This is a genomic window from Marinobacterium ramblicola (assembly GCF_019084545.1).
Taxonomy (GTDB): domain Bacteria; phylum Pseudomonadota; class Gammaproteobacteria; order Pseudomonadales; family Balneatricaceae; genus Marinobacterium_D; species Marinobacterium_D ramblicola.
Genome location: NZ_JAHREP010000033.1, coordinates 1 through 47,304 on the forward strand (window position 1 = coordinate 1; position 47,304 = coordinate 47,304).

Below are 47,304 nucleotides of genomic sequence, written 5' to 3' on the forward strand. Positions count from 1 at the left end.
TAAATCAGTCAACGAACCGACAAAAAGGGGACATCTCAAACCGCGAAAAAGAGGACTTCTCAGACCGGCATTGACACCAACGATAAACCGTTGTCACGCTAGGGGGCCTGATTTCCCCAATATTGGCGGAAACAGATTCGATAACGGGCTCCAGGCCTGCCGCTTTGGGCTCCTTTCCAAGCCGACAGATAGACTCCTTGATGTATTCGTACTTGCGCAGAACCTCTTCGCGCTGTGACTTGGATAGCGCCTTTAAATCGCGTGCAGCCCGGGAGCTCAATCCAGCGTCGGAATTTGACTCCCGGTTGTTGGGAGACTCAAGGATCAGCTCTCCTGTTGCCAGTAAAGCGGCCAATTCGGGCTTAGTCTTAACAAGCACTCCGCCATCAGACAGCCGCTCCAGGTAGCACTCTCCTGATACCAGAATCCTATCGATGCGGTATCGCGTGCTATTCAAAGTCAGGCGCAGTCCGGTATGAAAAGAGGCAACTTTCATGGCCGATACCCTCCGGTAAATGCAGCGTTGTGGCAGGTGAAAAAGGTGTGAATAGATCCACGTTCAGCACTCGCTGGGCGATCAACGCATAGACCTGTGTTGGTGAATTCAGTAGCTCAGCCAATTGCTCGAAAGTGACAGGGCCTGCGGTACCGACCCAATGCTCTACGCGCTGTCGCACCGCATCGGAGATATGAGCCCGTTGGTGGGCTCTCAGCAGTTTCAGATTGAGCTGCAAGGTGGGGTGGTAAAGCTCTACGTCGGTGATGACACCAAATTGCCGACCGTTCAGCTCCCAAAATCTAGCCACCTGCTGAAACCGTCGCTTGAGATCAGTGTTTTGGAGCTTGGCTAAGGGTTTAACCTCCAGATAGATCGATCTGCCATCCTGGAACTGAAGTTCGAAATCAGGCGTGTACCGGCGCATCTGGCCATCACTTTCGAAATAGACCGAGATAGGCTGCTCTCGGTAGCGAACAACATCCGGCGAAAACTCGAAGAGGGCGCAGGCCTTCTGCTCAAGCTGTGATTCCCAGGCCACTAGCCGGTTGTTCTTGGTCGATGGGTAGAAACCGACAACGCGTCCGGTTGTCGGTCGCACCGGCTCCCGAGCCCGAATTTCTTTGCGTAGCGGTCCGGATTTCAGGCGTAGCTGTGCTCCCTGCCTTGTGCCAAGCGGCACGACAGTATTTTTTGAAGACATGTGTACCCCTTACTCTGGCGAGTAACGAAGTTAAATGACTGGCTTAATGTCTAGGCGGGTCGATTGACGGGCAGGGAGCAAGCAAGGATACTTAGATTTCCTACGTCGTAAGTACTATTTGCTTGCGCCATAGCGGGACAATCCACCCGGTGCGTCCCGTTATATCTACATAGCGATACCCTCCTGTGAGCCAGAACCCAGTCCCAACACTTTTCGCATGATCAGCACCTGATCTCCGCTCAATGTTCCCAGGTGGCTCTTTAGATCGTGGACAAACTCAAACTCGTCCTGCGACATACCATCCGGTAAACGGAACGTCATCTCGGACAGTTCTACGGAGTGCCAAAGCTGCTCCTGTTCATCCCGAGACAAGTTCAGATTCTTGATGAGTCGCTTGAGTACAGCTTTCGACGGTGGTCCCTTACGCCCCCTTTCCAGGGTGCTGACATAGCAAGGATTGATTCCCATCAGATCGGCGAGCTGCTTCTGCTGCATTCGGCGGCTGCGTCGGAGGTGTTCAAGATAGGTACCGAAGGGGGTCATAAGCACACGGTCCAATATTGTGCATTTATCGTACAGAATATAGAAAGGAATCAAGAATGGTCAAACAATAAATAATGAAAATATCTTTTAATATCAAAGCGTTATATTCTGATTATCAAAATATACCATCTTGATTAGTGCTTCATCGTTTACGATTGTAACGTCATCTACATATTGATCCCTGCTTTCTTGGTTGCAAAGCGTCAAGCTCCTCTGCAATCTAAGCATATGGATAGTCCTAAGTTGTTGTCGCCGTAGAGCCACCTATTGCAACCATTAAACCCTTATGGCTTTATTTTTCATCAATTCCAGTTCGATTTTTGGACGTAATGATGCCTACACTTCAAGAGCAAATAGAGCAGACACTCGGTGATTTCTGGGATGAGCGGGAGATATCTGTCTCCAGCGATCCAACCTCTATCAATGATCTCGGCGCATCGATGGATTCTCTAACTGCTTGTGAAGCTATGATTGCCATTGATGAACTGGTCGGCAAGACTGTGCCGGTCGATGTTGTAATTAAAAATGGTGGATATGAGTCACGCGAGCAATTCATTCAGGAAGTTACCGAGGGGGTACTCACGTACCTAAAGAATGAAGATGGGTGATGCTGAAGCAAAGCTGATTCAAATAGCTGAGCGCCTCAGAGCTGCGCGGGAGTACATGGGTTTTTCTCAAGCAGAAATCGGCCAAATGACGGGGCTAGATAGCGCAGCCATTGTCGATATTGAATCGGGGGCTCGGGAGGTTGAAGCTGAGGAGTTAAATCTTCTATCGAAAATATATAGACGCTCAGCAGAATACCTTTTAACCGGGTCTGAGCCAGCTTATTCTGGTCCCGAACAATTTTCTTTCTTAGCACGAGCCACTAAAGGATTAAGCACTAAGGATAAGGAAGAAGTTGCCCAGTTTGCTGAGTTCTTAAGGGCTTCAGACGCCAGCTAGGAGTTAGGATGCTCACCAAAAGTCAGATCCGGACAGTAGCCACTCGCGCAGCAGGAGTCATTAGTGATTCTAGCGCTAAGCAGCGCGTCCAAGAGGGATACACTCGAGTCGATCCATTCCGCATTGCACAATCTGCAGGCGTAATTGTAATGCTGCGCCCACTAGAAAAATTGTTTGGTGCGTTTGTTCGTCAAAAACAGCCCGGTATTTTAGTCAATTCTGAACGCCCCGCCGGGCTCATTCAAATGACCTGCGCACATGAACTCGGACACTTCTTTTTAGGGCATGAAACGACGACAGACGATCAGCTTGATTACGGCTATCGAGCGAATCAAACCGAGTTAGAAGCTGATTGGTTCGCCTACAGCCTAGTTGCTCCGCGCTGGGCGATCGCGAATATCATGCGGAAAAAGAGATGGAGCATCGCTGACCTGTCGCATCCCTTTGTGCTGTATCAACTTTCGCTCAGGCTAGGTATTAGTTATCAAGCCGCCGCTTGGTCCCTCAATCGCTTGGAATTGATCGAAAAACCTATTGTTGACAAGCTATTACGCACACAGCCAGCAAAAATTAAAAGCTCGTTGTTGGGCAGACCACTCGAAAACTCTCAACGAGATGTTTGGCTGTTAGATGAGTCAGATCAGGATTTTATCTTGGAACCTCGCGTTGACGACCAAATGCTAGTGCGTTTGAAAAGTCATACTGGTGCAGGTTACGTGTGGACTGCGGATGAGACAGCTTCTGAAGGATTTTCCGTCGAGCCCTTGATGCTACCCGCTTCTGAACTATCTGCGGATGATGCACTAATAGCAGGGGGAATTCATTATCAAGATTATCTGGTGTCAAAACCTTTATTAGGACACTCACATCTTCGACTAAGTGAACGAAAGGCCTGGAACCCTCTAGAGCCGGCACTCGATAGTTATAGTACAGAGACGTGCTATGAAAATTTGACGAATGGACTTTCCCCTGTAGCGAAGGAAGCCCTGCTTCAAGGAACTGAAAGCGCGTGATTCAACCGCTCGTTACAATCTCGATGGAAGCGCGTGACCAAGGGCAGCGTGGATCATGTGTCGCATTCGCGATAGCAGGAATTAAGGGCTGCATGACAAATTACATGTTGAGTCCAGAGTATGCCTATCTTGCAACTGCTCTTCGGAGCCCAAGTTGGCAACCAAATCAGGGCCTTAGTGTTCAGATTGCGATAGACTCGACATCGTCAGGGTTACCGGAAGACCACCTCTTTCCTTATCAACATAATGAGCCTGAAAGGCCTTTACCGGCATTACCTACCGAATTACCCCTATTTGGCCCGGATATGACATTGATGCCACCGGATTTAGCGCAAGTAAAAACCTGGTTAGCCGAAGGGCGACCGGTAGGTACCGTGATTACTCTGACACAATCATTCATGGCTCCGATCGACGGTTTGGTCGCCTTCGAAACATCGGTTTACCCAGGTCGTCATGCAGTTGTGATCGTTGGCTACGGCAATGATCAGACAGGTAACGAGCACTACCTTATCTGTAATAGTTGGGGCTCATCATGGGGAGTCAACGGCCATGCATGGATACCAGACTCCTATCTTAAATATCACGCCTCTTGTATCTACGGAGTTAACTGATGGCCGAAGTATTTCAACGATCGCGAGTAGTACAAGCCTGGCTGGCCGGAGCGCGTTACCTGTCAGAACAAAAAAGCCTAGATGCACGCAATGTAATTCTTGAGATAAACACGCCTCAGCTGATTACTGCTGAGGATCGTGCCGCCATCAACGATGTGAATTGTGCTCTACAGAAAAAGAACTCCACTCGTAGTGTGATGACTGCTGCAGGCACTATCTTTCCGCAACGGATTTATCAGCGATATGGCCGACCCGAATGGTATAAGAAATATAAAGAAGTCATAGAAAGGGGTAAGGTGCCTGGTACTTGGGGTACCTATGCAATGCGCATGATCGAACGCAAGGGGGATGGTGACACGTCGTTCAATCCCCTTGATAAAATTATTGAAAAGCTCACTGCTATGCGAGAGAGAGATAAAAGTTTCTTTAAATCGGCATATGAATTGGGGATATGTGATCCCTCTGAAGATATCGATCACACATTCAACGGAGAAGGTTTCGAACTACCTACATATGATCCGCGCATTGATCGTAATAGTTACATGGGGTCTCCTTGCCTAAGTCATGTAACCTTTAAGCTGATAGATGGCAAAATAGACCTTACGGCTATATATAGGTCCCATTATTATGCTGAAAGGGCATTAGGCAACCTGATCGGGTTATCCCAACTTCAGGACTACGTTGCAAAGGAGTCTGGCTTCGAACCAGGCGTGATGACGTGTGTTTCCACCTATGCAAAGCTAGACGTTGGCTTTGGCGGTATTCGAGCGGCTCGTGAGTTACTAGACTCTTTGCCGAACGACGAGTCCCTTACAAAAGAGCTCTCTGCTTGAATGCCTTCACACCTAGTTTACTTTCGTGAATGTTGTAGATCCTTTGCATACCAGCTCTGAAATCTTTTACACCACCATAGCTTGGATGACGAACAGTCAAAACTTCGACTCCAAATTCTTCTGCGTACTTAGCGGCATCTTGGCCTATTGCTATGATGCGACTTACTCTTAGCCACTCAATCAACGTGTTGTTAAGCTCCTTCACCAGCGCGAGCTCTCTCGCTGTAAATCGTCTGTTCGTTAACGGGTCTTTGGCTTCATGTGGATGGAATGGAAAAACATTCCATAGCAAAGGGGGAGTATCGATGATTTTTAGGACACCCCAAATTTCCGCAGCTGTACGCTCAGAATAAACAGGGCCTTTCGTAGCTTGCTTGGGAGAACAACCATCGTACAGGCTTCCCATCTCTGATAGGTGGAATTCGTCTGTTAGGGCCAAGCCGGTTCGGCGCCCCCCCCGATATCCTAAGTCTCGCCCCATCCAGATAGTGTCGACCCCGGTACTTAAGCACGCTTTCAGGTAAGTACGGAGGTTCGTACGACGAATCCTTGGCGCATCTTTTCTATCGTAAACGGGACAGGTATCACTGTAGGGATTGAAAACATTGTCCAGTGATAGGCTGGCGAGTTCTTTCACAAATGAGGTGGGCGTCATTTAGAACGATTATTCTCAACTGTAGGTTCGAAAGTTAGCAGATGATCCGTCATATTAACTACAACAGAACCTGAGCGCTTTTTACGTATTTCTCGAAACACCTCAAATCCTTTCAAGATGGCGCGCTCCCATTGCCACAATGGGCACCGGTGCACCTCGTACCCTTCTACCATAGAGTGAATTTGCTTGAGTACACCATACTCCAATGCACCTTCTTCTATTCCTTCATAAAAATTCCGGCGCTTCGCATGGTTAAATATCCAGGTAGCAATTCCTTCCTCAATGATCATGGCCCTCGCACCATCTTCGTTCTCATCAGTCGATGGCTGGGATTTACGTTTTCTTCTGAGCAAGCCACGCAGAACTGGCGACCATCCCAAATAAGCCATATAGGCTAGATGGAATACATCGTGAAAGCGGTAATCATCTGGCTCGTTGCTGTTATCCGTCAAAGGGTCGCCGATAAATACTCCGTTCAACTGTTGGACAACGCAAGTACCATTGGGGCGAGGCAACTCTATGAAGTCCATCTTCAGATTTCGGGGTAGCTGTTCGTAATCTGGGTAGTCGGAATCAAAAAACGAAGAGTACTCAGGATACTCTCCTGGCCAGCGACTTTTGATTTTTTCTAAGTTACTCCTAGCCACATCTTCAAGATGCAGATTAAAGCTCGAACAGCATAGTGCCAGTTCCATCAACAGGTTGCCAAAATGTACAAGTATTGAAGGGGTGGGACCGGCCTTGAGTTGTGCTTCAGATATGTTGCAGAAAACGCCAGCAGCATGGGCTAGAGCTCCCATTTCACTGGGCCTATCGATTCTCTCATCCGTGCAAGCATTGATTAAAGAATCTATTTGACGAAACGTTACGGGTGTTCGGCACGGCTGTTCACTCTCGCCGAACCTTTTCCTCAGTACATCTAAACAATATAAGCCCAAATCGTCCGGGGTGATTTCCAACAAGCTAGCTACAGTAAACAGATACCATAGGGAATCTCCCAACTCCTCAGCCGCTGTAGCACTCTGAGTGTCCTCCAAACGATCACGCTCAGCTTTTTTCACTGAAGATAGAAGACCACCAACTTCGCCAAAAAAACCAAAACGCAGACTCTGTAGCGCTCTCGGGCTGTCCTTGAATTGTGAGGATTCTCTAGCCTTGAGCTCGTACTCCGGAAGAGACAGAGGTGTTACTTGCTGCTTAGCAATACCCGCCATTTAGTCCTCCTTAATCAAACAGCGATTGCTGAAGCATCCTCTGCGCTTGCATCTGTTCACGCATCTGCTTGCAGCATCCAATAATTTTTCTGCGATCAGCATTAATAGCGCCAAGCTGAACTGCTCGGTAACGAACAGAAAGTGTCACATCATAATGAGGGTAAAAGCTTTCACTTTGAAACCACCTACGTTCCAGTCCTAGTCTAGCAGCGAAGCTATGAAGCTCATCAAGAGAATCTGCTACCAAATGGCACCAAACACGTCCCTTTGAGTGGATTTCTTCTGAATCTACGTAGACTGCCATGGCTAGATTCCCCGTGCATAATGTGCAATTATTATGCACATCATGACCCAAGAACTCAACAAAAACTCTGTCCAAAAACTAGCCAAACGCATCCATGAAAAGCGCTTGGAATGCGGTCTTACGCTTGTTGATTTAGGGTCTGCCTGCGATGTCCACCATTCACAACTATCCCGTATTGAACGAGGGAAGGTTGTAAGAGTAAGTAAGAACATGGAGAAAATTTGCACATTTTTGCAAATAAATCCATATACACTCGACAAGGATCAGGATGTTCCGCTTCTAGACCGAGTGGAACGTGTCATTGCCTCATCATCTGCTAGCGCACGAGCGATAGAAAGCTTGGTAACTGCTTTGGAAGAATTGACAGAAAATCGGACACGCCACACGGATTAAACTGTTCGATAGCGCTCTCCACTAACATTCAAGCACAAGAGATTTCGGCTCATGGAGGGGCAATCGTAAAGCGCTGATCGGCTAAAAGCATCGTGCAATTACCGATACATAAAAGGTAAAGGCTCTGCACAATGTTGTGATATGACAAAAAAAGCAGCCACTAAGGGCTGCTTTTCTCATTTCATTCTGGATGAGACGTCATTGCACGCATATGAGACGCCATTTCATTTTGAATGAGATCCGACAGAGATTCAACAAATCACACATCCAGGTTCGCCACATTCAGCGCATTGGACTCGATAAAGTTGCGGCGAGGCTCCACCTCGTCGCCCATCAGCGTGGTAAACAGCTGATCCGCGGCAATGGCATCATCGATAGTGACCTGCAGCATGCGACGCGCATTGGGATCCATGGTGGTTTCCCAGAGCTGATCCGGGTTCATCTCGCCCAGACCCTTGTAACGCTGGATGGTATTGCCGCGACGCGACAGGTCCATCAACCAGCGGATACCGGTGCCCAGGTCGGTGAGGCCGAAGCGGCGCTCACCACGCTGCAGGAAGGCGCCATCCTCGAGCAGGGATTGCAGCTCGCTGCCCAGCTGTACAATCGCCTGGAAATCGCGCGAACGGAACAGATCCAGGTCCAGCCGGTAATCGGTTTCCACACTGTGGTGGATATGCCGAACGCGCGGCAGATAGAGGCTGTGCTCGCGGTCCAGCTCGGCCCTGCACTCGTAGCTCTCGGCACTGCTGGTGGCGTGGGCGATCAACGCCTCGTTGAGACCTGTGACCCAGGCGTCGACTGCCTCTTTCGACGCCAACTCTTCGACACTGATTGCCGGCAGGTAGAGCAGCTGATTCAGCACCGCTTTCGGATAGAGCTTGCCCAAACGCTCGATGGTGCGCTCAACCTTGCGGTAGCGGCTGACCAGATCCTCCAGCGCTTCGCCGGAGACCGGTGGTGCCTCCTCGTTTATGTACAGCGCGGCGCCTTCCAGCGCGCCCTGCAGCAGGTAGTTTTCCATCGCCTCGTCGTCCTTGAGGTACTGCTCCTGCTTGCCACGCTTGACCTTGTACAGCGGCGGCTGGGCGATATAGATATACCCACGCTCGATCAGTTCCGGCAGCTGACGGAAGAAAAAGGTCAGCAGCAGCGTACGGATGTGTGAACCGTCGACGTCGGCATCGGTCATGATGATGATGCGGTGGTAACGCAGTTTCTCGATGTTGTACTCATCGCGGCCGATACCGCAGCCCAGCGCAGTGATCAGCGTGCCCACTTCGGCCGAGGTGAGCATCTTGTCGAAGCGCGCCTTCTCGACGTTGAGGATCTTACCCTTCAACGGCAGGATCGCCTGGGTACGACGATCGCGTCCCTGCTTGGCGGAACCGCCGGCGGAGTCACCCTCCACCAGGTAGAGTTCAGACAGTGCCGGATCTTTCTCCTGGCAGTCGGCCAACTTGCCGGGTAGACCGGCGATATCCAGCGCGCCCTTGCGGCGGGTCATCTCGCGCGCCTTGCGCGCCGCTTCACGGGCACGGGCAGCGTCGATCATCTTCTGCACCACCGCCTTGGCGTCCTGCGGGTTCTCCAGCAGGTAGTCGTTGAGGTGCTGTGCCATCAGCTGCTCGACCGCGGTCTTCACCTCGGAGGAGACCAGCTTGTCCTTGGTCTGGGAGGAGAACTTGGGATCCGGCACCTTGACCGAGATGATCGCGGTCAGACCCTCGCGGCTGTCGTCGCCGCTGGTGGCGACCTTGCCGTTCTTGTTCAACTGCTCCGATTCGATGTAGCCGTTCAGTGAGCGGGTCAGCGCGGCGCGGAAACCGGACAGGTGGGTACCGCCGTCGCGCTGGGGGATATTGTTGGCGAAGCAGTGCAGGCTCTCCTGGAAACTGTCGTTCCACTGCATCGCCACCTCGACGCCGACGCCGTTCTCATGCATGGCGTTGAAGTGGAAGATCTTGTTGATCGGCGACTTGTTCTGGTTCAGGAACTCGACGAACGCGCCCAGACCACCTTCATATTCGAACACCTCCTCACGGCCGCTGCGCTCATCCTTGAGGCGGATGCGCACGCCGGAGTTGAGGAAGGAGAGCTCGCGCAGACGCTTGGCCAGGATATCGTACTGGAAGTTGATATTGCTGAACGTCGCTTCCGAGGGTTTGAACCGCACGATGGTGCCGGTACCCTCGGTTTCGCCGATCACGGCCAGCGGCGCTTGCGGAACGCCGTGATGGTAGACCTGCTCGTGGACCTGTCCGGCGCGGCGGATGGTCAGGCGCAGCTCGCTGGAGAGCGCGTTCACCACCGATACACCGACGCCGTGCAGACCGCCGGACACCTTGTAGGTGTTGTCGTCGAACTTACCGCCGGCGTGCAGCACGGTCATGATCACCTCGGCGGCAGAGACCCCCTCCTCCTTGTGGATATCGGTGGGGATACCGCGACCGTTGTCCGACACGGTCACGCTCTCGTCCTGGTGGATGATGACGCCGATCTCGGTGCAGTGACCGGCCAGCGCCTCGTCGATACCGTTGTCGACCAGCTCGAACACCATATGATGCAAACCACTGCCATCGTCCGTGTCCCCGATATACATGCCGGGGCGCTTACGCACAGCATCCAGCCCTTTCAGTACTTTGATACTGGACGAATCATAGCTCTGGTTTTCACCACTCATCTCATTCTCCTGGTGCAGCAGACTGCGATATTGTTCCCTGGTCGACCCTGAACAGTGCCAATGCCGTATCCTCTTTCCAGACGCGGCTCAACAGACTCGGGTCAACACAGGTGATGAAGCACTGGTTGGCGCTCTTTTCCAAAAAACGGCAGAACTGGCGGCAATGGCGCTCATCCAGCTCCGACGGTAGATCGTCGATCAGGTAGACACAGGCGCGCTGACTCTGACGATGAAACAGCGCTCCCTGCGCCAGTTTCAAGGCACTCACGACGAGCTTTTTCTGCCCTCGCGACAGCCGTTCGGCGGCATCCTGCCCCTCGACCCTGAAGCGCAGATCGGCGCGCTGCGGCCCGCTACTGCTGAACCCCTGGCGCAGATCACGCTCGAAGTTCTCCTCCAGCACCTGGGCCAAAGAACGTTTGGCATCCCAGCCGGGGGAGAAACGCAACTGGACCTGCACACCGGTCAAAAGTTCGGCCAGAATCTCTTCGAACACCGGTATCAGCGCTTCGACATAGGCGCTGCGCAGCTCCGTCAACGGCTCGGCAAACGCCACAAGCTCCGCGTCCCAGAGCGCCCGGACGCGACTGTCGATTTTACCACATTTCAGCAGCGAGTTTCGCTGTTTCAGTACACGGTGGAAACCACGCCACAGCCGGATAAAACCCGGATCCGAGTGGAATCCGCCCCAGTCGATAAACTGGCGCCTTACGGAGGGCGATCCCTCCAGTAGCGCGAAGGTATCCGAGTTGATCACCAGCAGCGGCATCAGGCTGGCCAGCTCGGCCGAGCCGATACTCTCACCGGCATAACGAACTCTCAGCTCGCCTTCACGCGCCCGGCTGACGCCCAGGGGGCGGGTCTCTCCGCGATTGAACGGATCGATCTGGGCGAACACCAGCAGCTCCTCCTGCTCGCTGCGGATCAGCTGGCGATACTGTTGGGTGCGGAACGAACGACCAAGACCGAGCAGATGGATCGCTTCGAGCAGACTGGTTTTACCGCTGCCATTCTCGCCGTGGAGGAGATTGATACGCGAGGCGGGCTGCAGCTCCACGGCGGCAAGATTGCGCACGTTGCGGACCTGCAGTTGGGAGATCAACATAGCTATCTATTACTGGAGTAAGTACGCACTAACAAAGTTAGTGCGTACTTACATCGGCTATTACATGCGCATCGGCATGACTACGTAGGTAGAATCCGGCTCTTCGAAGCCTTCGATCAATGCACTGGAGTTCGAATCGAACAGCGTGAAACGCACCACGTCGGAGTTCAGAATGGAGAGCACATCGAGCAGATAGTTGACGTTGAAGCCGATCTCCAGGGAACCACCCTCATAGTCGACGGCCACAGTCTCTTCCGCCTCCTCCTGCTCAGGGTTGTTCGCCATCACCTGCAACATGCCATCGGAGAGCGACAGACGCACGCCGCGGTATTTCTCGTTGGACAGGATCGCGATACGGCTGAACACCTGACGCAACTCCAGACGATCGCCCAGCAGCACCTTGTCGCCGTTACGCGGGATAACGCGCTGGTAGTCCGGGAACTTGCCATCCACCAGCTTGGAGGTGAAGGTGAAATCACCGACATTGGCGCGGATATGGTTGGCACCGATCACCAGGCTAACCGGGTTGTCGCCGCCCTGGAGCAGGCGTGCCAGTTCAAGAATGCCCTTACGTGGCACGATGATCTGGTGCTGGATACCATCCTCGACCTCGACGTCGCTGATGGCGGTAGCCAGACGGTGGCCGTCGGTAGAGACCGCACGCAGGGTACCGTCGCGCACCTCAAGCAACATGCCGTTGAGGTAGTAACGCACATCCTGCTGTGCCATGGAGAAGCCAGTCTGTTCGATCAGGTGACGCAGTGCGGCCTGCGGCAGCGTCAGCTGCATCGCCTGCGGACTGTCCTCCACATTGGGGAACTCACTGGCCGGCAGCGTCGACAGCGAGAAGCGGCTGCGCCCGGACTTGATCACCATCTTCTGGCCGGAGAGTTCAAGCTCGATCCGGGCATCGTCGGACAGCGATTTGCAGATATCCATCAGCTTGCGCGCCGGGACGGTCACTGAGCCGGATTCGGCCGGCTCATCCAGCTCGACCCGTCCGATCAGCTCAACCTCCAGATCCGTGCCGGTCAATGAAAGTTGGTTACCCTCGGCGACGAGCAGAATGTTGGAGAGCACGGGCAGCGTCTGACGACGTTCCACTACACCGGCTACCAGCTGTAACGGCTTGATCAGGGCTTCACGGGAAATTACGAATCTCATGGCTGTCTACCTTGTCAGGATCCGATCACTACGCCGTCAGATGACGCAGCAGGTTTTTGTAATCTTCGGCGATGTCCGTATCACTCTCTCGCAACTCTTTGATCTTGCGACAGGCATGGAGCACCGTGGTGTGATCGCGGCCACCAAACGCGTTACCGATCTCCGGCAGGCTGTGGTTGGTCAGCTCCTTGGCCAGACTCATCGCCACCTGGCGTGGCCTTGCGACCGAGCGACTGCGCCGTTTCGACAGCAGATCGGCGACCTTGATCTTGTAATAATCCGCAACAACGCGCTGGATGTTATCAATACTAACCTGTTTATCCTGCAATGCCAGCAGGTCCTTAAGTGACTCTTTTATAAACGGTGTATTGATCGCGTTGCCGGTAAAATGGGCGTTGGCGATAACCCGCTTCAGCGCGCCTTCAAGCTCACGCACGTTGGAGCGGATCTTCTGTGCCAGGAAGAACGCGGAATCGTCCGGCAGGTTGACCTTGGCCTCCTGCGCCTTCTTCATCAGGATCGCCACCCGGGTTTCCAGCTCCGGCGGCTCGATCGCCACCGTCAGCCCCCAGCCGAAGCGGGACTTGAGACGCTCCTCGACGCCGCTGATCTCCTTCGGGTAGCGGTCGGAGGTCAGGATCATCTGCTGACCGCCTTCGAGCAGCGCATTGAAGGTGTGGAAGAACTCCTCCTGGGAGCGCTCCTTGCCGGCGAAGAACTGGATATCGTCGATCAGCAGGGCATCCACCGAACGGTAGTAGCGCTTGAAATCGTTGATCGCATTCAGTTGCAGCGCCTTGACCATATCGGCGACGAAACGCTCGGAGTGCAGGTAGACGATGCGCGCATTGGGATTGCGCTTGAGCATCTCGGTACCCACGGCGTGCATCAAGTGGGTTTTACCGAGGCCGACGCCACCGTAGATGAATAGCGGGTTGTACGCGCCCCCCGGATTGTCGGCCACCTGCTGTGCTGCCGCCAGCGCCAGCTGGTTCGACTTACCCTGGACGAAGGACTGGAAGGTGAACGAGGGGTTCAGGTTCGACTGGTGACGAACACTGCCCTCGACCTCGACCCGGCGCTCCGGACGCGGTCGCATCACCTCGTCGCTGGGCAGCATATCCAGTTCAAGCTGAGGCTCGGCTTGAAAGCTGTTGATCTCAACGTTTGCAGGGGCACGGCCGATCGGCTCGTCGACGATCTCGGGTTCAGGTGCAGGCTCAGGTGCGAAACGTGCCCGCGGTGCCATCTCGGGCACCGCACTGCTGGCGACGCGCTTGCGGATCGGCGCCGTTCGCCGGCGGGCAGCCGACGCCAGGTCACCGCCGCCCAAGGCACTGGCGGCCGCACGACCGGCGATATCGAGGCGCACTTCGGTGCTGATATCGCCACTGACGTCCGCGACGACCTGACGAATACGGGAGAGAAATTTGTCCGCCACCCAGTCACGCACGAAGCGATTGGGGGCCAGCAGGAGCAGCGCATTATCAGAGTCGTCCGCGCGCAGCGGACGTATCCAGGTATTGAACTGCTGGGCAGGAAACTCCTGCTGCAGGCTCTTCAGGCACTGCTCCCAAAGTTCGACCGACATCCCTTTAACCCCTGATAAAGCACTTGGATAGTTATCGCAGCCACGCTGGCCATCACCGGCCGGGCAGCTGTCTTAATCTGAACTGCGGCTATTCTAACCATTCAAAGGGCAGTTATACACAGCTGTGGGCAAACTTTTTCAGATTCGATGTTTTCAGGCTCTACACCTTGCGGCCGAGTGCACCGGCCAGGCCTTATCCACCAGAAATAGGACAGACACAAGTTGAAAACAAGCTTTCAATAGCCTTACAAACAGCGTTACTGGTTGTTTATATTATTATTTTTTAGATTACTAACAGATTTGCATACTGCTCGGTGTCTGCGCTTCAGAGATCGGTCTGGAATACGCCAGGAATAGGGGTAAGTCGTCATCCTGACCCGGCTTTTTTGCCTTTTACCCCCTTAACTGCCGCTCCGAACACCCCACTATCGAAAAACTGGATAAAAGATTTGCATCTGACACGGCGATTAACTAGAATCTCGCGTCTTGATTTTTACCTATACGTGGATCAGCACCTCACGTACAGAACGTAAGTAGGACTGAGGCAATGAAAAGAACATTTCAACCGAGCGTACTCAAGCGCAATCGCACACACGGTTTCCGTGCTCGCATGGCAACCAAGAATGGCCGTCAGGTTCTGAACCGTCGCCGCGCCAAAGGCCGTAAAAGCCTTACTGTTTAATTCTGCCAGCAGGATTCAACGTCTGCATGGCTGAATTCGAATATCCCCGCCAGTTGCGCTTGCTGACTGGCGGGGATTTCAAACGCGTCTTCGATAAGGCCGTATTCAAGGTATCCGAGCAACCTCTGCTCATCCTCTCCTCACCGAATAACCTTGAACATCCCCGCATCGGCTTTGTTATTTCCAAAAAAAACATCCGTCGGGCTGTCAAACGCAACCGCGTTCGGCGTATCATTCGCGAGTCTTTTCGCCTGCATCAGCATCAGCTTCCCAATGTGGATATTGTCATTCTGGCCCGTCGCGGCCTGGATCAGCTCGAAAATCCCGAGCTGCACAAGATGATTGAGCGCTGCTGGTCCAGATTGATCAAAAAAGCCCAAAAAGCTCACAGAAATAGTTGATGGTCCCTTCGCCATGGATGTACAGCGAGTCATACTGATTGCCGCCCTGGCACTCATCTCCTACATGCTGGTACTGCAATGGAACGAGGATTACGGTCCCGCCCAGCAGCAGGCTACTGCCCAGCAACAGGCCCCCAGCGTCTCCGCCTACAGCAACAGCGCCAATGGCGAGCTGCCGGCGGCCGGTGTCGCTTCAGATGCCGCTACCGGTGTGCCGACAGCCGATATTCCTCAGGTAGCCAACCCTGCCGACCAGGCCCAGGCTGCCACTGCAGGTAATGCAGGCCAGCTGATCCGCGTCAGCACCGACGTGTTGCAGCTGCTGATCGATCCGCATGGCGGCGATATCATACAGGTCGCTCTGCCCAAGCATGAGTCGGCACTGAACTCAGGCGAGCCATTCGTGCTGCTGGAGCAGAACGCTAATCGCACCTACGTCGCCCAGAGCGGTCTGGTCGGACGCGACGGTCCCGACGGCAAGAAGGGTGGACGCCCGGTTTATCAGGTCAACAACACCGAGTTCCAGCTCGGCGACCAGGATAGCCTCAATGTCGACCTGACCCTGGTACAGGCCGATGGCGTCAAGCTGACCAAGCGTTACACCTTCAACCGGGGCGAGTATCGCATCGGCCTTGACTATATCGTCGACAACCAGAGCCAGGAGCCCTGGCAGGGCGTGCTGTTCGGTCAGATCAAGCGCGACGGCAGCGCTGATCCGTCACAGCAGACCTCCATGGGGATGCAGTCCTACCTTGGCGCCGTATTCTCCACCAGCGAGAACAACTATCAGAAGGTCGACTTCAGCGATATGGATGAGGAGCGTTTCAGCGCCAGCAGCCAGGATGGCTGGGTCGCCATGGTTCAGCACTACTTTATCAGTGCCTGGATTCCCGCGCCGGGTGCCGAGTACTCCTACCAGTCGCGCAAGCTGAACGGCAACTACATCGTTGGCTTCCTGTCGCCCTCATTCGAGGTCGCGCCGGGTCAGAGCCAGAGCGTCGGCGCCACCTTCTATGCCGGTCCCAAGGACCAGGAACAGATGGAAGCGACCGCACCAAACCTGAAGCTGACCGTGGACTACGGCATCCTCTGGTGGATCGCGACTCCGCTGCACGTCATTCTGACCTGGATCCACTCGGTGGTCGGTAACTGGGGTCTGGCGATCATCGGTATTACTCTGCTGGTCAAGATCGCGCTGTTCCAGCTCAACGCCAAGGCGTTCAAGTCGATGGCGAAGATGCGCAAGTTCGGTCCGGAGATGCAGCGTCTGAAAGAGCAGTATGGCGACGACCGCCAGGCGATGTCCCAGGAGATGATGAAGCTGTACCAGAAGGAGAAGATCAATCCTCTGGGTGGCTGTCTGCCGATCCTGGTACAGATGCCGGTATTCATCGCGCTGTACTGGGTGCTGATGGAATCGGTCGAGCTGCGCCATGCGCCGTTCTTCGGCTATATCCGCGACCTGTCGCAGATGGATCCCTACTTCATCCTGCCGATCCTGATGGGCGTCACCATGTTCATTCAGCAGCTGCTGAACCCGACACCGCCAGATCCCATGCAGGCGAAGATCATGAAGCTGTTGCCGATCATCTTCACCTTCTTCTTCCTCTGGTTCCCGGCAGGTCTGGTACTGTACTGGCTGATCAACAACATCCTGTCGATCGCCCAGCAGTGGATCATCAACCGCCAGATCGAAGCGGGCGATACCAAGACGGCGTAAAGCCAGATTGATAGAAAGGGCTCCTGCGGGAGCCTTTTTATGTTTAGGATCTATCTGCTCCCGCAAGCGCAGGTGTACGCAGCAGAAGACGAGTAAACTCCAGGACCCAGGCTATGCAGATCAGTCAAGACACCATCGTTGCGCAAGCTACCCCGCCGGGCCGGGGTGGCGTGGGGATTATCCGCGTATCGGGCCCTCAGGCGCTGGATCTTGCCAAACGCCTGCTCGGATTTGCTCCCCAGCCGCGACATGCGCATTTCGCCGCATTTCTGAACCAACAGCATGAGGAGCTGGATCAGGGGATCGCGATCTATTTCCCGGGTCCTAATTCCTTCACCGGCGAAGATGTAGTCGAGTTCCAGGGTCACGGCGGGCCGATCATCCTGGATCTGCTGCTGCAGGAGCTGATCGCACTGGGCGCACGCCCGGCCCGGCCCGGCGAGTTTTCCGAACGCGCCTTTCTCAACGATAAACTGGATCTGGCCCAGGCCGAGGCGATCGCCGACCTGATCGACAGCTCGTCGGAGCAGGCGGCCCGCTGCGCCCTGCGCTCACTTCAGGGGGCATTTTCCAAACGTGTACATGAGCTGGTGGAGGAGTTGATCCAGCTGCGTATCTATGTTGAGGCTGCGATCGACTTCCCCGAGGAGGAGATCGATTTCCTCGCCGACGGTAAGGTGCAGAGCGATCTCGAAGCCATTCTCCAGCGCCTGGCCCAGGTACGCCAGGAAGCGCGCCAGGGCAGTCTGCTGCGTGAGGGGATGAGTGTGGTGATCGCCGGCCGTCCCAACGCCGGCAAATCCAGCCTGCTCAATGCGCTGGCCGGACGCGAAACCGCCATCGTCACCGATATCGAGGGCACCACCCGCGACGTTCTGCGCGAGCATATCCATATCGATGGTATGCCGCTGCATATTATCGATACCGCGGGCCTGCGCGATGCGCCCGACGAAGTGGAGCGGATCGGCATCGATCGCGCCTGGGCCGAGATCCGCAACGCCGATCGTATCCTGATGATGGTCGACAGCACCCGCTCGACCACCACCGATCCGCTTAGTCTCTGGCCGGAGCTGGGCCAGCATCTGGACGATCTCAGCCACCTGACCCTGATCCGCAACAAGGCGGACCTGAGCGGAGAGAAAGCCCGTATCGAGCAGGTAGGTGAGCACACACTTATAGCGCTATCGGCGAAACAAGGCGGTGGCGTCGAACTGTTGCGCGAACACCTGAAGGCGGTCATGGGCTTCACCAGTACCACCGAGGGCGGCTTTATGGCGCGTCGCCGCCATATCGATGCGCTGGAGCGTGCCCGTGAGCTGCTCGAAACCGGATTGACGCAGTTGAAAACCGATGGTGCCGGAGAGCTGCTGGCGGAGGATCTTCGTCTGGCACAGCAGGTACTGGGCGAGATCACCGGCGAATTTACACCTGACGATCTTCTCGGCAGAATCTTCAGCTCATTCTGTATCGGGAAATAGCGAAGATGGCGCCGCTGATCTCCACCTATGCCATTCTTGCACTGGCGATTCTGCTCGAAGTGGTAGGCACCACCTACTTGCAAAAATCGCAGCAGTTCACCCTGCTGGTGCCGACACTGATCATGGCCGGCTGCTACATCGGCGCCTTCTATTTTCTGTCGCTGGTACTGAAGCAGATACCGCTGGGTCTGGCCTATGCGATCTGGAGTGGGCTTGGCATCGTGCTGATTGCCGCCGCCGGCTACGTTCTGTTCCGCCAGACTCTGGACCTGGCCGCCATGATCGGCATCGGTTTTATCATCGTCGGCGTAATGATCGTCAACCTGTTTTCCAACTCGATCACCCATTAACCCACAAGATCACCGCGCTTGCCCCCCCTTTTCATCCCGCTACAGAGATGACAGGCTAGGGTTATCCAAGATTAAACCTGGACGGGATCTTTGACATGGCGCATCAGCACCACGCGGGTCACCATCATCACGCCCCCGCCGACACTCAGGGCCGGGCCTTTGTCATCGCCATTGCGCTGAACACCGCCTTCGTCATCGGCGAATTCCTGTTCGGTTTCATCGCCAACTCCACTGCCCTGATGGCCGACGCCGGCCACAATCTGTCCGACGTGCTCGGGCTGGTCCTGGCCTGGAGCGCCCTGCTGCTGTCCCGCCGGGCGCCGAGCCAGCGCTTTACCTTTGGCCTGCGCAGCAGCTCGATCCTGGCGGCCCTGGGTAACGCCATGTTGCTGCTGCTTGCCTGCGGCGCCATCGGCTGGGAGGCGATCGGACGTTTCTTTGACCCTCCTGCCGTATCCGGCCTCACCGTCACACTGGTCGCCGGTGTCGGCATTCTGGTCAACGGCTACTCGGCACTGCTGTTCATGCGGGGTCAGAAACGTGACATCAATGTCCGCGGTGCCTGGCTGCACATGGCCGCTGATACCGCGGTATCGTTAGGCGTGGTCATCAGTGGTGCGGTGATTATGGCCACCGGTTGGTACTGGATCGACCCGTTAATCAGTCTGCTGATCGTGGTGATCATCCTGCTGGGTACGCTCGGGCTACTGCGGGAATCGGTACAACTGGCATTGAATGCGGTACCAACCCATATCGACCCAGAAGCGGTTCGCGCGTTTCTGCAGCAGCAACCGGGCGTAAGCGCGGTGTGCGATCTGCACATCTGGGGTATGAGCACGACCGAGAGCGCGTTGACCGCTCACCTGGTGATGCCGCAGGGCTACCCCGGGGACGCGGCGATGAGCGAGATGCGTCAGGGGTTGGAAGCGCGATTCAGTATCGCCCACTCGACACTGCAGATTGAACAGGGCAATCAGCATCGCTGCTCCCTGCAACCGGGAGACTACTGAGCCTCAACCGGCGTGACGGAAAGTCAGGTTGATTCTCCAGGCCCCCATCAACGGATGTTCACCGGCTTTCAATGGTGCCACACCGTGGTACACCAGGCGTGACGGCCCTCCCCAGACCATCAGATCACCGTGCAGCAGCGGAAAACGGCGTACCGGATCACGCCGCTTCAGCCCCCCAAACATGAAGGTCGCCGGCAGACCGAGAGAGAGTGATACGATCGGCGATCCAAGATCGCGCTCATCCCGGTCCTGATGCAGACCCATCTTCGCACCGGGTTGATAGCAGTTGATCAGGCAGGCATCGGGTGAGAATCCCTCGAACCCCGCGCGTGCAGCCCCGCTGCAAGCAAGTGCCAGTAATAGCGGCGGGATAGCCGGCCAGTCGCGTCCGGACAACGGATCCTCGCTGGCGTAGCGGTAACCGCGACTATCACTGACCCAGCCCAAGGCGCCGCAACTGCTGGTACGGACCGACATCCAGTGCCCGCCCGGTACCTGCATCTGGCGCAAGGGGGCCTGGCGCAGCACCGAGCGAACCGCCTCCACAATCTCTGATGCCTGCTCAAGAGCATAGCCTCGAAACAGCCAGGCGCTATCCGCTATGGCGATCCGTTCTTCGTCGCCAAACAGCTGCCCGCTCTGTTCTGGATAGCTATTTTTCGCATTCATTCTGGTCAATGGCCTGTTCGAAAGCGCTAATTTGCAGCAAGTGTGGATAACTTAGATAAAAAATTACCCACAATTTCACCGTTTTGCTCACACTTTCCATCCACATTTTGCAGCACCTGATGGGTGTGGATAAAGAATTGCCGAAGAAACAGCCTTGATCTTACTTTTTATCAACACGTTAACCACAGCCAACTAACTGTGTGGGAAATTTTAAGTTGTTGATTTTTAATCGCTATAAGACTTATTATCGACCAGGTATAGATTTTTGCCCCCGGATTCGTACTCTGCGTCGGTGCGCTCTCGTGTAAAACCTTACCCACATATCATACAGAAACTGTGCAACAATGATTTCCGGTTCATGTCTATTGTCCACCTATTGCTCACGATTTGCTCTACCTATTGCTCACAGCGCCGATATTGTCGGAGTTATCAACGAAAGCCTGTGGGAAATATGTATAACTGAGATGGCTGAAGCTGGGGATTGCGTGTGATTGAAATCCGGTTGTGTGTAACCAGGGCTTTTATCAACAAGGCATCCATAGGCTGTGGGCAGCCGATACGCACAGAGCAAACAACAATTCGGTGTACCTAATTAAATGTTTTATATAGAGAAAATGAGGTTTTCCCAAGAGACTGGCCTGCCTAAAAGAAGTAAACATAACAATCTCTCTTCATATAAGAGAACTCTCTCTACTTATTTAAAGAACAAAGACCATAGATAAAAAGACGCTGGTCAATTTTTAACCATTCCTTCCGAAAGCCTGTACGGCTATAATCATGCCCCTTTTCCAGCAGTCTCCATTCGTACGACTGTGTCATCCCCAATCTGAGAGGTGTTGAGTGGACTATCCTGACCACTTTGATGTGATCGTGATCGGCGGCGGTCATGCCGGTACAGAAGCAGCCTTGGCGTCTGCCCGTATGGGTGCACGTACTCTGTTGCTGACGCATAACATCGAAACGCTGGGCCAGATGTCCTGCAATCCAGCTATTGGCGGTATAGGTAAAAGCCACCTGGTGAAGGAGATCGATGCTCTCGACGGCGCTATGGCCCGAGCCACCGATCTCGGCGGGATCCAGTTCCGAATCCTCAATGCCCGTAAAGGCCCCGCGGTCAGGGCCACCCGAGCCCAGGCTGATCGCGTGCTGTACAAAGCCGCCATCCGTCAGATACTGGAAAACCAGCCCAATTTGCAGCTGTTTCAGCAGGCGGCTGATGATCTGATCGTCGAGGGGGAACGGGTAACCGGCGTGGTCAGCCAGAGCGGTATCCGTTTTCGTGCCAAGACCGTGATCCTGACCGCCGGTACCTTCCTCGGTGGGGTGATCCATATTGGGCTTGAGCACTACTCCGGTGGACGCGCCGGCGATCCGCCCTCCCTGCGTCTGGCCCAGCGCTTACGTGAGCTGCCGTTGCAGGTCGATCGGTTGAAAACCGGAACACCGCCCCGTATCGATGCGCGCAGTGTCGATTTCTCGGTGATGCAGGTGCAGCCCGGCGATACGCCGACCCCGGTGATGTCGTTTATCGGCAGCCAGGATCAGCATCCGCTGCAGATCAACTGCTATATCACCCACACCAATGAGCGCACTCACGACATCATCCGTGCCGGGCTCGATCGCTCACCCATGTATACCGGGGTCATCGGCGGGGTGGGACCGCGCTACTGCCCATCGATCGAGGACAAGATCCACCGTTTTGCCGACAAGAATCAGCATCAGATATTTGTCGAACCGGAGGGGCTGACCACACACGAGCTCTACCCCAACGGTATCTCCACCAGCCTGCCGTTCGATGTACAGCTGGAGCTGGTACGCTCCATGCGCGGTTTCGAGCAGGCCCATATCACCCGGCCGGGCTACGCCATCGAATATGACTACTTCAATCCCCAGGGACTGCGGCACACGCTGGAAACCAAGGTGATCAACGGGTTGTTCTTTGCCGGACAGATCAATGGCACCACCGGCTACGAGGAAGCGGGCGCCCAGGGGTTGCTCGCCGGCGTCAACGCCGCCGCCCAGGCGCTGGGCCGGGAGAGCTGGTATCCCCGTCGCGATGAAGCCTATATCGGGGTCATGGTCGATGACCTGATCACCCTTGGTACCTCCGAACCCTACCGCATGTTCACCAGCCGCGCCGAGTACCGTCTCGTGCTGCGTGAGGACAATGCCGATCTGCGTCTGACCGAGCAGGGGCGAAAACTGGGCATTGTCGGTGACGAGCGCTGGAGCCGTTTCTGTGCCAAGAGAGAGTCGATCGAGCTGGAGGCCCAGAGGTTGCGCGATACCTGGATTCAGCCGCGCAGTGCCGAATCCGAGCAGATCGAGGACAAACTGACCTCGCCGATGAGCCGCGAGTACAGCCTGGCCGACCTGGTCAAGCGCCCCGAACTCAGCTATGCCGACGTCGCCGGACTCAAGGGCGAGCCAGTGAGTGACCCGCAGGTGGCCGAACAGGTCGAGATCCAGTTGAAGTATTCCGGCTACATCGACCGGCAGAAGGATGAGATCGCGCAGATGCAGCGCCAGGAGAACACCCCGCTGCCCGATGACTTCGACTATGACGCGGTAGGCGGTCTGTCCAACGAACTGAAAGCCAAGCTGAAGCAGCACCGGCCGGAGACCCTGGCTCAGGCGTCCCGCATCCAGGGCATGACGCCGGCGGCGATCTCGCTGCTGCTGGTATACCTGAAAAAACGTCAGTTGCAGCAGAAGGCCGCCGGTTGATGCAGGCATACAAAACGCAACTCGAGCGCCAACTGACCGCGCTCGATCTGAAACTCGATGCCGGCAAGATCGAGCAGCTGCTCGCCTACCTGGCGCTGCTGGTGAAGTGGAACAAGGCCTACAACCTGACCGCGGTGCGCGATCCCGCCGAGATGGTCAGCCGCCACCTGGTCGACAGCCTCAGCATCCTGCCCTGGATCGGCGAGGGGCGGCTGATCGATGTCGGCAGCGGTCCGGGTCTGCCCGGTATTCCGCTGGCGATAGCGCGACCGCAGCTCGATGTCACCACGCTGGACAGTAACGGCAAGAAGACCCGGTTCCAGAACCAGGTCAAACTGGAGCTCGGTCTGGCCAATCTGCAGGTGATCCACGGCCGGGTCGAGCAGTGCGATCAGGGCCCCTACGAGCAGATCGTGTCGCGTGCCTTTGCCTCCCTGGCCGACATGCTGAACTGGACCGGACATCTCTGTTCCGATCAGGGTGTTTTTCTTGCCATGAAAGGGCTGTATCCTGAGGCGGAACTCAACCAGTTGCCGCCGGGATATGCACTGAAAGCCAGTCACCGGCTGAATTTGCCGGATACGGATGGTGAGCGGCACCTGCTTGTCCTAGGGAGAGCCTGAGCGTGGCGAAGATCCTCACGATCACCAACCAGAAGGGGGGCGTCGGCAAGACCACGACCGCCGTGAATCTGGCTGCCTCATTGGCGGCGACGAAAAAGCGTGTGCTGATGATCGACCTCGATCCCCAGGGCAACGCGACTATGGGCAGCGGTGCCGACAAGCATCAGCTCGATAAGTCGATCTACGAGGTACTGACCGAACAGTCCAGTGCCGAAGAGGCACTGGTCACCGGCCTGCCCAGCGGCTATCACCTGATCGGCGCCAATGGCGACCTGACCGCAGCCGAGGTTGAGCTGCTGCAGATGCCGCGGCGTGAGTTTCGCCTCAAGATGGCGCTGATGCCGCTGCTCGATCGTTACGATTTCATCCTCATCGATAACCCGCCGTCGCTTAACCTGCTGACCGTTAATGCACTGTCCGCATCGGACGGCGTGATCATCCCGATGCAGTGCGAGTATTACGCGCTGGAGGGGATCAGCGCGCTGGTCGGTACCATCGACAAGATCAACAAGCGGCTGAATCCCAAGCTCAAGATCGAGGGGATTCTGCGCACCATGTTCGATCCGCGCATGAGCCTGACCAAGGATGTTTCCGATCATCTGGTGGAGTATTTCGGTGCCCGGGTCTATCGCACCGTGATTCCGCGCAATGTCCGTCTGGCCGAAGCGCCGAGCCACGGTATGCCCGCGTTGCAGTACGACAAAAACTCCCGCGGCGCGCTGGCCTACCTCGCGCTTGCCGGTGAGCTGATTCGGCGCACCGAGCAGGAACGCGCCGGCGAGACAGTGGCTACTGAACAGGAAGAGATTTAGAGATGGCGGTCAAAAAACGGGGCCTCGGACGTGGCCTGGATGCATTGCTCTCCAGCGTAAGTGTTGCCGGTGACGAGCCGGAAGGCCAGCAGGACAACGCGGCTGATGCCTCTTCGGTTAACGGAAAGCTGCAGGAGATGCCAGTTGGACTGATTCAGCGCGGGCGCTACCAGCCCCGGCGCGATCTTGAACCCCAGGCACTGGAGGAGCTGGCCGCCTCGATCAAGCTGCAGGGGGTGATGCAGCCGATCGTGATCCGCCCGGTCGATGGCGAGATGTACGAGATCATCGCCGGTGAGCGGCGCTGGCGTGCGGCACAGATGGCGGGGCTCGACCGCATTCCGGTGTTGATCCGCGACGTGCCCGACGAGGCGGCCATCGCCATGGCGCTGATCGAGAATATCCAGCGCGAAAACCTCAATCCGATGGAGGAGGCGATCGCCCTGCACCGGCTGCAGACCGAGTTCGAGCTGACCCAGCAACAGGTCGCCGATGCAGTCGGCAAATCGCGCTCCACTATCACCAACCTGCTGCGGCTGATGAACCTGACCGAAGAGGTCAAGCGGATGCTGGAGTATGGCGATCTGGAGATGGGCCATGCCCGCGCCCTGCTGCCGCTGACCGAAGAGCAGCAGATCGAAGCGGCGAAAGAGGTGGTGGCAAAGGGCTTTTCCGTTCGTCAGGCCGAAGCGCTGGTGCGCAAAATCGTCGAAGGGCGCCATCTGCCGAAGCCTAAGCCGGAACCGAGTGAACGCCACAAGAGCGTTGCCACGCAACTGACACAGCGCTTCTCGGTACCGGTCGAGGTGAGCGCCAATGCCAAGGGCAAGGGCAAGATCAGTCTCAGTTTCAGCTCCGACGAGGAGCTCGAGGCGATACTGGCGCTGATCGGTTGAGCGATCCCGGCCGGGCAGCAGGCCCCTACCTTGGTTACTTTTGTTAAGACCTTAGTGCAAAACTCTTAAGGTTTTGTTGAGTAGCGTTGCCTTACACCCTATAATCTTGCCGCTATTTGAAGGGGACATTGCGTCCGAAATAGGGTGGCTTTTGCGTAAATCAGTGCCTGGAGTGCAACCAGAAGTCCAGCCGGCGGTAGTCAGCGGACGGTTGCAGAAGCGCGGAAGGCGGGCGCTTTTCAAGGTTTATCTGATTCAGAGCGGTCTGTTGCTGGCGATTGCCGCCGGGCTGTTGCTCAAAAGTCCAGTCGAGTCTTACTCGGCGCTCATCGGCGGCCTGCTGTATCTGCTGCCCAATCTCTATTTCACTTGGCGTGTTCTCTACAGCAAGCGCCCTGCCGAGACGGCTCAGCAGGTCGTGATCAGTCTCTATGCAAGTGAAATAGGGAAAATGGTTTTGGCGGCCGGGTTGTTCAGTGCAACCTTCCTACTGGTCGATCCGCTAAGTCCATTTTCCCTATTTCTCACCTTCATACTGCTGCAACTGTCCGGGTGGATGCTGCAGTGGAGGCTGAATAACCGTTTCCTGAAACTTTGAAAATGAGAGACTGAGAATGGCGAGTGGAACAGTTACATCCTCAGAATACATATCGCATCACTTGACCAACCTGACCTTCGGTAATCATCCGGAGCATGGTTGGGGCTTCGCGCACAGCGCGGCCGAAGCGGCGGAGATGGGATTCTGGGCGATCAACGTCGATACCATGTTCTGGTCAGTAGGTTTGGGTCTGCTGTTTGTCTGGTTCTTCAGCAAGGTGGCCAAGGCCGTGACCTCCGGTGTACCGGGTGGAGCACAGAACTTTGTCGAAACCGTTATCGAGTTTGTCGATGACAACGTGAAGAGCATCTTCACCCACAAGAGCACGGTGATTGCGCCGCTGGCGCTGACCATCTTCGTCTGGATCTTCCTGATGAACCTGATGGACCTGGTGCCGATCGACTGGATTCCGTTCGTTGCCGGCGAGATGGGCATCCACTTCATGAAGGTGGTACCGACCACCGACGTCAACGCCACCGGCGGCATGGCGATCAGCGTATTCGCCCTGATCGTCTACTACAGCATCAAAATGAAGGGCGTGAGCGGTTTCATCGGTGAGCTGGCGTTCCAGCCGCTGCCGAAGATCTTCGCACCGTTCAACCTGTTCCTTGAGATCGTCGGTCTGCTGGCCAAGCCTGTTTCCCTGGCACTGCGACTGTTTGGCAACATGTATGCCGGCGAAATGATCTTCATCCTGATCGCGCTGCTGCCGTTCTGGGCACAGTGGGTGCTGTCAGTACCCTGGGCGATCTTCCATATCCTGATTATTACGCTGCAGGCGTTCATCTTCATGGTACTGACAATCGTGTACCTGGCGATGGCCCACGATCACCACTAAGCGTAGTGACAGGTACAGGTAGTAGAAAACCGAGTTTGTTTCAAACCTTTAAACTTTAACCTTGAAAATTGCTGGAGAAAAAAAATGGCTGAACTGCTGTATATCGCTGCTGCTCTGATGATGGGTCTGGCTGCAATCGGTGCCGCTATTGGTATCGGTATCCTGGGTGGCAAGTTCCTCGAAGGTGCTGCTCGTCAGCCGGAACTGGTACCCCTGCTGCGCACCCAGTTCTTCATCGTCATGGGTCTGGTCGACGCGATCCCGATGATCGGCGTGGGTCTGGGTCTGTACGTCCTGTTCGCTGTTGCTTAATAAGTAGAAATGGCGTTTTACCCCATGTCGGGTAACTACTACTTACACAACAACCGCGAGGTAATGGCGTGAATATCAATCTCACCATCATTGGTCAGGCCATTGCATTCTTCCTCTTCGTCGTATTCTGCATGAAGTACGTATGGCCGCCGATCACCGGCGCCCTGGCAGAGCGCAAGAAGAAGATTGCCGAAGGTCTTGATGCGGCCGACCGTGCTGAACGTGACCTGCGACTGGCTCAGGAAAAAGCCGCCGCAGATATGCGTAAAAGCAAGGACGAGGCAGCCGCCATCATTGAACAGGCCAACAAGCGGGCTAACCAGATCGTCGAAGAAGCCAAAGAGCAGGCGCGTGTCGAAGCTGACCGCGTGAAAGCATCTGCTCAGGCTGAACTCGAACAGGAAGTTAACCGGGCGAAGGAAACTCTCCGCGCTCAGGTGGCTACGCTGGCAATTGCCGGTGCTGAAAAGATCCTGGAAGCCTCTGTTGACGAGAAAGCGCACGCACAGCTGGTTGAGAAACTGGCGGCTGAGCTTTAAGCGAGGTTTACGATGGCTGAACTCAATACAGTCGCTCGGCCCTACACCAAAGCCGCGTTCGAATATGCGTTGGAGAAGGGCAACCTCGATCAGTGGTCTACGATGCTGTCCGCAGCTGCACAGGTTGTGCAGGACAGCACTATGGCCCAAGTGCTGACAAACCCGGCCCTGACTTATCAGCAGAAGGCCGAGGTGCTGATCTCCGTCTGTGAACAGCAGATGGATGATGCCGGCAAGAACTTCACCGTTCTGCTGGCTGAAAATCAGCGACTGGCTCTGCTACCGGAGATTGCTCTGCAGTTCGCCCGGCTGAAAGCGGCACAGGAGAAGAAGGTCGATGTCGACCTGACCACCGCTTTCCCGCTTGACGATGCTCAGCAGCAGAAACTGGCTCAGGCGCTCAGCACCAAGTTGGGTCGCGAAGTGAAACTGACCTCCCAGGTGGATAAATCCATCCTCGGCGGTGTGGTCGTTCGCTCCGATGACTTTGTGATCGACGGTTCCATTCGTGCACGACTGGCGAAACTGGCCGAAGCGATGAATTCCTGAGTAATGAGGAATAACAATGCAGCAACTGAATCCATCTGAGATCAGCGAGATTCTCAAGAAGCGCATCGAGAAGCTCGATGTGTCTTCTGAAGCCCGTAACGAGGGCACGATCGTCAGCGTATCTGACGGTATCATCCTGATCCACGGTCTCGCCGACGTAATGTACGGCGAGATGATCGAATTCCCGGGCGGTGTCTACGGTATGGCACTGAACCTGGAGCGTGACTCTGTCGGCGCCGTTGTACTGGGCGACTATCAGACTCTGGTCGAAGGCATGACCGCCAAGTGTACCGGTCGCATCCTTGAAGTACCGGTTGGTCCGGAACTGCTCGGCCGCGTCGTTGACGCCCTGGGTAACCCGATCGACGGTAAGGGTCCGGTTGAAACCAAACTGACCGACGCGGTCGAGAAAGTGGCGCCGGGCGTTATTGCCCGTCAGTCGGTTGATCAGCCGGTACAGATCGGTCTGAAAGCGATCGACGCAATGGTCCCGGTCGGCCGCGGTCAGCGCGAGCTGATCATCGGCGACCGTCAGATCGGTAAGACCGCTATCGCGATCGACGCGATCATCAACCAGAAAGGCACTGGCATCAAGTGTATCTACGTTGCCATCGGCCAGAAACAGTCCACTATCGCCAACGTCGTGCGCAAGCTCGAAGAGCATGGCGCCATGGACCACACCATCGTCGTAGCCGCTGGTGCCGCCGATCCTGCAGCGATGCAGTATCTGGCGCCTTACGCCGGTGCGACCATGGGCGAATACTTCCGCGATCGCGGTGAAGACGCGCTGATCATCTATGATGACCTGACCAAGCAGGCCTGGGCATATCGTCAGATCTCCCTGCTGCTGCGTCGTCCGCCGGGCCGTGAAGCCTATCCGGGTGACGTTTTCTACCTGCACTCCCGTCTGCTGGAGCGTGCTGCGCGCGTCAACGCCGACTACGTAGAGCAGTTCACCAAGGGTGAAGTGAAAGGCAAAACCGGTTCTCTGACCGCCCTGCCGATCATCGAAACCCAGGGTGGTGACGTTTCCGCGTTCGTTCCGACCAACGTAATCTCCATCACCGACGGTCAGATCTTCCTGGAAGCCAGCCTGTTCAACTCCGGTATCCGTCCTGCCATCAACGCGGGTCTCTCCGTATCCCGTGTCGGTGGTTCTGCACAGACCAAGATCATCAAGAAACTTGGTGGTGGTGTGCGTCTGGCCCTGGCCCAGTACCGTGAATTGGCTGCCTTCGCACAGTTTGCTTCCGACCTCGACGACGCTACCCGTGCTCAGCTGGAGCATGGTCAGGCGGTTACCGAGTTGATGAAGCAGAAGCAGTACTCGCCGATGTCCGTCGCAGAGATGGGTCTGAGCCTGTACGCAGCGAACGAAGGTTTCCTGAAAGACGTGGAACTGGACAAAATCGGTGCTTTCGAAGCGGCTCTGATCTCCTACTTCAACAGCGAACACGCTGATCTGATGGCGAAGATCAACGAGAAGGGCGATTACAACGACGAAATCGCTGCGTCCTTCAAAGCCGGCATCGAGAAGTTCAAGTCTACCCAAACTTGGTAAGTGCTCTGACAACCCGTTTGTGAGAGTCGGGGGCCGGTGACTCACCGGCCTGAACCGAGACAAGTTTAATAGGCGGAACTATGGCAGTCGGAAAAGAGATTAAGACGCAAATCGCGAGCATCGGCAGCACGCGCAAGATCACCAGCGCCATGGAAATGGTGGCTGCGTCGAAAATGCGCAAGGCCCAGGATCGCATGCAGTCTTCCCGTCCGTACGCCCACAGCATCCGTGGTGTGGTTCAGCATCTGGCCAAGGCCAATCCTGAATACCGTCACCTCTACATGCAGGAGCGTGAGGTCAAGCGCGTCGGTTTCATTATCGTCGCTTCTGACCGCGGCCTCTGTGGTGGCCTGAACGTCAACATGTTCAAGGCAGCCATTGCAAAGATGAAGGAGTTCAACCAGCAGAACGTCGAGATCGATATCTGCGCGCTGGGCTCCAAGGCAATCAGCTTCTTCCGGAACTACGGCGGTAACGTCGTGGCAGCCAAAGGCCAACTCGGCGATGCACCCGAGATCGGCCAGCTGCTCGGATCCGTGAAGGTGATGCTGGACAGCTATGACGAAGGCAAGCTGGATAAGCTGTACATCGTGTCCAACGATTTCGTGAACACGATGACCCAGAAGCCCGCTGTCGAGCAGCTATTGCCGCTTCAGGCAGGTGAAGACGAAGAGAAGCTCAGCCACCACTGGGATTACATCTATGAGCCGGACGCGAAAGAGCTGCTGAACGGGCTGCTCAAGCGTTATATCGAGTCTCTGGTGTACCAGGCAGTGGTTGAGAATAACGCCTGTGAACAGGCAGCACGAATGCTGGCGATGAAGAACGCAACTGATAACGCCGGCAACCTGATCGATGAGCTGCAACTGGTTTACAACAAAGCCCGTCAGGCGGCGATTACTCAGGAGATATCCGAGATCGTCGGTGGTGCTGCTGCTGTTTGATGCGGTGAACAGGTTTAAATTTAAGAGGATCCGAACATGAGTAGCGGACGTATTGTTCAGATTATCGGTGCGGTTGTTGACGTGGAGTTTCCGCGTGACAGCGTGCCGAAGGTTTACGACGCACTGGTCGTCGATAAAACCGGCCTGACACTGGAAGTTCAGCAGCAGCTGGGCGACGGTGTCGTGCGAGGCATTGCAATGGGTCAGACCGAGGGTGTATCCCGTGGTCTGGAGGTGTCCAATACCGGCGCTCCGGTCTCTGTACCTGTTGGTACCGAAACCCTGGGCCGTATCATGGACGTACTGGGTAATCCGATCGACGAGTGTGGCCCGATCGGTGAAAAGGAGCGTTATCCGATTCACCGTAAAGCGCCGACTTACGCTGATCAGGCTTCTTCCAACGAACTGCTGGAAACCGGCATCAAGGTTATCGACCTGGTGTGCCCGTTTGCCAAGGGCGGTAAGGTTGGTCTGTTCGGTGGTGCCGGTGTAGGTAAGACCGTCAACATGATGGAGCTGATCAACAACATCGCACGTGAGCACTCCGGTCTGTCTGTATTCGCAGGTGTTGGTGAGCGTACCCGTGAGGGTAACGACTTCTACCACGAAATGCAGGAAGCCGGCGTTGTAAACGTCAAGCAGTTCGACCAGTCGAAAGTAGCGATGGTTTACGGTCAGATGAACGAGCCGCCGGGTAACCGTCTGCGTGTAGCGCTGACCGGTCTGACCATGGCGGAGAAGTTCCGTGACGAAGGTCGTGACGTACTGCTGTTCGTCGACAACATCTACCGTTACACCCTGGCGGGTACCGAAGTATCGGCACTGCTGGGTCGTATGCCTTCAGCGGTAGGTTACCAGCCGACCCTGGCGGAAGAGATGGGCGTTCTGCAGGAGCGTATCACCTCTACCAAGACCGGTTCCATCACCTCTATCCAGGCGGTATACGTACCGGCGGATGACTTGACCGACCCGTCTCCGGCGACCACCTTCTCCCACCTTGACGCGACCGTCGTACTGTCTCGTCAGATCGCGGAACTGGGTATCTACCCGGCGATCGACCCGCTGGATTCCACCTCTCGTCAGCTGGATCCGCTGGTTATCGGCCAGGAGCACTACGAAGTGGCGCGTGGCGTGCAGTCTACCCTGCAGCGCTACAAGGAGCTGAAGGATATCATCGCGATCCTGGGTATGGACGAGCTGTCGGAAGAGGACAAGCTGACCGTATCCCGTGCGCGTAAGATCCAGCGCTTCCTGTCTCAGCCGTTCTTCGTGGCAGAAGTATTCACCGGTTCTCCCGGTAAGTACGTATCGCTGAAAGATACCATTAGCGGCTTCAAAGGCATCCTCGAAGGTCAGTATGACCAGCTGCCGGAGCAGGCGTTCTACATGGTCGGCACCATCGACGAAGCGGTAGAGAAAGCTAAGAGCCTGTAATCGGTTCACGGCGGAAACCTTTAAGAGGTAATGAAGATGGCTATGACTGTTCACTGCGACATCGTAAGCGCCGAAGAGGAGATCTTCTCCGGCCTGATCGAGTTCGTATCCGTAACAGGTAGCCTGGGTGACCTGGGTATCTATCCGGGTCACGCTCCGCTTCTGACGGAACTGAAACCAGGCCCTGTCGAGCTGCGTAAGCAGGGCGGTGAGGAAGATGTGTTCTACGTGTCTGGTGGTTTTATCGAAGTGCAGCCGCACAAGATCACGGTACTGGCGGATACTGCCGCTCATGCCGCTGATCTGAACGAGGCTGCTGCGCTCGAAGCCCAGAAACACGCCGAGCATGCGATGGCTGACAAATCCGGGGAATTCGAATACTCCCGGGCAGCCGCTCAGCTCGCGGAAGCTGCTGCGCAGCTCCGCACACTGCAGCAGATTCGTCGCAAGACCGGTAAGTAATACACCCGCTTGCAACGATCTAAAAAAGGCAGCTTCGGTTGCCTTTTTTGCTTTTCAGAGCAACCCCCAGAGGGTATCGAAGATGATCTGTTGTGCCGTCGAGACCTCCTTCGAGTCGATCACTACCGCGGTGGGATAGTTGTCCGAGGCCAGCGAGATGATCGCACAGCGGGGTGGATAGATGGCGATATAGGCGGCATCCACCGGCCCGTCGGTACGGATCCACTTGCGCTCTGACAGCTCGGCGCTCTCACCGCCATCGCCGATGGCGATCACGCGCACCCGAATATCGCGGGCGATGCGCTGGGCGGTAAAGGTCGGGAAAGGCCGGTACAGGTGGCGCCGGATCGGCTTTGACGAGAAAACCGAATAGACCTTCTGTGGCTGTTCCGAAACCCGATTGAGGATATCCCGCAGCACCTGCTCTATCCCTGCATCCCCCTCGAAGAACTGCACGTTGGCGGCACTGAAGTCGGGCTTCAGGTGATGCATCTCCGGGATGATGCGGCCCTTGAGCTGGTTCAGCGCTATCGCCAGGCGCTGCTGACGCTCTTCTCCCAGTTGCAGCAGCACCTCCGGCTCGCGGGCCGAGAAGAATCGGCGCTGCCCCTTCGGCAGGTAGGTCACGATCCCCTGCTGCTGCAGCGCCTTCAGGCATTCGTAGGTTGTACCCCGATTGACACCGGCGCGTTCAGCAATGGTGCGGATAGAACTGGGTCCCAATGCCAGCAGTGCCTTGTAGATCGCGATATCGCGCGGTTCGAGCCCGAGTTGGGCAAAGATCTCATCGTCCATATTGTCAATTTTTTTATGACAAAGAATATTGATCCCATCCTGACATACTGTAGGCTGCTGTCAATTCGTGGTTATCGACCACGCAACAAAAGACGATGTTTGTAGTCAGTTGGATGACACGGCAGATCAACAACAAGATCAGGAACGATGGATGAATATTGACGTAGTGATTCTGGCCGCTGGCCAGGGCAGCCGAATGAAGTCGAGTCTGCCCAAGGTGATGCACGCCCTGGCGGGCAAGCCGATGGTACAGCACGTGATCGATCATGCCCGGGCGTTGGGCGAGGTGAACCTGCACGTGGTGGTTGGTCATGGTGCGCAGCAGGTTCAGGATGCACTGAGCGGTCAATCGCTGCAGTTCGCGCTGCAGTCCGAGCAGCTCGGTACCGGCCATGCCGTGGCTCAGGCGCTGCCGGCAGTGGCGGCCGACTCGTTGGTGCTGGTGCTGTACGGAGATGTGCCGCTAACCCGGCCGGAGACGCTGGATGCGCTTCTGCATATCGCAGCTCAGGGCCATTTGGGGCTGCTGACCGTCGAACTGGCCGACCCCAGCGGCTACGGCCGCATCATCCGCAACCCGGTGGGTGACGTGGTGGCGATCGTTGAGCACAAGGATGCCTGTGAAGAGCAGCGTGCGATCGCCGAGGTCAATACCGGAATCATGGCGTTGCCGGCGGCTTATCTGCATGACTGGCTGCCGCAGCTCTCGTCCGATAACGCCCAGGGCGAATACTACCTGACCGACGTGATCGCCATGGCCGCCGAATCCGGCGTGCGGGTACAGGCGATCCAGCCCGGCTGCGAACAGGAGGTGCAGGGGGTTAACAACCGTGCCCAGCTGGCTTCACTGGAGCGCTGGTACCAGGCTCAGCTCGCCGAGCGGCTGATGGCCGACGGCGTGACGCTGGCCGATCCGGCGCGCATCGACGTACGGGGCACGCTGGCGGTGGGCCAGGATATCAGCATCGATATCAACTGCATATTTGAGGGTGAGGTGGAGCTGGGCAGCAACGTTCGCATCGGCCCCAACTGTCTGATCCGCAACAGCCGCATCGGCGCCGATACTCAGATCGAGGCGAATACGGTGATCGATGGTGCCCTCGTTGCGGGCGCTTCGACCATCGGGCCTTTCGCCCGCCTGCGCCCGGGCACCGAGCTGGCCAATGGGGTCAAGGTCGGCAACTTCGTCGAGACCAAAAAGGCACGTATCGGCGAAGGCAGTAAGGTCAACCACCTCAGCTATGTCGGCGATGCGCTGATCGGTCGCGACGTCAATGTCGGGGCCGGCACCATTACCTGCAACTATGACGGCGTCAACAAGTCGCTGACCGAGATCGGCGACGGCGCCTTTATCGGCTCCAATACGGCTCTGGTGGCGCCGGTCAGTGTCGGTGCCGGCGCGACGGTCGGTGCCGGTACGACACTGACCAAGCCGGTGGCGGACGGTGAACTCGCCGTTGCCCGCAGCAAACAGAGCAATATCCGTGGCTGGCAACGGCCGGTCAAGCGCAGCTAAGGTAAGGACGGAGCAGAGAATATGTGTGGAATCGTAGGCGCCGTGGCGGCGCGACAGGTATCGGGCATTCTGCTTGAGGGGCTGCGTCGGCTGGAATACCGCGGTTATGACTCGGCCGGGATGGCGCTATGGCATAACGGCGAGATCCAGCGTTTGCGCCGTATCGGCAAGGTGCAGGCATTGGCAGAGGCGCAACAGCAGCAACCGTTGTCAGGCACCCTGGGTATCGCCCATACCCGCTGGGCCACCCACGGCAAGCCCTCGGAGCGCAACGCACACCCGCATATGTCGGCCAACCGCGTTGCGGTAGTGCATAACGGCATCATTGAGAACTACGAACGCCTGCGCGACGAGCTGATCGAGTCCGGTTACAGCTTCGATTCCGAGACCGATACCGAAGTGGTGGCCCATCTGATCGACCGTGAGGTGCAGTCCGGTGCCACGCCGCTGGAGGCGCTGCGCACGGCGATGTCGCGCCTGGAAGGAGCGTTTGCACTCGGCGTCATTCAGCTCGACCATCCGGACAGATTGCTGGCGGCACGTAAAGGCAGTCCGCTGGTGATTGGTGTTGGTATCGGCGAGCATTTCATCGCCTCCGATCAGCTCGCCCTGCTGCCGGTCACCGACCGTTTCATGTTCCTCGAAGATGGCGATATTGCCCGCCTGACGGCGGACAGGGTAGAGGTCTGGGATGCGGCCGGTCAGCCGGTGGAGCGCAGCGTCAGCCGCTTCGAGCATGGTGCCGGCAGTGCTGAAAAGGGCGCCTTCAAGCACTTCATGCTGAAGGAGATCTACGAGCAGCCAGCGGTGATGAAGTCGGTACTCGAGGGGCGTATCAGCGGCGATCACCTGCTGGAGCAGGCGTTCGGCAATGAGGCGGCGGCGCTGTTCGACCGTACCCGTCAGGTGCAGATCGTGGCCTGCGGCACCAGCTATCACGCCGGTGTTGTAGCCAAGTACTGGATCGAATCCCTGGTCGGTATCCCCTGCATGGTCGAGGTGGCCAGCGAGTTCCGCTACCGCCCGGTGGTATTGCCTCAGGGGACGCTGCTGATCACCCTGTCTCAGTCCGGCGAGACCGCCGACACCCTGGCCGCGCTGCGCGATGTACGTGAGCGGGTGCTGGGTACCCTGGCAATCTGCAATGTGCCGGGCAGCTCGCTGGTGCGGGAGTCCGATATCGCGCTGATGACCAACGCCGGTCCCGAAATCGGTGTGGCCTCCACCAAGGCGTTCACCTCGCAGCTGGTGGCGCTGATGCTGACCACCCTGGCCCTGGGTCGCCGTCACGGCATCCTGCCGGGTACCGAGGCGCAGATCATCACGGCGCTCAAGCAGTTACCGGAGCTGCTCGAGCAGCTGCTGGCACTGGATCCCGAGATCGAGCAGATGTCGGCGGCGTTTGCCGAGAAGCAGCACGCACTGTTCCTCGGTCGCGGCGCGCTCTATCCGATCGCGCTGGAGGGGGCGCTGAAGCTGAAAGAGATCTCCTATATCCATGCCGAAGCCTATCCCGCTGGTGAGCTCAAACACGGCCCGCTGGCCCTGGTCGACAAGGAGATGCCGGTGGTCACGGTGGCGCCGAGCAACGACATGCTCGACAAGCTCAAGGCCAACCTGCAGGAGGTGCGCGCGCGCGGCGGAGAACTGTTCGTCTTCGCCGGTCAGGACCAGAGCATCCGCACCGAACCCGGTATCAGCGTAATCCGCCTGCCGGCGATGCCGGTGCTGCTGGAACCGATCGCCTATACCCTGCCGCTGCAGCTGCTGTCCTACCATGTCGCGGTGCTCAAGGGTACGGATGTGGACCAGCCGCGTAACCTGGCGAAGTCGGTAACGGTGGAGTGAAGGATCCACTCCGAATGTAAACGCGGGTCTGGCGGGCCAGACCCGTGATGTTCGTCCAGCCTGGCAACTGAACCTATCCGTGTCGCTGAGGGTCTATCCAGCATACTGGGAGATATAATGATGCTGACCAAACTGAAGGGCTTTCTCGACAACCTGATGACTGTAGATGTCGAACAGGTGGAGGATCCGCAGGAGCTTTTCTCGCTGGCCAGTGCCGTGCTGATGGTGGAGGTGATCGCTTCGGATTATGCGCGCAAGCCGGAGGAGAGAGCGGCACTGCTGGCGCTGGTCAAACGCAGCTTCAGTCTGGAGGACGCTCAAGCCGAGGCTCTGCTTGAGCGTGGTGAGGAGGCGCATCGGCTCTCCACCGACTATTTCCGCTACACCTCGCAGATTAACCGGATCTGCTCACCCGAACAGAAGGTATCGTTGATCGAGAACCTCTGGCGTGTGGCTTATGCCGATGGTGAACTGCACCATTACGAGGAGCATGTGATCCGTCGCGTTGCCGATCTGATCCACGTCCCGCATATTGAGTTTATCGCCGCCAAACACAGGGCCCAGAGCGGCGAGTAGTCCACACGCTGATGAATCGGTTAGCATAGAGCCGACTCAGGTCCAGAGAACCTCAATATGAACGATACCCTTGCAATGCTGGCGATCGATTTTATTGCGATCATCGGGTTGTTGCTGCTGTTGTTGATTATCGGTGGCGTGATTACCGCTGTCATCATGTACCAGGTCGACAAGCGCCAGACCGCCCATACCATCAGGCGCAACTACCCGCTACTCGGGCGCTTTCGCTACCTGTTCGAGAGTCTCGGTGAGTTTTTTCGCCAGTACTTCTTCGCCATGGATCGGGAGGAGATGCCGTTCAACCGCGCCCAGCGCTCCTGGGTCTACCGCGCTGCCAAGAATATCGACAACACCGTCGCCTTCGGCTCCACACGGGATCTGAAAAAGCCGGGCACCTATTACTTCCTCAACTGCCCTTTCCCGACCATGAGCGAGGATGCGGCGAAAACCCAGTCGATGCGGATCGGCCCCTATTGCCGGGAGCCCTATGATGCGCCCTCCTTTCTCAACATTTCGGGCATGAGTTATGGCGCGCTCTCAAGGCCTGCGGTGAAAGCCCTGTCGCGAGGTGCGAAAAAAGCCGGTTGCTGGATGAACACCGGCGAAGGTGGTCTGTCACCCTACCATCTCGAGGGCGGCTGCGACATCGTTTACCAAATTGGAACTGCCAAGTACGGGTTACGCGACGATCAGGGCAAGCTCAGTGACGAGAAGCTGGTGCAGGCATCGGCGCTGCCGCAGGTCAGGATGTTCGAGGTCAAGCTCAGCCAGGGCGCCAAGCCGGGCAAGGGCGGGATCCTGCCCGGTGACAAGGTGACGGCGGAGATTGCCGATATCCGCGGAATTCCGGCGGGACAGGCCTCCATCAGCCCTAACCGCCATCCCGAGATCGGCTCGATCGAGGACCTGCTCGACTTTATCGAGCATATCCGTGTAGTGACCGGTAAACCGGTGGGGTTCAAGATGGTGCTGGGGACGACCAACTGGCTGGACCCCTTCTGCGAAGCAATCAACAAACGCGGCAGCGAATCGGCGCCAGACTTCATTACCCTGGATAGCGCCGATGGTGGCACCGGTGCCGCGCCGCTGCCGCTGATCGACAGTGTCGGACTGCCGTTGCGTGAGAGTTTGCCGATTCTGGTCAACAAGCTGATGCAGCATGGTTTGCGTAACCGGATCCGCATTATCGCCTCGGGTAAGCTGATCAACCCGACCGATGTGGCGGCAGCAATCTGCATGGGCGCCGATTTCGTGGTTACGGCGCGGGGCTTCATGTTCGCGCTGGGCTGTGTTCAGGCGCTTCAGTGCAACAAGAACACCTGCCCGACCGGGATCACCACGCATAACCCCCGCTTGCAGCAGGGGTTGGTACCGGAGGATAAGGCCGAACGTGTGGCCCACTTCCACCACAATCTGGTACATGAAGTGGAGATGATCGCCCACTCCTGCGGCGTTTCCGAACCGCGTCAGTTACGCCGTGAGCATGCGGCCATCGTGGTCGATGGCGGAAGTTCGGTGCCGCTCAATATCCTCTATCCAGAATCCTGACAACGATCGCCGCTCATACGCCGGCGGCATGCCGTAGATCCCGTACATAACGCGAAAGGCCAGCGTAACGCTGGCCTTTCGTGGTCTCTACTCTTCGTCGAACCAGGAGTCGTTGTCGATAAAGGGGGACAGCTCCTTCTCCTCCCGTCGACGCTCTATGGCGCGGCGTGCTTCAAGGAGACGCTTGGATGCGTGCTGTTTGCGGCGGTTGTTCTCTTCGACATCGTAACTGACGAGGATGTCGAACACTTGGGTCTGAATATCGCTCAGTTCCTGCTCTTTCCGTACCTGCATAATACTTGCTCCGATCAACCCATTTTGCGGTGACCAACGGAGCGTTTAGAGGCCCGTCGGGAACCGCGAAAACGTCGCTGTAGATCCCGTTTTACCCCAACATCGATCAAAACTCAAACAATGAGGGGATGGTTGCACAGGGAATACTAGGCGGGAGCTGTTGCACGGAGGTGACAGGGGCGCCTGTTTCAGGCGCCCTGTTGGCCGGGTTAATCGTCGTCGTTGTCGTCTTCCGGACGGCGTAGCAACAGGCGTTTATCGTTCTGGCGCAGACTGCGCAGGCTGCGCTTGATCGTCTTCAGATGATCGAACAGCGCCGGACCCAACTTCATCGCCACGCCAACGGCGAGTACATCGATCACCACCAGATGCACGATGCGTGACGACATCAAGGTGCTCAGATCCTTGTCCTCCTCCACATCGATATGGATGGGGATGGTGGCCAGGTCCGCCAGCGGCGTGTTGCCGGGGCAGAGTGCGATCACCGTGGCACCGGTTTCACGCACCAGCTTGACCGTATGCAGCAGGTCCTTGGTGCGGCCGGTCTGGGAGATTGCCACGACCGCATCGCCCTCGCCCAGGGTGACCGCGGAGATGGTCTGCATATGCGGGTCGGAGTAGGCCGCCGCCGATACTTTCAGACGATAGAACTTGTGCTGGGCATCGGCACAGACCGGCGCCGATGCACCGAAGCCATAGAACTCCACCCGGTTGGCCTTGGCCAGGGCGTCGATCGCCTCCTCCAGTGTGGTCGGGTCCAGTTGCTCGCGGATATTGATCAGGTTGCCGATCATCGAGTCGAAGATCTTCTGCTTGAACTCGATCACGGTATCGGTGGAGTTCAGGGCAAACTGTTCGAAGCTGGTATTGCTGGCCAGCCCCTGGGCCAGGGTCAGCTTGAAGTCCTGGAAACCGTCATAGTTGAGTGCACGGCAGAATCGAACCACCGTCGGCTCGCTGACATTGGCCTCCGACGCCAGATCGACGATCCGCATATGGATCACTTCGTTGGGGTTGGTCAGTACATACTCCGCCACCTTCTGCTCGGATTTACGCAGTCGTGGGCGGGCATCAGCGATCGATTTAAGCAGATTGAAGGAGTTCAATGGTCTTTCCTGCAAGAATCAGGGATAGCGATTGCCGAGAGTATATCAAGCCTCCACCGGCCACGCACAATTTCACGAAAATATCTAAGCTGTTGACTCGCAAAGAAATTGATAGGCTAAACAAATGGCCGGCGGAATGGGAGTGTGCGTTGGTAGCCCTTTGTTTTATACTCTGGGGCACTATCTTTTTACCGATTCCTGGTGTCAATCAGTAGACGAAGCGGAACGATGCTGTATAAAAGCCGAGCGATACTGACCGTTATTTTCCTGCTGCTGGCCGGCCCTCTCTGTGCCGCCAGTCTCAAACTCGACCCCTCCCGCCTGCAACTCGCCTCGGTCAATGCGATGATCACCGATCTGGATACGGGCGAGGTGCTGTATCAGAAAAATCCTGATGCCGTGGTACCCATTGCATCGGTGAGTAAGCTGATGACGGCGTTGGTGGTGCTCGATGCCAAGCTGGATATGGATGAGCGCATACCGATCCAGGTCCGGGATTCGATCCAGATGCAGAATGTGTACTCGCGGATACGCCTGGGGAGCGAACTGCGCCGTCGCGATGTGCTGCAGCTGGCGCTGATGGCGTCGGAGAACCGCGCCGCCACCGCGCTGGCGCACGCCTATCCCGGCGGCTATTTCGCCTTCGTGCGGGCAATGAACCTGAAGGCACAGGCGCTGGGCATGAACAGCACACGTTTTGTCGAGCCCACCGGCCTGTCCTACTTCAACGTGTCGACGGCGCGAGATCTGGTCCGCCTGATCAAGGTTGCCCGCGATTACCCCGAGGTACGTGAAATGACCACCAGCGCCAAGCTGGATGCACGCTTCAGCCATCCCAATTATGTGTTGGCGTTTTACAATACCAACCGCTTGGTGAACAACGACGACTGGGAGGTGCTGCTCAGTAAAACCGGCTATAACGACGAGGCAGGTCGTTGCCTGGCCCTGGCCAGCCGGATCAAGGGCCGCCGAGTCGCCATGGTGCTGCTGGATTCATTCGGCAAACGTTCCCATATCGGCGATGCCTCGCGGGTCAAGCGCTGGCTGGAGACCGGCGACAGTGGTTCTGTGCCGGCCGAGGCTCGCCGCTACGAGCAGGAGAAGAATCGTCCGGGACGCAGTGCCACGCTGCTGGCTGACAAGAGTCGCTGATCCTGCACTGGGCGATTAGCCGATTATCCGGCCTGTAAATGCAAAAGCCCCTGCCGATCGGCAGGGGCTTTTTGCTTCTGTGCAAACGGGTTTAGATCTTGGAGTAGATCTGCGCACCGGCTTCGCGGAACTGCTCGGACTTCTCCTGCATCCCCTGCTCCGCCTGGGCGTTGATCGCCGCCACCTGCTCCTCGTCCAGCTCGCGCACCTCCTGGGAGATCTTCATCGAGCAGAACTTGGGGCCGCACATGGAGCAGAAGTGTGCCACTTTCGCGGACTCCTTCGGCAGCGTCTCGTCGTGGTAGGCGCGGGCGGTATCCGGGTCGAGGCCGATATTGAACTGGTCCTCCCAGCGGAACTCGAAGCGCGCCTTGGACATGGCGTTGTCGCGAATCTGCGCGCCCGGATGCCCTTTCGCCAGGTCGGCGGCGTGGGCGGCGATCTTGTAGGTGATGATGCCGGTCTTGACGTCATCCTTGTTGGGCAGACCCAGGTGCTCCTTCGGTGTCACGTAGCAGAGCATGGCGCAGCCGTACCAGCCGATCATCGCCGCGCCGATACCGGAGGTGATGTGGTCATAACCGGGGGCGATATCGGTGGTCAATGGGCCCAGGGTGTAGAACGGTGCTTCGTCGCACTCCTTGAGCTGCTTGTCCATGTTCTCCTTGATCATATGCATCGGCACGTGGCCAGGGCCCTCGATCATCACCTGCACGTCGTGCTGCCAGGCGATCTTGGTCAGCTCGCCCAGGGTTTCCAGCTCGGCGAACTGAGCCGCGTCGTTGGCGTCGTAGACCGAGCCGGGGCGCAGGCCGTCACCGAGGGAGAACGCCACGTCGTACGCCTTGCAGATCTCGCAGATCTCCTCGAAGTGAGTGTAGAGGAAGTTCTCCTCGTGATGCGCCAGGCACCACTTGGCCATGATCGAGCCGCCGCGGGAGACGATGCCGGTCATCCGCTTGGCGGTCAGCGGCACGTAGCGCAGCAGCACACCAGCGTGGATGGTGAAATAGTCCACGCCCTGCTCCGCCTGCTCGATCAGGGTGTCGCGGAACACCTCCCAGTTCAGGTCCTCGGCGACGCCGTTGACCTTCTCCAGTGCCTGGTAGATCGGTACGGTGCCGATCGGTACCGGCGAGTTGCGCAGGATCCACTCGCGGGTCTCGTGGATGTTCTTGCCGGTGGAGAGGTCCATGATGGTGTCGGCACCCCAGCGGGTACCCCAGGTCATCTTCTCCACCTCCTCCTCGATCGAGGAGGTCAGCGCCGAGTTGCCGATGTTGCCGTTGATCTTGACCAGGAAGTTGCGGCCGATGATCATCGGCTCCAGCTCCGGGTGGTTGATGTTGCAGGGGATGATGGCGCGACCGGCGGCCACCTCTGAGCGCACGAACTCGGGCGTGATCTCCTCCGGCAGGTAGGCGCCGAAGTTGTGGCCCGGGTGCTGCTGGGCGACGATGCTGCCCTCGGCCTGTGCCTTGGCCAGCTTCATGTTCTCGCGGATGGCGATGTACTCCATCTCCGGGGTGATGATCCCCTGGCGGGCGTAGTGCAGCTGGGTGACGTTCTTGCCGGGCTTGGCACGACGCGGTTTGCGGGTCAGTTCGAAACGCAGTTCGTCCAGGCGCAGGTCGGCGGCACGGGCACGGCCGTATTCACTGCTCAGCCCATCGAGCTGTTCGGTATCGCCACGCTCCAGGATCCACTGCTCGCGCAGTGGCTGAAGACCCTTGCGCACATCGATCTCGGCGGCGGGGTCGGTATAGGGGCCGGAGGTATCGTACACATACAGTGGCTCATTCTTTTCGCCACCGAAGGCGGTCGGGGTATCGTCCAGCGTGATCTCGCGCATCGGTACGCGGATATCGGGGCGGCTGCCCTCGACGTAGACCTTGCGTGATTTCGGGAAGGGCTGCACCGAGTCGGCATCGACGCGGGCACTGTCTTTTAAACGCTGGGGGTTCGAGTGTTGGGTCGTCATTATTATCTCCGGTGTTGATGGCGAGAGGTTGGCGTCAGGGCGTAGTGGCATAGGTGTCGACAGCGGGTGTGGCCTTGGTCAGCCCCTGCCGCTGCATGAAGGCGCCGAAGCGCTGATAGCGGGCAGTGTCCAGCGCCGCCGGGCGCAGGGCGAAACGGCTCAGGGTGTCAGCCCAAGCGCGCTTGTTCAGTTCGGTATTCAGCTCGTCGGGTTTGTAGCTGACAAAGCTCTGCCAGGCCTCATCGGGGTGGTTGACGATGAACTGGGTCGCTTTCTCCACTGCGGTCATGAAACGGGCGTAACGCTCGTCACCCCGATCCTTGGTGTTGATCACCAGGATCAGCTCGTCATAGGCGGGTACACCCTGCTCCTCGACGAAGAAGGCACGGCCGGGGTGGCCCTCGATCTCCATCTGGTTCAGCTCGAAATTGCGGAAGGCACCGATCACGGCATCGACCTGGCCCGAGATCAACGATGGTGACAGCGACCAGTTGACGTTGACCAGCTCGATATCGTCCAGGCTCAGGCCGTGCTTCTCCAGCATCGCGCGCAGCAGGGCATCTTCGAAGCCGCTGACCGAGTAGCCCACCTTGCGCCCCTTGAGGTTGGCGATCGATTTGATTGGGCCATCCTTGAGCACCACCAGCGAGTTCAGCGGCGTGGCGACCAGTGTGCCGACCCGCACCAGCGGCAGACCCTCATCGATCTGCTGGTGCAGCTGCGGCTGGTAGTTGATCGCCATATCGGCCTTGCCGGCGGCCACCAGTTTCGGCGGCATCGAGGGATCGGCCGGTTCGACCATCGACACCTCCAGATTCTGCTCGGCGAAATAGCCCTGCTGCTGGGCCACGATAAGCGGACCATGGTCGGGGTTGATGAACCAGTCCAGCAGCAGTTCCACCTTGTCTGCGGCGAAGGCTTGTGCTGAAAACAGCGCGGTCAATAGCAGTATGCTCAAGCGTTTCATGAGAGTCCTCTCATTATCGGCTCCGGCCTGAGCCGGATAGGGGTGTGTTCAAGGTATCGCTCTGCCAGGGCACCAGCAGTCGGGCCAGCCGGTCGATCAGGAAGTAGAGAGCGACGGCGATCAGGGCCAGTATCAGCAGCGCGGCAAACATCAGGTCCACCTGCATACGGGCGTTGGCATTCAGCATCAGGTAACCCAGTCCCGTGGAGGAGCCGACCCACTCGCCGACCACGGCGCCGATTGGGGCTACCGACGCGGCGACGCGCAGGCCCGAACCGAAGGCGGGCAGTGCGGCGGGCAGGCGGATCTGGAGCAGCTGAGCCCGCCGCTTGGCACCCAGGGTGCGGGCCAGCTTCAGATAATCGGTGGGTGTGCGGCGCAAACCATCGAAACAGGCCGCGGTCACCGGGAAATAGATAATTAACGTTGCCATCGCAATCTTTGACGCCATGCCGTAACCGAGCCAGAGCATCAGCACCGGCGCCAGGGCGAATACCGGGATCGCCTGACTGATTACCAGCACCGGCATCAGCCAGCGTCTCAGGCCGCCCCAGGTGATCAGTGACAGCGCACTAAGCAGGCCCAGAACTACACCCAGGACCAGACCGAGCAGGATCTCGACCAGGGTGACACCGGCATGGCGCAGCAGTAGCGGCAGTTGATCGACCAGTGTCGCGATCACCAGTCCGGGCCCCGGCAGGATAAATTTTGGCGCGCCGCTGATCCAGACAATACATTGCCATAGCAATGCCAAGCCGAAGGCGATGCTCAGTGGGCGCAGTATGGCGGCCATCAGGCGGCCTCCCCGGCGAGCAAGGCCAGCAGCTCACCCTGTAGCTGCAGCAGGGTCTCGTCGCGCACCGAGCGCGGCGCTGCGCCTCGGGGCAGGATCGGATGGGTCAGACGCGCCGGGGAGCCTTGGAGAACCAGAACCCGGTCTGACAGGCGTAGTGCTTCCAGCGGGTCGTGGGTGATCATCAATACGGTACGATCGGCCAGCAGTTGTGCGGCCAGGTCCTGCAGGCGCAGTCGGTTGATCGCATCCAGCGCAGAAAAGGGCTCATCCATGCAGACCAGCGGTCGATCCTGGAACAGGGTGCGTGCCAGGGCCACCCGCTGGCGCTGACCGCCGGAGAGCTGACTGGGCCGTGCCCGGGCCTTGTCGCCGAGTCCGACCTGGGTCAGCAGGTAGTGGCCAAGTTCCCGCTGCTCAGGCGTTACCTGGCGCTGGCTGAGCCGGGCAGCGAGCAGTACGTTGTCGAGTGTGCTTAGCCAGGGCAGCAGCAGATCATCCTGTGCCATCCAGGCTACCCGGCCCGACAGCGGTTTACCGTCACTGCACTGGATAGTGCCGCTGAGATCGGCATCGTCAGCGATACCACACAGCAGTTGCAGCAGGGAGCTCTTACCGACCCCGGACTGGCCTAGAATGCTGGTCCACTGCCCTGCCGGCAGCTCAAGATCGAGCTCACGGAACACGCAGTGCTGCTGCCAGTGCAGGCTGGCGTTTTCGAGCCGGATATCCAAGGGCTTACCACCAGCGGTGGAAATGGTGGGTCGGGCCGTGACCTGAGCCGACCTGCAATCGGTCGGCTGCCTGGATCGCCTCGGTGATATAGGTCTTGGCCTCCTCTACTGCGGTGCGAATCTGCAACCCGCGGGCCAGGCCCGCCGCGATCGCGGAGGACAGGGTACAGCCGGTGCCGTGAGTGTTACGCGTGGCGATACGCTTGGCCGGCAGCCAGAGTTCCTGTTGTTGATCCAGCAGCAGGTCGGCACTGTCTACGCTGCTCGAATCGGACAGGTGACCGCCCTTGATCAATACTGCGCGGGGCCCGAGCTGCAGCAGCAATTGAGCTTGTTTGCGCATGGCGTCCATCGACACCGCCTCATCGCGGTCAAGCAGCACCGCCGCTTCCGGCAGGTTCGGTGTAATCAGCGTCGCCAGCGGCAGCAGTTCACTGCGCAGGGCATCCACCGCTTCCTCTACCAGCAGCTTATCGCCGCTTTTGGCGACCATGACCGGGTCGAGCACGATGTTGGTCAGCGCCCGCTCGCGCAGAATGGTGGCGATGGTCTGGATCGATTCCGGGCGACTGAGCATGCCGATCTTGATCGCGCTGACCGCTAGGTCGTCGAACACGGTATTGAGCTGATCGGCAATGAATGCAGCCGGTACGTCGTGGATGGCGCGTACTTCACGGGTGTTCTGGGCGGTCAGTGCGGTAATGACTGAAGCGCCATAAACGCCGAGCGCGGAAAAGGTTTTCAGGTCGGCCTGGATGCCGGCGCCGCCGCCGCTGTCGGAGCCGGCAATGGTCAAGGCGATGGGAGTTTGGTGCGTCATGTCAGGCTCCTGTGCTACGGATAAACCGCACAGTCAGCCCGAGCTGGGGATGGTTCTTGGGCATACGGTTAATCTCGATTTCCTACGCCGGTTCAAGCCGGATCAGGTTCAGCGGGTTTAATCTCAGCCCGGCTCACGTAGCATGCCTGCATCGCGAACGGGGCACCCCGACCAAGATAGATGTAGCGCACAGTCTAGGTGGAGAGGGACTGTCTGTCTACAATCCCGGCAAAGCGTGGCAGGGCAATCGCACTATCCCCTGACAATGATGGGATCGTCGGGCCGATGTGGTCGGGCCTGTCTGACACGCCGTGAA

General features: G+C 57.3%; 48 protein-coding genes and 1 riboswitch. Of the genes, 30 read left to right on the forward strand and 18 right to left on the reverse strand.

Features of this window, described 5'->3' with window-relative positions:
• Positions 1–449 precede the first annotated feature (449 nt).
• On the reverse strand, positions 450–1,199 hold the full coding sequence (locus KQ940_RS20065; protein ID WP_217416086.1) for a TnsA endonuclease N-terminal domain-containing protein: 750 nt from the start codon (positions 1,197–1,199) through the stop codon (positions 450–452).
• A 165-nt stretch (positions 1,200–1,364) separates the two neighbouring features.
• Positions 1,365–1,742 carry a helix-turn-helix domain-containing protein gene (locus tag KQ940_RS20070; protein ID WP_281419299.1) on the reverse strand — a complete coding sequence of 126 codons (378 nt, stop codon included), beginning with the start codon at positions 1,740–1,742 and terminating at the stop codon, positions 1,365–1,367.
• A 332-nt stretch (positions 1,743–2,074) separates the two neighbouring features.
• Between KQ940_RS20070 and KQ940_RS20075 the strand changes: the two genes are divergently transcribed.
• From KQ940_RS20075 to KQ940_RS20095, 5 genes are all read left to right on the forward strand, one after another.
• A complete protein-coding gene (locus KQ940_RS20075) occupies positions 2,075–2,350 on the forward strand; it encodes a hypothetical protein (protein WP_217416096.1) in 276 nt (91 codons plus the stop codon).
• Positions 2,343–2,687 (forward strand): helix-turn-helix domain-containing protein, encoded by a 345-nt coding sequence (locus tag KQ940_RS20080; RefSeq protein ID WP_217416105.1) that lies wholly within the window; start codon positions 2,343–2,345, stop codon positions 2,685–2,687. Before KQ940_RS20075 ends, KQ940_RS20080 begins: the two co-directional genes overlap by 8 nt.
• Before the next feature lie 8 nt (positions 2,688–2,695).
• On the forward strand, positions 2,696–3,700 hold the full coding sequence (locus tag KQ940_RS20085; RefSeq protein ID WP_217416107.1) for an ImmA/IrrE family metallo-endopeptidase: 1,005 nt from the start codon (positions 2,696–2,698) through the stop codon (positions 3,698–3,700).
• 92 nt (positions 3,701–3,792) lie between these two features.
• Positions 3,793–4,311, forward strand: a complete 519-nt coding sequence (locus KQ940_RS20090) for a C1 family peptidase (protein ID WP_217416109.1) — start codon at positions 3,793–3,795, stop codon at positions 4,309–4,311.
• Positions 4,311–5,144: a thymidylate synthase family protein gene (locus tag KQ940_RS20095; protein WP_217416111.1), complete on the forward strand. Its 834-nt coding sequence runs from the start codon at positions 4,311–4,313 to the stop codon at positions 5,142–5,144. Before KQ940_RS20090 ends, KQ940_RS20095 begins: the two co-directional genes overlap by 1 nt.
• Here KQ940_RS20095 and KQ940_RS20100 read toward each other — a convergent pair.
• The 3 genes from KQ940_RS20100 to KQ940_RS20110 are packed head-to-tail and all read right to left on the reverse strand — an operon-like array spanning position 5,122 to position 7,317.
• Positions 5,122–5,799, reverse strand: coding sequence for a uracil-DNA glycosylase (locus KQ940_RS20100; protein ID WP_217416113.1), 678 nt, complete (start codon positions 5,797–5,799; stop codon positions 5,122–5,124). The two genes, KQ940_RS20095 and KQ940_RS20100, sit on opposite strands and share 23 nt — an antisense overlap.
• Complete coding sequence (locus tag KQ940_RS20105; RefSeq protein WP_217416115.1) at positions 5,796–7,013, reverse strand: nucleoside triphosphate pyrophosphohydrolase family protein; 1,218 nt, start codon at positions 7,011–7,013, stop codon at positions 5,796–5,798. Before KQ940_RS20105 ends, KQ940_RS20100 begins: the two co-directional genes overlap by 4 nt.
• Positions 7,014–7,023: 10 nt before the next feature.
• Positions 7,024–7,317 (reverse strand): DUF4031 domain-containing protein, encoded by a 294-nt coding sequence (locus KQ940_RS20110; RefSeq protein WP_027311651.1) that lies wholly within the window; start codon positions 7,315–7,317, stop codon positions 7,024–7,026.
• 33 nt (positions 7,318–7,350) lie between these two features.
• Between KQ940_RS20110 and KQ940_RS20115 the strand changes: the two genes are divergently transcribed.
• Entirely contained in the window at positions 7,351–7,710 is a 360-nt protein-coding gene (locus KQ940_RS20115) for a helix-turn-helix domain-containing protein (protein ID WP_217416117.1), read from the forward strand.
• Between the two features lie 259 nt (positions 7,711–7,969).
• Here KQ940_RS20115 and gyrB read toward each other — a convergent pair whose 3' ends face one another.
• From gyrB to dnaA, 4 genes are read right to left on the reverse strand one after another with little or no spacing between them, the layout of a single operon-like run.
• Positions 7,970–10,393 carry a DNA topoisomerase (ATP-hydrolyzing) subunit B gene (gene gyrB, locus KQ940_RS20120; RefSeq protein ID WP_217416119.1) on the reverse strand — a complete coding sequence of 808 codons (2,424 nt, stop codon included), beginning with the start codon at positions 10,391–10,393 and terminating at the stop codon, positions 7,970–7,972.
• A 1-nt stretch (position 10,394) separates the two neighbouring features.
• Positions 10,395–11,498 carry a DNA replication/repair protein RecF gene (gene recF / locus KQ940_RS20125; protein WP_217416121.1) on the reverse strand — a complete coding sequence of 368 codons (1,104 nt, stop codon included), beginning with the start codon at positions 11,496–11,498 and terminating at the stop codon, positions 10,395–10,397.
• Positions 11,499–11,558: 60 nt separating this feature from the next.
• The gene (gene dnaN, locus KQ940_RS20130) at positions 11,559–12,662 is read right to left on the reverse strand and encodes a DNA polymerase III subunit beta (RefSeq protein ID WP_217416129.1); all 1,104 of its coding nucleotides are present in this window, start codon (positions 12,660–12,662) and stop codon (positions 11,559–11,561) included.
• 28 nt (positions 12,663–12,690) lie between these two features.
• A complete protein-coding gene (gene dnaA, locus KQ940_RS20135; RefSeq protein ID WP_217416131.1) occupies positions 12,691–14,253 on the reverse strand; it encodes a chromosomal replication initiator protein DnaA in 1,563 nt (520 codons plus the stop codon).
• Between the two features lie 547 nt (positions 14,254–14,800).
• Here dnaA and rpmH point away from each other — a divergent pair.
• The 6 genes from rpmH to KQ940_RS20165 all read left to right on the forward strand — a co-directional run bounded on the left by rpmH (position 14,801) and on the right by KQ940_RS20165 (position 19,894).
• Entirely contained in the window at positions 14,801–14,935 is a 135-nt protein-coding gene (gene rpmH / locus KQ940_RS20140) for a 50S ribosomal protein L34 (protein ID WP_188751980.1), read from the forward strand.
• 26 nt (positions 14,936–14,961) lie between these two features.
• Positions 14,962–15,336, forward strand: a complete 375-nt coding sequence (gene rnpA / locus KQ940_RS20145; RefSeq protein ID WP_217416144.1) for a ribonuclease P protein component — start codon at positions 14,962–14,964, stop codon at positions 15,334–15,336.
• Between the two features lie 13 nt (positions 15,337–15,349).
• Entirely contained in the window at positions 15,350–17,056 is a 1,707-nt protein-coding gene (gene yidC / locus KQ940_RS20150) for a membrane protein insertase YidC (RefSeq protein ID WP_217416146.1), read from the forward strand.
• Positions 17,057–17,169: 113 nt separating this feature from the next.
• The gene (mnmE, locus tag KQ940_RS20155) at positions 17,170–18,534 is read left to right on the forward strand and encodes a tRNA uridine-5-carboxymethylaminomethyl(34) synthesis GTPase MnmE (RefSeq protein WP_217416148.1); all 1,365 of its coding nucleotides are present in this window, start codon (positions 17,170–17,172) and stop codon (positions 18,532–18,534) included.
• 17 nt (positions 18,535–18,551) lie between these two features.
• Positions 18,552–18,884: a DMT family transporter gene (locus KQ940_RS20160; RefSeq protein ID WP_425515649.1), complete on the forward strand. Its 333-nt coding sequence runs from the start codon at positions 18,552–18,554 to the stop codon at positions 18,882–18,884.
• Between the two features lie 95 nt (positions 18,885–18,979).
• Positions 18,980–19,894, forward strand: coding sequence for a cation diffusion facilitator family transporter (locus tag KQ940_RS20165; RefSeq protein WP_217416158.1), 915 nt, complete (start codon positions 18,980–18,982; stop codon positions 19,892–19,894).
• A gap of 3 nt (positions 19,895–19,897) precedes the next feature.
• Here KQ940_RS20165 and alkB read toward each other — a convergent pair whose 3' ends face one another.
• Positions 19,898–20,563, reverse strand: a complete 666-nt coding sequence (gene alkB / locus KQ940_RS20170; protein ID WP_217416165.1) for a DNA oxidative demethylase AlkB — start codon at positions 20,561–20,563, stop codon at positions 19,898–19,900.
• A gap of 840 nt (positions 20,564–21,403) precedes the next feature.
• On the opposite strand from alkB, the gene mnmG reads away from it, so the two are divergent.
• The 13 genes from mnmG to KQ940_RS20235 all read left to right on the forward strand — a co-directional run bounded on the left by mnmG (position 21,404) and on the right by KQ940_RS20235 (position 32,858).
• Positions 21,404–23,290: a tRNA uridine-5-carboxymethylaminomethyl(34) synthesis enzyme MnmG gene (gene mnmG, locus KQ940_RS20175; protein ID WP_217416172.1), complete on the forward strand. Its 1,887-nt coding sequence runs from the start codon at positions 21,404–21,406 to the stop codon at positions 23,288–23,290.
• Positions 23,290–23,913: a 16S rRNA (guanine(527)-N(7))-methyltransferase RsmG gene (gene rsmG / locus KQ940_RS20180; RefSeq protein ID WP_217416174.1), complete on the forward strand. Its 624-nt coding sequence runs from the start codon at positions 23,290–23,292 to the stop codon at positions 23,911–23,913. The genes mnmG and rsmG overlap by 1 nt, the downstream gene beginning before the upstream one ends.
• Before the next feature lie 2 nt (positions 23,914–23,915).
• Positions 23,916–24,725, forward strand: coding sequence for a ParA family protein (locus tag KQ940_RS20185; protein ID WP_217416182.1), 810 nt, complete (start codon positions 23,916–23,918; stop codon positions 24,723–24,725).
• Positions 24,726–24,727: 2 nt separating this feature from the next.
• Entirely contained in the window at positions 24,728–25,621 is an 894-nt protein-coding gene (locus KQ940_RS20190) for a ParB/RepB/Spo0J family partition protein (RefSeq protein ID WP_217416184.1), read from the forward strand.
• A 172-nt stretch (positions 25,622–25,793) separates the two neighbouring features.
• Complete coding sequence (locus KQ940_RS20195) at positions 25,794–26,219, forward strand: ATP synthase subunit I (RefSeq protein ID WP_217416191.1); 426 nt, start codon at positions 25,794–25,796, stop codon at positions 26,217–26,219.
• A gap of 16 nt (positions 26,220–26,235) precedes the next feature.
• Complete coding sequence (gene atpB, locus KQ940_RS20200; RefSeq protein ID WP_188752004.1) at positions 26,236–27,057, forward strand: F0F1 ATP synthase subunit A; 822 nt, start codon at positions 26,236–26,238, stop codon at positions 27,055–27,057.
• Positions 27,058–27,141: 84 nt separating this feature from the next.
• Positions 27,142–27,369 (forward strand): F0F1 ATP synthase subunit C, encoded by a 228-nt coding sequence (gene atpE / locus KQ940_RS20205; protein ID WP_027853452.1) that lies wholly within the window; start codon positions 27,142–27,144, stop codon positions 27,367–27,369.
• Positions 27,370–27,437: 68 nt separating this feature from the next.
• A complete protein-coding gene (locus tag KQ940_RS20210; RefSeq protein ID WP_217416193.1) occupies positions 27,438–27,908 on the forward strand; it encodes a F0F1 ATP synthase subunit B in 471 nt (156 codons plus the stop codon).
• Positions 27,909–27,920: 12 nt separating this feature from the next.
• On the forward strand, positions 27,921–28,457 hold the full coding sequence (locus tag KQ940_RS20215) for a F0F1 ATP synthase subunit delta (RefSeq protein ID WP_217416195.1): 537 nt from the start codon (positions 27,921–27,923) through the stop codon (positions 28,455–28,457).
• A 16-nt stretch (positions 28,458–28,473) separates the two neighbouring features.
• Positions 28,474–30,018, forward strand: coding sequence for a F0F1 ATP synthase subunit alpha (gene atpA / locus KQ940_RS20220; protein ID WP_217416197.1), 1,545 nt, complete (start codon positions 28,474–28,476; stop codon positions 30,016–30,018).
• Positions 30,019–30,098: 80 nt separating this feature from the next.
• Positions 30,099–30,962 carry a F0F1 ATP synthase subunit gamma gene (gene atpG / locus KQ940_RS20225; RefSeq protein ID WP_217416199.1) on the forward strand — a complete coding sequence of 288 codons (864 nt, stop codon included), beginning with the start codon at positions 30,099–30,101 and terminating at the stop codon, positions 30,960–30,962.
• A gap of 36 nt (positions 30,963–30,998) precedes the next feature.
• The gene (gene atpD / locus KQ940_RS20230; RefSeq protein ID WP_217416201.1) at positions 30,999–32,396 is read left to right on the forward strand and encodes a F0F1 ATP synthase subunit beta; all 1,398 of its coding nucleotides are present in this window, start codon (positions 30,999–31,001) and stop codon (positions 32,394–32,396) included.
• A 36-nt stretch (positions 32,397–32,432) separates the two neighbouring features.
• Positions 32,433–32,858, forward strand: a complete 426-nt coding sequence (locus KQ940_RS20235; RefSeq protein WP_217416208.1) for a F0F1 ATP synthase subunit epsilon — start codon at positions 32,433–32,435, stop codon at positions 32,856–32,858.
• A gap of 54 nt (positions 32,859–32,912) precedes the next feature.
• Here the strand turns inward: KQ940_RS20235 and KQ940_RS20240 are convergent, their stop codons facing one another.
• Positions 32,913–33,653 (reverse strand): TrmB family transcriptional regulator, encoded by a 741-nt coding sequence (locus KQ940_RS20240; protein ID WP_217416210.1) that lies wholly within the window; start codon positions 33,651–33,653, stop codon positions 32,913–32,915.
• Positions 33,654–33,804: 151 nt separating this feature from the next.
• On the opposite strand from KQ940_RS20240, the gene glmU reads away from it, so the two are divergent.
• The 4 genes from glmU to KQ940_RS20260 all read left to right on the forward strand — a co-directional run bounded on the left by glmU (position 33,805) and on the right by KQ940_RS20260 (position 39,141).
• Positions 33,805–35,169, forward strand: a complete 1,365-nt coding sequence (gene glmU / locus KQ940_RS20245; RefSeq protein ID WP_217416218.1) for a bifunctional UDP-N-acetylglucosamine diphosphorylase/glucosamine-1-phosphate N-acetyltransferase GlmU — start codon at positions 33,805–33,807, stop codon at positions 35,167–35,169.
• A 21-nt stretch (positions 35,170–35,190) separates the two neighbouring features.
• A complete protein-coding gene (gene glmS / locus KQ940_RS20250; protein WP_217416220.1) occupies positions 35,191–37,017 on the forward strand; it encodes a glutamine--fructose-6-phosphate transaminase (isomerizing) in 1,827 nt (608 codons plus the stop codon).
• A gap of 120 nt (positions 37,018–37,137) precedes the next feature.
• Positions 37,138–37,593, forward strand: a complete 456-nt coding sequence (locus KQ940_RS20255) for a tellurite resistance TerB family protein (protein WP_217416222.1) — start codon at positions 37,138–37,140, stop codon at positions 37,591–37,593.
• Positions 37,594–37,650: 57 nt separating this feature from the next.
• Positions 37,651–39,141, forward strand: a complete 1,491-nt coding sequence (locus KQ940_RS20260; RefSeq protein WP_217416224.1) for an FMN-binding glutamate synthase family protein — start codon at positions 37,651–37,653, stop codon at positions 39,139–39,141.
• Between the two features lie 87 nt (positions 39,142–39,228).
• Here the strand turns inward: KQ940_RS20260 and KQ940_RS20265 are convergent, their stop codons facing one another.
• Complete coding sequence (locus KQ940_RS20265; protein ID WP_217416233.1) at positions 39,229–39,435, reverse strand: PA3496 family putative envelope integrity protein; 207 nt, start codon at positions 39,433–39,435, stop codon at positions 39,229–39,231.
• Positions 39,436–39,644: 209 nt separating this feature from the next.
• A complete protein-coding gene (gene hexR, locus KQ940_RS20270; protein ID WP_217416235.1) occupies positions 39,645–40,541 on the reverse strand; it encodes a transcriptional regulator HexR in 897 nt (298 codons plus the stop codon).
• Positions 40,542–40,769: 228 nt separating this feature from the next.
• Here hexR and pbpG point away from each other — a divergent pair, with 228 nt between their 5' ends.
• Entirely contained in the window at positions 40,770–41,693 is a 924-nt protein-coding gene (gene pbpG / locus KQ940_RS20275) for a D-alanyl-D-alanine endopeptidase (RefSeq protein WP_217416237.1), read from the forward strand.
• A gap of 91 nt (positions 41,694–41,784) precedes the next feature.
• Here pbpG and thiC read toward each other — a convergent pair whose 3' ends face one another.
• Genes thiC through thiD form a run of 5 tightly spaced genes read right to left on the reverse strand, consistent with a single transcriptional unit; the run spans position 41,785 to position 46,988 of the window.
• On the reverse strand, positions 41,785–43,674 hold the full coding sequence (gene thiC, locus KQ940_RS20280) for a phosphomethylpyrimidine synthase ThiC (protein WP_246590220.1): 1,890 nt from the start codon (positions 43,672–43,674) through the stop codon (positions 41,785–41,787).
• 34 nt (positions 43,675–43,708) lie between these two features.
• On the reverse strand, positions 43,709–44,641 hold the full coding sequence (locus KQ940_RS20285) for an ABC transporter substrate-binding protein (RefSeq protein WP_217416239.1): 933 nt from the start codon (positions 44,639–44,641) through the stop codon (positions 43,709–43,711).
• Positions 44,642–44,654: 13 nt separating this feature from the next.
• Positions 44,655–45,434, reverse strand: coding sequence for an ABC transporter permease (locus KQ940_RS20290; RefSeq protein ID WP_217416248.1), 780 nt, complete (start codon positions 45,432–45,434; stop codon positions 44,655–44,657).
• Positions 45,434–46,168: an ABC transporter ATP-binding protein gene (locus tag KQ940_RS20295; protein ID WP_217416250.1), complete on the reverse strand. Its 735-nt coding sequence runs from the start codon at positions 46,166–46,168 to the stop codon at positions 45,434–45,436. The genes KQ940_RS20290 and KQ940_RS20295 overlap by 1 nt, the downstream gene beginning before the upstream one ends.
• A gap of 4 nt (positions 46,169–46,172) precedes the next feature.
• Positions 46,173–46,988, reverse strand: a complete 816-nt coding sequence (gene thiD, locus KQ940_RS20300) for a bifunctional hydroxymethylpyrimidine kinase/phosphomethylpyrimidine kinase (RefSeq protein WP_217416251.1) — start codon at positions 46,986–46,988, stop codon at positions 46,173–46,175.
• A gap of 62 nt (positions 46,989–47,050) precedes the next feature.
• A riboswitch (TPP riboswitch) is annotated at positions 47,051–47,168 on the reverse strand.
• Between the last annotated feature and the right edge of the window lie 136 nt (positions 47,169–47,304).

Excerpts from the sequence above, each read along its gene's own strand:
- recF (WP_217416121.1), bottom strand. The coding sequence starts at position 11,498 with ATGTTGATCTCCCAACTGCAGGTCCGCAACGTGCGCAATCTTGCCGCC.
- glmU (WP_217416218.1), top strand. The coding sequence starts at position 33,805 with ATGAATATTGACGTAGTGATTCTGGCCGCTGGCCAGGGCAGCCGAATG.
- pbpG (WP_217416237.1), top strand. The coding sequence starts at position 40,770 with ATGCTGTATAAAAGCCGAGCGATACTGACCGTTATTTTCCTGCTGCTG.
- yidC (WP_217416146.1), top strand. The coding sequence starts at position 15,350 with ATGGATGTACAGCGAGTCATACTGATTGCCGCCCTGGCACTCATCTCC.
- KQ940_RS20070 (WP_281419299.1), bottom strand. The coding sequence starts at position 1,742 with ATGACCCCCTTCGGTACCTATCTTGAACACCTCCGACGCAGCCGCCGA.
- KQ940_RS20190 (WP_217416184.1), top strand. The coding sequence starts at position 24,728 with ATGGCGGTCAAAAAACGGGGCCTCGGACGTGGCCTGGATGCATTGCTC.
- KQ940_RS20260 (WP_217416224.1), top strand. The coding sequence starts at position 37,651 with ATGAACGATACCCTTGCAATGCTGGCGATCGATTTTATTGCGATCATC.
- KQ940_RS20165 (WP_217416158.1), top strand. The coding sequence starts at position 18,980 with ATGGCGCATCAGCACCACGCGGGTCACCATCATCACGCCCCCGCCGAC.
- KQ940_RS20290 (WP_217416248.1), bottom strand. The coding sequence starts at position 45,434 with ATGGCCGCCATACTGCGCCCACTGAGCATCGCCTTCGGCTTGGCATTG.
- KQ940_RS20095 (WP_217416111.1), top strand. The coding sequence starts at position 4,311 with ATGGCCGAAGTATTTCAACGATCGCGAGTAGTACAAGCCTGGCTGGCC.
- KQ940_RS20085 (WP_217416107.1), top strand. The coding sequence starts at position 2,696 with ATGCTCACCAAAAGTCAGATCCGGACAGTAGCCACTCGCGCAGCAGGA.
- alkB (WP_217416165.1), bottom strand. The coding sequence starts at position 20,563 with ATGAATGCGAAAAATAGCTATCCAGAACAGAGCGGGCAGCTGTTTGGC.
- KQ940_RS20115 (WP_217416117.1), top strand. The coding sequence starts at position 7,351 with ATGCACATCATGACCCAAGAACTCAACAAAAACTCTGTCCAAAAACTA.
- atpE (WP_027853452.1), top strand. The coding sequence starts at position 27,142 with ATGGCTGAACTGCTGTATATCGCTGCTGCTCTGATGATGGGTCTGGCT.
- atpD (WP_217416201.1), top strand. The coding sequence starts at position 30,999 with ATGAGTAGCGGACGTATTGTTCAGATTATCGGTGCGGTTGTTGACGTG.
- KQ940_RS20285 (WP_217416239.1), bottom strand. The coding sequence starts at position 44,641 with ATGAAACGCTTGAGCATACTGCTATTGACCGCGCTGTTTTCAGCACAA.
- atpA (WP_217416197.1), top strand. The coding sequence starts at position 28,474 with ATGCAGCAACTGAATCCATCTGAGATCAGCGAGATTCTCAAGAAGCGC.
- KQ940_RS20240 (WP_217416210.1), bottom strand. The coding sequence starts at position 33,653 with ATGGACGATGAGATCTTTGCCCAACTCGGGCTCGAACCGCGCGATATC.
- KQ940_RS20215 (WP_217416195.1), top strand. The coding sequence starts at position 27,921 with ATGGCTGAACTCAATACAGTCGCTCGGCCCTACACCAAAGCCGCGTTC.
- atpB (WP_188752004.1), top strand. The coding sequence starts at position 26,236 with ATGGCGAGTGGAACAGTTACATCCTCAGAATACATATCGCATCACTTG.
- KQ940_RS20235 (WP_217416208.1), top strand. The coding sequence starts at position 32,433 with ATGGCTATGACTGTTCACTGCGACATCGTAAGCGCCGAAGAGGAGATC.
- thiC (WP_246590220.1), bottom strand. The coding sequence starts at position 43,674 with ATGACGACCCAACACTCGAACCCCCAGCGTTTAAAAGACAGTGCCCGC.
- mnmE (WP_217416148.1), top strand. The coding sequence starts at position 17,170 with ATGCAGATCAGTCAAGACACCATCGTTGCGCAAGCTACCCCGCCGGGC.
- dnaA (WP_217416131.1), bottom strand. The coding sequence starts at position 14,253 with ATGTCGGTCGAACTTTGGGAGCAGTGCCTGAAGAGCCTGCAGCAGGAG.
- rnpA (WP_217416144.1), top strand. The coding sequence starts at position 14,962 with ATGGCTGAATTCGAATATCCCCGCCAGTTGCGCTTGCTGACTGGCGGG.
- gyrB (WP_217416119.1), bottom strand. The coding sequence starts at position 10,393 with ATGAGTGGTGAAAACCAGAGCTATGATTCGTCCAGTATCAAAGTACTG.
- KQ940_RS20110 (WP_027311651.1), bottom strand. The coding sequence starts at position 7,317 with ATGGCAGTCTACGTAGATTCAGAAGAAATCCACTCAAAGGGACGTGTT.
- thiD (WP_217416251.1), bottom strand. The coding sequence starts at position 46,988 with ATGACGCACCAAACTCCCATCGCCTTGACCATTGCCGGCTCCGACAGC.
- KQ940_RS20090 (WP_217416109.1), top strand. The coding sequence starts at position 3,793 with ATGACAAATTACATGTTGAGTCCAGAGTATGCCTATCTTGCAACTGCT.
- atpG (WP_217416199.1), top strand. The coding sequence starts at position 30,099 with ATGGCAGTCGGAAAAGAGATTAAGACGCAAATCGCGAGCATCGGCAGC.
- rsmG (WP_217416174.1), top strand. The coding sequence starts at position 23,290 with ATGCAGGCATACAAAACGCAACTCGAGCGCCAACTGACCGCGCTCGAT.
- glmS (WP_217416220.1), top strand. The coding sequence starts at position 35,191 with ATGTGTGGAATCGTAGGCGCCGTGGCGGCGCGACAGGTATCGGGCATT.
- KQ940_RS20255 (WP_217416222.1), top strand. The coding sequence starts at position 37,138 with ATGCTGACCAAACTGAAGGGCTTTCTCGACAACCTGATGACTGTAGAT.
- KQ940_RS20075 (WP_217416096.1), top strand. The coding sequence starts at position 2,075 with ATGCCTACACTTCAAGAGCAAATAGAGCAGACACTCGGTGATTTCTGG.
- KQ940_RS20100 (WP_217416113.1), bottom strand. The coding sequence starts at position 5,799 with ATGACGCCCACCTCATTTGTGAAAGAACTCGCCAGCCTATCACTGGAC.
- KQ940_RS20065 (WP_217416086.1), bottom strand. The coding sequence starts at position 1,199 with ATGTCTTCAAAAAATACTGTCGTGCCGCTTGGCACAAGGCAGGGAGCA.
- KQ940_RS20265 (WP_217416233.1), bottom strand. The coding sequence starts at position 39,435 with ATGCAGGTACGGAAAGAGCAGGAACTGAGCGATATTCAGACCCAAGTG.
- rpmH (WP_188751980.1), top strand. The coding sequence starts at position 14,801 with ATGAAAAGAACATTTCAACCGAGCGTACTCAAGCGCAATCGCACACAC.
- KQ940_RS20080 (WP_217416105.1), top strand. The coding sequence starts at position 2,343 with ATGGGTGATGCTGAAGCAAAGCTGATTCAAATAGCTGAGCGCCTCAGA.
- KQ940_RS20105 (WP_217416115.1), bottom strand. The coding sequence starts at position 7,013 with ATGGCGGGTATTGCTAAGCAGCAAGTAACACCTCTGTCTCTTCCGGAG.
- dnaN (WP_217416129.1), bottom strand. The coding sequence starts at position 12,662 with ATGAGATTCGTAATTTCCCGTGAAGCCCTGATCAAGCCGTTACAGCTG.